Origin of the sequence: Streptomyces sp. NPDC059851, from assembly GCF_042732005.1 — a bacterium.
Classification (GTDB): Bacteria; Actinomycetota; Actinomycetes; order Streptomycetales; family Streptomycetaceae; genus Streptomyces.
Genome location: NZ_JBHWJJ010000045.1, coordinates 1 through 55,204, shown reverse-complemented (window position 1 = coordinate 55,204; position 55,204 = coordinate 1). Strand labels below are relative to the sequence as shown.

General features: G+C 74.7%; 48 protein-coding genes and 3 pseudogenes. 29 read left to right on the top strand and 22 right to left on the bottom strand.

Translation table 11 applies throughout. The features are described 5' to 3' along the window. Window positions 1-133: 133 nt before the first annotated feature. A complete protein-coding gene (tdh, locus tag ACFV7Q_RS18105) occupies window positions 134-1,162 on the bottom strand; it encodes an L-threonine 3-dehydrogenase (protein WP_385429446.1) in 1,029 nt (342 codons plus the stop codon). 228 nt (window positions 1,163-1,390) lie between these two features. Between tdh and ACFV7Q_RS18100 the strand changes: the two genes are divergently transcribed. Then, complete coding sequence (locus tag ACFV7Q_RS18100; RefSeq protein ID WP_385429444.1) at window positions 1,391-2,302, top strand: alpha/beta hydrolase fold domain-containing protein; 912 nt, start codon at window positions 1,391-1,393, stop codon at window positions 2,300-2,302. 145 nt (window positions 2,303-2,447) lie between these two features. Here ACFV7Q_RS18100 and ACFV7Q_RS18095 read toward each other — a convergent pair whose 3' ends face one another. Continuing rightward, window positions 2,448-3,173, bottom strand: coding sequence for a class I SAM-dependent methyltransferase (locus tag ACFV7Q_RS18095; RefSeq protein ID WP_385429443.1), 726 nt, complete (start codon window positions 3,171-3,173; stop codon window positions 2,448-2,450). 120 nt (window positions 3,174-3,293) lie between these two features. Further along, window positions 3,294-3,620, bottom strand: a complete 327-nt coding sequence (locus ACFV7Q_RS18090; RefSeq protein ID WP_385429441.1) for a hypothetical protein — start codon at window positions 3,618-3,620, stop codon at window positions 3,294-3,296. Window positions 3,621-3,772: 152 nt separating this feature from the next. Between ACFV7Q_RS18090 and ACFV7Q_RS18085 the strand changes: the two genes are divergently transcribed. After that, window positions 3,773-5,953 carry a SpoIIE family protein phosphatase gene (locus tag ACFV7Q_RS18085; RefSeq protein ID WP_385429439.1) on the top strand — a complete coding sequence of 727 codons (2,181 nt, stop codon included), beginning with the start codon at window positions 3,773-3,775 and terminating at the stop codon, window positions 5,951-5,953. A 24-nt stretch (window positions 5,954-5,977) separates the two neighbouring features. Here the strand turns inward: ACFV7Q_RS18085 and ACFV7Q_RS18080 are convergent, their stop codons facing one another. Together ACFV7Q_RS18080 and ACFV7Q_RS18075 are read right to left on the bottom strand one after the other, a co-directional pair. Beyond that, window positions 5,978-7,795: a glycoside hydrolase family 15 protein gene (locus ACFV7Q_RS18080; RefSeq protein ID WP_385429437.1), complete on the bottom strand. Its 1,818-nt coding sequence runs from the start codon at window positions 7,793-7,795 to the stop codon at window positions 5,978-5,980. Between the two features lie 158 nt (window positions 7,796-7,953). Further along, the gene (locus ACFV7Q_RS18075; RefSeq protein ID WP_385429436.1) at window positions 7,954-8,514 is read right to left on the bottom strand and encodes a DoxX family protein; all 561 of its coding nucleotides are present in this window, start codon (window positions 8,512-8,514) and stop codon (window positions 7,954-7,956) included. Between the two features lie 111 nt (window positions 8,515-8,625). Between ACFV7Q_RS18075 and ACFV7Q_RS18070 the strand changes: the two genes are divergently transcribed. Genes ACFV7Q_RS18070 through ACFV7Q_RS18060 form a run of 3 tightly spaced genes read left to right on the top strand, consistent with a single transcriptional unit; the run spans window position 8,626 to window position 9,781 of the window. After that, on the top strand, window positions 8,626-9,087 hold the full coding sequence (locus ACFV7Q_RS18070) for a MarR family winged helix-turn-helix transcriptional regulator (protein ID WP_385429434.1): 462 nt from the start codon (window positions 8,626-8,628) through the stop codon (window positions 9,085-9,087). A 44-nt stretch (window positions 9,088-9,131) separates the two neighbouring features. Next, window positions 9,132-9,431 carry a YkvA family protein gene (locus tag ACFV7Q_RS18065; protein WP_385429433.1) on the top strand — a complete coding sequence of 100 codons (300 nt, stop codon included), beginning with the start codon at window positions 9,132-9,134 and terminating at the stop codon, window positions 9,429-9,431. Window positions 9,432-9,484: 53 nt separating this feature from the next. Next, a complete protein-coding gene (locus ACFV7Q_RS18060; RefSeq protein ID WP_385429432.1) occupies window positions 9,485-9,781 on the top strand; it encodes a hypothetical protein in 297 nt (98 codons plus the stop codon). A 58-nt stretch (window positions 9,782-9,839) separates the two neighbouring features. On the opposite strand, the gene ACFV7Q_RS18055 is transcribed toward ACFV7Q_RS18060, so the two are convergent. Then, window positions 9,840-10,484 carry an alpha-ketoglutarate-dependent dioxygenase AlkB gene (locus tag ACFV7Q_RS18055; RefSeq protein ID WP_385429430.1) on the bottom strand — a complete coding sequence of 215 codons (645 nt, stop codon included), beginning with the start codon at window positions 10,482-10,484 and terminating at the stop codon, window positions 9,840-9,842. A 174-nt stretch (window positions 10,485-10,658) separates the two neighbouring features. Here ACFV7Q_RS18055 and dhaK point away from each other — a divergent pair, with 174 nt between their 5' ends. The 3 genes from dhaK to ACFV7Q_RS18040 all read left to right on the top strand — a co-directional run bounded on the left by dhaK (window position 10,659) and on the right by ACFV7Q_RS18040 (window position 12,757). Next, window positions 10,659-11,657: a dihydroxyacetone kinase subunit DhaK gene (gene dhaK / locus ACFV7Q_RS18050; protein WP_385429429.1), complete on the top strand. Its 999-nt coding sequence runs from the start codon at window positions 10,659-10,661 to the stop codon at window positions 11,655-11,657. Window positions 11,658-11,759: 102 nt separating this feature from the next. Continuing rightward, entirely contained in the window at window positions 11,760-12,356 is a 597-nt protein-coding gene (dhaL, locus tag ACFV7Q_RS18045) for a dihydroxyacetone kinase subunit DhaL (protein WP_385429427.1), read from the top strand. Next, window positions 12,353-12,757, top strand: coding sequence for a PTS fructose transporter subunit IIA (locus tag ACFV7Q_RS18040; RefSeq protein WP_385429425.1), 405 nt, complete (start codon window positions 12,353-12,355; stop codon window positions 12,755-12,757). The genes dhaL and ACFV7Q_RS18040 overlap by 4 nt, the downstream gene beginning before the upstream one ends. 73 nt (window positions 12,758-12,830) lie before the next feature. Here the strand turns inward: ACFV7Q_RS18040 and ACFV7Q_RS18035 are convergent, their stop codons facing one another. Further along, window positions 12,831-13,214 carry an RNA-binding S4 domain-containing protein gene (locus tag ACFV7Q_RS18035; protein WP_385429423.1) on the bottom strand — a complete coding sequence of 128 codons (384 nt, stop codon included), beginning with the start codon at window positions 13,212-13,214 and terminating at the stop codon, window positions 12,831-12,833. Window positions 13,215-13,348: 134 nt separating this feature from the next. Here ACFV7Q_RS18035 and ACFV7Q_RS18030 point away from each other — a divergent pair, with 134 nt between their 5' ends. The 3 genes from ACFV7Q_RS18030 to ACFV7Q_RS18020 all read left to right on the top strand — a co-directional run bounded on the left by ACFV7Q_RS18030 (window position 13,349) and on the right by ACFV7Q_RS18020 (window position 16,970). Next, window positions 13,349-13,744, top strand: a complete 396-nt coding sequence (locus ACFV7Q_RS18030; RefSeq protein ID WP_385429421.1) for a molybdopterin-binding protein — start codon at window positions 13,349-13,351, stop codon at window positions 13,742-13,744. A 168-nt stretch (window positions 13,745-13,912) separates the two neighbouring features. After that, window positions 13,913-14,740 (top strand): molybdate ABC transporter substrate-binding protein, encoded by an 828-nt coding sequence (modA, locus tag ACFV7Q_RS18025; RefSeq protein ID WP_385429419.1) that lies wholly within the window; start codon window positions 13,913-13,915, stop codon window positions 14,738-14,740. Window positions 14,741-14,942: 202 nt separating this feature from the next. Then, window positions 14,943-16,970 (top strand): ABC transporter permease, encoded by a 2,028-nt coding sequence (locus ACFV7Q_RS18020; protein WP_385429417.1) that lies wholly within the window; start codon window positions 14,943-14,945, stop codon window positions 16,968-16,970. A gap of 6 nt (window positions 16,971-16,976) precedes the next feature. On the opposite strand, the gene ACFV7Q_RS18015 is transcribed toward ACFV7Q_RS18020, so the two are convergent. Both ACFV7Q_RS18015 and ACFV7Q_RS18010 read right to left on the bottom strand, forming a co-directional pair. After that, window positions 16,977-17,480, bottom strand: coding sequence for an FBP domain-containing protein (locus ACFV7Q_RS18015; RefSeq protein WP_385429416.1), 504 nt, complete (start codon window positions 17,478-17,480; stop codon window positions 16,977-16,979). 213 nt (window positions 17,481-17,693) lie between these two features. Next, window positions 17,694-19,787 (bottom strand): SpoIIE family protein phosphatase, encoded by a 2,094-nt coding sequence (locus ACFV7Q_RS18010; protein WP_385429414.1) that lies wholly within the window; start codon window positions 19,785-19,787, stop codon window positions 17,694-17,696. Window positions 19,788-19,849: 62 nt separating this feature from the next. On the opposite strand from ACFV7Q_RS18010, the gene ACFV7Q_RS18005 reads away from it, so the two are divergent. Continuing rightward, on the top strand, window positions 19,850-20,347 hold the full coding sequence (locus ACFV7Q_RS18005) for an SRPBCC family protein (protein ID WP_385429413.1): 498 nt from the start codon (window positions 19,850-19,852) through the stop codon (window positions 20,345-20,347). 127 nt (window positions 20,348-20,474) lie between these two features. On the opposite strand, the gene ACFV7Q_RS18000 is transcribed toward ACFV7Q_RS18005, so the two are convergent. Further along, window positions 20,475-21,914 (bottom strand): DUF6777 domain-containing protein, encoded by a 1,440-nt coding sequence (locus tag ACFV7Q_RS18000; RefSeq protein WP_385429411.1) that lies wholly within the window; start codon window positions 21,912-21,914, stop codon window positions 20,475-20,477. A gap of 264 nt (window positions 21,915-22,178) precedes the next feature. On the opposite strand from ACFV7Q_RS18000, the gene ACFV7Q_RS17995 reads away from it, so the two are divergent. Continuing rightward, window positions 22,179-23,468 carry a streptophobe family protein gene (locus tag ACFV7Q_RS17995; RefSeq protein WP_385429409.1) on the top strand — a complete coding sequence of 430 codons (1,290 nt, stop codon included), beginning with the start codon at window positions 22,179-22,181 and terminating at the stop codon, window positions 23,466-23,468. A gap of 63 nt (window positions 23,469-23,531) precedes the next feature. On the opposite strand, the gene ACFV7Q_RS17990 is transcribed toward ACFV7Q_RS17995, so the two are convergent. The 3 genes from ACFV7Q_RS17990 to ACFV7Q_RS17980 all read right to left on the bottom strand — a co-directional run bounded on the left by ACFV7Q_RS17990 (window position 23,532) and on the right by ACFV7Q_RS17980 (window position 26,889). Next, window positions 23,532-24,215, bottom strand: coding sequence for a hypothetical protein (locus ACFV7Q_RS17990; protein WP_385429407.1), 684 nt, complete (start codon window positions 24,213-24,215; stop codon window positions 23,532-23,534). Window positions 24,216-24,226: 11 nt separating this feature from the next. Then, complete coding sequence (locus ACFV7Q_RS17985; RefSeq protein ID WP_385429406.1) at window positions 24,227-26,626, bottom strand: FHA domain-containing protein; 2,400 nt, start codon at window positions 26,624-26,626, stop codon at window positions 24,227-24,229. A gap of 119 nt (window positions 26,627-26,745) precedes the next feature. Continuing rightward, complete coding sequence (locus ACFV7Q_RS17980) at window positions 26,746-26,889, bottom strand: hypothetical protein (RefSeq protein ID WP_385429405.1); 144 nt, start codon at window positions 26,887-26,889, stop codon at window positions 26,746-26,748. 18 nt (window positions 26,890-26,907) lie between these two features. Between ACFV7Q_RS17980 and ACFV7Q_RS17975 the strand changes: the two genes are divergently transcribed. The 5 genes from ACFV7Q_RS17975 (at window position 26,908) to ACFV7Q_RS17955 (ending at window position 32,125) form a co-directional block, all read left to right on the top strand. Then, entirely contained in the window at window positions 26,908-27,852 is a 945-nt protein-coding gene (locus tag ACFV7Q_RS17975) for a cation diffusion facilitator family transporter (protein ID WP_385429403.1), read from the top strand. A 116-nt stretch (window positions 27,853-27,968) separates the two neighbouring features. Next, window positions 27,969-28,454, top strand: coding sequence for an NUDIX domain-containing protein (locus ACFV7Q_RS17970; protein ID WP_385429402.1), 486 nt, complete (start codon window positions 27,969-27,971; stop codon window positions 28,452-28,454). A gap of 48 nt (window positions 28,455-28,502) precedes the next feature. Further along, complete coding sequence (locus ACFV7Q_RS17965; protein WP_385429400.1) at window positions 28,503-29,768, top strand: Tm-1-like ATP-binding domain-containing protein; 1,266 nt, start codon at window positions 28,503-28,505, stop codon at window positions 29,766-29,768. A gap of 117 nt (window positions 29,769-29,885) precedes the next feature. Then, window positions 29,886-31,556 carry a protein kinase gene (locus tag ACFV7Q_RS17960; RefSeq protein ID WP_385429398.1) on the top strand — a complete coding sequence of 557 codons (1,671 nt, stop codon included), beginning with the start codon at window positions 29,886-29,888 and terminating at the stop codon, window positions 31,554-31,556. Then, complete coding sequence (locus tag ACFV7Q_RS17955; protein WP_385429397.1) at window positions 31,553-32,125, top strand: hypothetical protein; 573 nt, start codon at window positions 31,553-31,555, stop codon at window positions 32,123-32,125. Before ACFV7Q_RS17960 ends, ACFV7Q_RS17955 begins: the two co-directional genes overlap by 4 nt. Before the next feature lie 95 nt (window positions 32,126-32,220). Here ACFV7Q_RS17955 and ACFV7Q_RS17950 read toward each other — a convergent pair. Both ACFV7Q_RS17950 and ACFV7Q_RS17945 read right to left on the bottom strand, forming a co-directional pair. Beyond that, a pseudogene (locus tag ACFV7Q_RS17950) lies at window positions 32,221-32,517 on the bottom strand (DUF6191 domain-containing protein); the annotation flags it as partial. A 44-nt stretch (window positions 32,518-32,561) separates the two neighbouring features. Then, entirely contained in the window at window positions 32,562-33,854 is a 1,293-nt protein-coding gene (locus tag ACFV7Q_RS17945) for an ATP-binding protein (protein ID WP_385429396.1), read from the bottom strand. Window positions 33,855-34,046: 192 nt separating this feature from the next. On the opposite strand from ACFV7Q_RS17945, the gene ACFV7Q_RS17940 reads away from it, so the two are divergent. Together ACFV7Q_RS17940 and ACFV7Q_RS17935 are read left to right on the top strand one after the other, a co-directional pair. Further along, the gene (locus tag ACFV7Q_RS17940) at window positions 34,047-35,582 is read left to right on the top strand and encodes a hypothetical protein (RefSeq protein ID WP_385429394.1); all 1,536 of its coding nucleotides are present in this window, start codon (window positions 34,047-34,049) and stop codon (window positions 35,580-35,582) included. A gap of 113 nt (window positions 35,583-35,695) precedes the next feature. Beyond that, window positions 35,696-36,460 carry a trypsin-like serine peptidase gene (locus ACFV7Q_RS17935; RefSeq protein WP_385429393.1) on the top strand — a complete coding sequence of 255 codons (765 nt, stop codon included), beginning with the start codon at window positions 35,696-35,698 and terminating at the stop codon, window positions 36,458-36,460. Window positions 36,461-36,593: 133 nt separating this feature from the next. Here the strand turns inward: ACFV7Q_RS17935 and ACFV7Q_RS17930 are convergent. The 4 genes and pseudogenes from ACFV7Q_RS17930 to ACFV7Q_RS17915 all read right to left on the bottom strand — a co-directional run. Further along, window positions 36,594-37,061: pseudogene (locus ACFV7Q_RS17930) on the bottom strand (NUDIX domain-containing protein); the annotation flags it as partial. A gap of 35 nt (window positions 37,062-37,096) precedes the next feature. Beyond that, entirely contained in the window at window positions 37,097-38,713 is a 1,617-nt protein-coding gene (gene lnt, locus ACFV7Q_RS17925) for an apolipoprotein N-acyltransferase (RefSeq protein WP_385429392.1), read from the bottom strand. A gap of 136 nt (window positions 38,714-38,849) precedes the next feature. Further along, on the bottom strand, window positions 38,850-39,365 hold the full coding sequence (locus ACFV7Q_RS17920) for a hypothetical protein (RefSeq protein ID WP_385429391.1): 516 nt from the start codon (window positions 39,363-39,365) through the stop codon (window positions 38,850-38,852). Window positions 39,366-39,532: 167 nt separating this feature from the next. Beyond that, on the bottom strand, window positions 39,533-40,627 hold the full coding sequence (locus ACFV7Q_RS17915) for an FAD-dependent oxidoreductase (protein ID WP_385429389.1): 1,095 nt from the start codon (window positions 40,625-40,627) through the stop codon (window positions 39,533-39,535). 76 nt (window positions 40,628-40,703) lie between these two features. Between ACFV7Q_RS17915 and ACFV7Q_RS17910 the strand changes: the two genes are divergently transcribed. Then, window positions 40,704-41,303: a TetR/AcrR family transcriptional regulator gene (locus tag ACFV7Q_RS17910; RefSeq protein WP_385429451.1), complete on the top strand. Its 600-nt coding sequence runs from the start codon at window positions 40,704-40,706 to the stop codon at window positions 41,301-41,303. 1 nt (window position 41,304) lies between these two features. Next, the gene (locus tag ACFV7Q_RS17905; RefSeq protein ID WP_385429388.1) at window positions 41,305-42,363 is read left to right on the top strand and encodes an ADP-ribosylglycohydrolase family protein; all 1,059 of its coding nucleotides are present in this window, start codon (window positions 41,305-41,307) and stop codon (window positions 42,361-42,363) included. Window positions 42,364-42,415: 52 nt separating this feature from the next. Here ACFV7Q_RS17905 and ACFV7Q_RS17900 read toward each other — a convergent pair whose 3' ends face one another. Further along, entirely contained in the window at window positions 42,416-43,213 is a 798-nt protein-coding gene (locus ACFV7Q_RS17900; protein WP_385429386.1) for a glutamate racemase, read from the bottom strand. Between the two features lie 237 nt (window positions 43,214-43,450). Here ACFV7Q_RS17900 and ACFV7Q_RS17895 point away from each other — a divergent pair, with 237 nt between their 5' ends. From ACFV7Q_RS17895 to ACFV7Q_RS17875, 5 genes are all read left to right on the top strand, one after another. After that, window positions 43,451-44,620, top strand: coding sequence for a glycosyltransferase (locus ACFV7Q_RS17895; protein WP_385429384.1), 1,170 nt, complete (start codon window positions 43,451-43,453; stop codon window positions 44,618-44,620). A 247-nt stretch (window positions 44,621-44,867) separates the two neighbouring features. Continuing rightward, window positions 44,868-45,395, top strand: coding sequence for a DUF6643 family protein (locus ACFV7Q_RS17890; RefSeq protein WP_385429382.1), 528 nt, complete (start codon window positions 44,868-44,870; stop codon window positions 45,393-45,395). A gap of 202 nt (window positions 45,396-45,597) precedes the next feature. Continuing rightward, window positions 45,598-46,422: an MOSC domain-containing protein gene (locus ACFV7Q_RS17885; protein WP_385429380.1), complete on the top strand. Its 825-nt coding sequence runs from the start codon at window positions 45,598-45,600 to the stop codon at window positions 46,420-46,422. Window positions 46,423-46,572: 150 nt separating this feature from the next. Then, on the top strand, window positions 46,573-47,175 hold the full coding sequence (locus ACFV7Q_RS17880; protein WP_385429378.1) for a hypothetical protein: 603 nt from the start codon (window positions 46,573-46,575) through the stop codon (window positions 47,173-47,175). A gap of 147 nt (window positions 47,176-47,322) precedes the next feature. Next, window positions 47,323-49,797 (top strand): right-handed parallel beta-helix repeat-containing protein, encoded by a 2,475-nt coding sequence (locus tag ACFV7Q_RS17875; RefSeq protein ID WP_385429376.1) that lies wholly within the window; start codon window positions 47,323-47,325, stop codon window positions 49,795-49,797. A 38-nt stretch (window positions 49,798-49,835) separates the two neighbouring features. On the opposite strand, the pseudogene ACFV7Q_RS17870 reads toward ACFV7Q_RS17875, so the two are convergent. Next, a pseudogene (locus ACFV7Q_RS17870) lies at window positions 49,836-52,201 on the bottom strand (hypothetical protein); the annotation flags it as partial. 289 nt (window positions 52,202-52,490) lie between these two features. On the opposite strand from ACFV7Q_RS17870, the gene ACFV7Q_RS17865 reads away from it, so the two are divergent. Next, entirely contained in the window at window positions 52,491-52,985 is a 495-nt protein-coding gene (locus ACFV7Q_RS17865; protein ID WP_385429374.1) for an SRPBCC family protein, read from the top strand. A 67-nt stretch (window positions 52,986-53,052) separates the two neighbouring features. On the opposite strand, the gene ACFV7Q_RS17860 is transcribed toward ACFV7Q_RS17865, so the two are convergent. Continuing rightward, entirely contained in the window at window positions 53,053-54,192 is a 1,140-nt protein-coding gene (locus ACFV7Q_RS17860) for a PLP-dependent cysteine synthase family protein (protein ID WP_385429372.1), read from the bottom strand. A gap of 197 nt (window positions 54,193-54,389) precedes the next feature. On the opposite strand from ACFV7Q_RS17860, the gene ACFV7Q_RS17855 reads away from it, so the two are divergent. Beyond that, window positions 54,390-55,028 (top strand): ATP-binding protein, encoded by a 639-nt coding sequence (locus tag ACFV7Q_RS17855; protein WP_385429370.1) that lies wholly within the window; start codon window positions 54,390-54,392, stop codon window positions 55,026-55,028. Window positions 55,029-55,204 lie beyond the last annotated feature (176 nt).

Sequence of the window (55,204 nt, the reverse complement as noted above, 5' to 3'; positions counted from 1 at the left end):
GCGGGGCCCGGCCGGAGGGGAATGGTCTACGAAGGGAAGGAACGGTTATCCCGTCCTGGAACGAAGGGGGGTCACGCCGTCCCGGAACGACGGGTTAGGCCGTCCCGGAACGCCCCCGTTCCAGGGGGAAGGGTCACGCCGTCCAGTCCAGGATGATCTTGCCGCTGCGGGCCGTGGCGGCCTCGTCGAACGCGGCCTCGAAGTCGCGGTGCGAGTAGCGGCCGGTGATGACCGGGCTGAGGTCGAGCCCGCCCTCCAGCAACACCGTCATCGCGTACCAGGTCTCGAACATCTCGCGGCCGTAGATGCCCTTGACCGTGATCATCGAAGTGACGATCTTCGCCCAGTCGACCGGGAACTCCTGCGCGGGCAGGCCGAGCATGGCGATCTTGCCGCCGTGCGTCATGTTGTCGATCATGTCGCGCATCGCCTCGGGGCGGCCGGACATCTCCAGGCCGACGTCGAAGCCCTCGCGCAGCCCCAGCTGCGCCTGCGCATCGGCGATCGTCGCGTTCGAGACGTCGAGCGCGAGGGTGGCGCCCGCCTTGCGGGCGATCTCCAGGCGCTCCGGGCTGACGTCGGTGATGACGACGTTGCGCGCGCCGGCGTGCCGGGCGACGGCCGCGGCCATGATGCCGATCGGGCCTGCGCCCGTGATCAGCACGTCCTCGCCGACCAGCGGGAAGGACAGGGCGGTGTGGACCGCGTTGCCGAACGGGTCGAAGATCGCCGCGACGTCCAGGTCCACGGTGGTGCGGTGCACCCACACGTTCTGTGCGGGCAGGACCACGTACTCGGCGAAGGCGCCGTCGCGCCCGACGCCGAGCCCGACCGTGCTGCGGCACAGGTGACGGCGGCCGGCCAGGCAGTTGCGGCACTTGCCGCAGACGAGGTGGCCCTCGCCGCTGACGAGCGCGCCGACCTCGATGTCGTCGACGTCGCCGCCGACCGCGGCGACCTCGCCCACGAACTCGTGGCCGAGGACGAGCGGGGTCTTGACGGCGCCCTGCGCCCAGCCGTCCCAGGAGCGGATGTGCAGGTCGGTGCCGCAGATGCCCGTGCGCAGCACCTTGATCAGCACGTCACCGGGGCCGTACTCCGGCTCCGGTACGTCCATCAGCCACAGCCCGGGTTCGGCTTTGTGCTTGACGAGTGCCTTCATGGTGTGGCTCCAGGCATGTACAGAGGGCACCGCGGCCACAGGGGCTGGTGCGGTGTATCGATGAGACCCAATCTGCCGACCTCGTGGTGATCAGTCCATCGAGGTTTTCTTAAGCGGGTCGACAGCCCAGCTTCACGAGCCGGGCTTCACGCCTATGCTCCTTCCGTACAGGGCTGTGGCCTGGGCAATGGGCCATCAGTCGGGGAAGGGAACGGGGAGGTGCCGAGCGTGCCGAGTCTGCGCAGCAGGGCGCTGTCGGTCGCGCTGATCGCGGCGGGGCGGCGAAGACGGTTCGCGAGCGCGGAGGCGGTGCACGCGCGGGTGGCCGAGTCGGCTCGCCGGCCGGCGTCGCACCTGCCGCCGCGGTCGCTGGGGCGCGTCGCGGAGGTGTCGCGCACCTTCGTGGGGGCGTGGCCGGTGTACGAAGTGTCGCCGCGCGGGGCGGAGCCGACCGCCCGGGTGCTGTACGTGCACGGCGGCGGGTACATCCACGAGCTGGTCCGGCCTCACTGGACGATGATCCGGACGCTGGTGACGCAGGCGCAGGCCCGGGTGGTCGTACCGGCGTACATACTCGCGCCGCGGGGCACCGCGGATCGGACGGTTCCGGTGGCCGCGGACCTGCTCAGCGGCTTGATCGAGGGCGGCGGGGCCGGCGGCACGGTGCTCATCGGGGATTCCGCGGGGGCCGGTCTGGCGCTGGCGGCCGCGCAGCGGCTACGCGACCGTACGGGGGCCCAGCCGTCCCGGATCGTACTGATCTCTCCCTGGCTGGACCTCACCATGAGCCACCCCGACCAGCCGGCCCTGGAGGCCGACGATCCGGTGCTGGCGCGGCCGGGCCTGCTGGAGGCGGGCCGGCTGTACGCGGGCACCCTGGCGGCCGACGACCCGCAGGTGAGCCCGCTGCGCGGCTCGTTCACGGGCCTCGCGCCGATGACGGTGTTCACGGGCACCCGGGACGTCCTGAGCCCCGACAGCCGGGAGCTGCTGCGCCGGGCGCGCGAGGTGGGGTCGGAGGTGGAGTTCCACGAGGAGCCGGGGCTGCCGCACGTGTACCCGCTGCTCCCGGTCCCGGAGGGGCGGGCCGCCCGGGACCGGATCGTGGAGCTGATCAGGGCAGCGGCGACGGAGGAGTGACCGTCGGCGCCCGGGCGTGCCGCCCGGGGCGTGGCGGCCGGCGCCGAGCGCGGTGGACGGGCAGTCGACCCTCCGCGCGGACGCGCCGGGCTGTCCGGGTCGGGCCCGCACGTGCCGGGGCGTGGACAGCAGCAGGCCGTCAGCATCAGGCCGTGCACGTCATCAGTGAGCTGATGGGCCAGGCGCGGTAGCCGGTCCAGTAGGCCTCGTCGCGTGCCGCGTCCGCGGGCGGGGTGCGGTTGGGCTGCCAGGCGACGGTGCTGAAACCCGCCTCGACGGCCGCTTCGGCGAAGTCGGAGTGCGCCCATTCGCGGTATTCGAAGTCGATCGCGGGCTCGGTGAGGAGCTGCGCCTTCAGCAACGGTGCGTCGCCTTCCGGTACGCGCTCGACGATCCGGACGCCGTAGGGCGACCAGTCGACGTGCGGGTACGCGCCCGCGTTGAGGACGATGGCCAGCAGGCGGCCGCCTTCGCGCAGGTTGGCGCGGATGGAGCGGAACATGGCGTGCAGGGCGTACCGGTCGGGCGCGTGGTTGAAGAGGTGCACGGCGGTGGCGAGGTCGAAGGGGCCCATCCGCGGCAGTTCGGCGGCGTCGGCGACGACGTACTCGATGGTGGCGGTGTCGTGGGTGCGGGCCAGGCGGATCATCTCCTCGGAGATGTCGACACCGACGGTGCGGCGGGCGCCGCCGCGGGCCAGCAGCCTGGTGTTGTGGCCGTAGCCGCAGGCCAGGTCGAGGGTGTCGAGTCCGCGCACCCCGCCGAGCGCGTCGAGCGCCCCCAGCAGGGTGTGGGTGTCGGCCGCCGAGAACGCCGCAGTGGTCTTGGACTCCACGAAGCGCTCGCCGATGGTGTCGTACTGGAACCGCATGTTCTGCCTTCCGGGGCGGGCGGGGTGGGACGCGTGCGGGACGCGTGCGTATCGTGCCCCGGGGCGCGACGGGCGGCGGCGCGGATGCGGGCCCCTCCCCCGGACGGGTCGGCGTTCGGGTCAGTGCGTACGGCGTCCGGGCTCCGCGGGGACGGGTGCCGGGGCACGGGCCGGTTCAGGTACCGGGGCGGGCACCGGGTCGGCCGGCCGGCGGCCGGGGAGGATCTCGCGGGCACAGCGGCGCAGCCAGGCGTGGGCGGGACCGGCGTCGTGGCGCGGGTGCCAGGCGATGTCGAACGGGAGTACGGGCAGGTCGAGCGGCAGCTCGAAGGTCTTCAGCCCGAGCGCGGAGGCGAGCGGCCCGGCCTGGGTGGTGACCAGGCCGACGAGGTCGCTCTCACGCAGGATGAACGGGGAGGCGGAGAAGGAGCCGACGCTGCCGACCACCCGCAGTACGCCTGCGTGCTCGTCGCGCAGGCCATGTCGCCGCGTCCGCCCTGCGCCCGACGCCGGAGCAGCTGGGGGAGGGCCGGAGCGAGGGGGGCGCGCAGGCTGCGGCCTGACCTCCCGGGGGGCTGCCGGCGGGCCCCGTCGCCGGGATGCAGCTCCGCACGCGCCGGGGGCATGCTGACTGTGTGACGGCGAGACCGGACAGCGGCTCCGCCCGCGACGCCACGGCCCGGGTGCTGGCACGGGCGGCGGGCGAGGCAGTGCAGGCCGTCGACGGGTTCGCGGCCGGGGTGTACCTGCGCTCGGGGACGGCGGGGCTGCTGTTGCTGGCCGTGCTGACGGGACTGCCGGGGCCCTTGTACCGGCCGTGGTGGCGGATGCACGTGAACCGCCCGTTCCCGGTGGCGGAGGCCTACCGCAGCGGCCGGTCCGTCCATCTGCCGGACGCGGAGTCGGCCATGCGGCGCTTTCCGCAGCTGATGGCCGGGTTCCCGTTCCCGTTCGGGTCGCTGTACGAGCCGGTGGGCGCCGGTCCGGAGCGGTTCGGGGTGCTGTTCGTGCTGCGGCCCGCGACTCCGGGCGTCGGTGTGGGGTCCGGCGAGGGGAAGCGGCTCCGGGCGGTCGCGGACGAGCTGGCGGCGCAGCTCGCACTGCTGGAGGCGGCCGGGGAGCCGGTGGCCTGGTGCGGTGATCCGGTGCTGGTTCCGGCGCCCGGGCGGGCGCACGGCGCCCGTGAGGCCCTGGACCGGCTCACGCAGGCGGTGGTGTCGGTGGACCGCGGCGGCAGGATCCGCCACGTCAACGCTGCCGCCGCCCGCTTCGGCCTGGGCGGGCCGGAGCTGCGCGGGCGGGTGCTGTGGGAGGCGGTGCCGTGGCTCGGGCTCCCCGCGTACGAGGACCGCTTCCGGGCGGTCTTCATGTCGGGGGACCCGGTGCGCTTCGCGGCCCGGCGCGGCCGGCAGGTGTCCGGGGAGTGGGTGGCGGTGGACCTGTACCCCGCAGCCGACGGGGTGACCGTGGTGATCGGCACGGCCGAGCAGCCCGCGTCCGCGCCCGAGTCGGCCGTCCGGCCCGGGTCGGGGCTGGGCAGCGCCGCCGACCGGGCCGCCCCGGCGCAGTACCGGCCGGTGGCACTGGCGATCGCGCTGACGGAGGCGGTGACGGCCCGGCAGGTGTCGGCGGTGGTGACGCAGGAGCTCCTGCCCGCTTTCGGCGGCCGCCAGCTGGCGATCTACCTGCTCAGCGAGCGGCATCTGTACCTGGCGTGGGAGACGGGCTTCCCCCAGGGCTTCCTCGACCGGTTCGACGGGGTGGGGCTCGACGTCCCGCTGCCGGGCGTGGAGACCTTGACCACGGGCCGGCCGATGTTCTTCGAGTCGATGGAGCACCTGGCGGCCGCGTACCCGGGGATCCCGCTGGACGCGCACGTCGGGGCGCGCGCCTTCCTGCCGCTGATCGCCTCGGGCCGGCCGGTGGGCTCGTGCATCCTCGGCTTCGACGCTCCGCGCGGGTTCAGCCCGGAGGAGCGTACGGTGCTGACGGCGCTGGCGGGGCTGATCGCTCAGGCCCTGGAGCGCGCCCAACGGTACGACTCGGAGGCGGCGCTGGCGCGGGGGCTGCAGTCGGCGCTGCTGCCGCACCGGCTGCCGGTGCGGCAGAACGTGGTGACGGTGGGCCGCTACCTGCCGGGCACGGTCGGGATGGACGTGGGCGGCGACTGGTACGACGTGATCGAGACGGGTACGGGTCTGCTGGCCCTGGTCATCGGGGACGTGCAGGGGCACGGGGTGGCGGCCGCGGCCACCATGGGCCAGCTGCGCAGCGCGGTACGGGCGTTCGCACTCAGCGGGAACGCCCCGGAGCAGGTGGTGGCCGGCACGAACCGGCTGCTGATCGACCTGGACCCCGGGCAGTTCGCGAGCTGCTGCTACGTGGCCCTCGACCCGGAGTCGGGCCGTGCGCTGGCGGTGCGGGCGGGGCATCCGCAGCCGCTGCTGCGCCATCCCGGCGGGCGGACCGAGGTGCTGGACCTGCCGGGCGGGGTGGTGCTGGGGGTCGATGCGGACGCGGTGTATCCGGTGGCGCAGCTCCGGCTTGAGGAGGGGGCGGTGTTCGCGCTGTACACGGACGGGCTGGTGGAGAAGCCGGGGACGGACTTCGACACCGGGGTGGAGCGGCTGCGGTCGGAGCTGGCGGCGGCCCGGCCGTCCCCGCTGGCGGAGACGGCGGACCGGTTGGTGGCCGAGGCGGGGGGCAGCGCCGAGCGGCCGGACGACATCGCCCTACTGTTGGCCGCCCGTACGGCCGGCGCCGGGGAAGCGGCGGAGTGAGGCGGGCGCGGGGCCGTACGCCGATCACCGGGGACGGGGTCGTGCGGGGCGTCCTCCGTCGAAGCCGAGGGTGAGGGCGGTGTTCACGAGGCCGATGTGACTGAAGGCCTGCGGGAAGTTGCCGAGCTGGCGGTCGGCGGACGGGTCGTACTCCTCGGCGAGCAGTCCGACGTCGTTGCGGACGGCCAGCAGTCGCTCGAACAGTTCCCGGGCCTCCTCCTCACGGCCGGTCATGTGCAGGGCGTCGGCGAGCCAGAACGAGCAGGCGAGGAAGGCGCCCTCGCCCCCGGGCAGCCCGTCCACGGACGGGCCTTCGGTGCTGTAGCGGCGGACCAGGCCGCTGCTGCCGAGTTCGGCGCGGACCGCGTCCACGGTGCCGATCACGCGCGGGTCGTCGGGCGGTAGGAAGCCGACCCTGGGGATGAGGAGGGTGGCCGCGTCCAGTTCGCGGGAGCCGTAGTACTGGGTGAAGGTGTTGCGCTCGGGGTCGAAGCCCTTCTCGCAGACGTCGGCGTGGACGGCGTCGCGCATGGCCCGGAAGCGCGCCAGGTCGCCCTGCTGTGAAGGGTCGCCCTCCAGGGTGCGTACGGCCCGGTCTGCGGCGACCCACGCCATCACCTTGGAGTGGACGAAGTGGCGGCGGGGGCCGCGCACTTCCCATAGGCCCTCGTCGGGGCGGTGCCAGTTCTGCTCCAGGAAGTCGAGGAGGGCGAGCTGGATCCGCCAGCCGTGCCGCTCGGCGGGCAGGCCGGCCGAGCGGGCCACGTGGAGGCTGTCGAGGACCTCCCCGTACACGTCGAGCTGGAGCTGGTCGACGGCCGCGTTGCCGACCCGGACGGGGGCTGAGCCCGCGTAGCCGCGCAGCCAGGGCAGCTCGGCCTCGGGGATCCGCCGCTCGCCGCCGATCCCGTACATGATCTGCAGGCCGGCGGGGTCGCCGGCGATGGCGCGCAGCAGCCATTCGCGCCAGGCGCGGGCCTCGTCGAGGAAGCCGGTGGAGAGCAGGGAGCCGAGGGTGAGCGTGGAGTCGCGCAGCCAGCAGTAGCGGTAGTCCCAGTTGCGGACGCCGCCGAGCTCCTCGGGGAGGGAGGTGGTGGCGGCCGCGGCGATGCCGCCGGTGGGGGCGTAGGTGAGGGCTTTGAGGGTGATGAGGGAGCGGGTGACCGCCTCCCGGTAGGGGCCTTCGTAGCAGCACTGGTCGGCCCAGTCCCGCCAGTCGGTGACGGTGTGTTCCAGCGCCTCGTACGGGTCGACGCGCTCGGGGCGTGCGTGGTGCGAGGGGTGCCAGGTGAGGACGAAGGCGACGCGTTCGCCCGCGGCGACGGTGAACTCGGAGCGGGTGCTCTTGGCGTGGCCCCAGGTGGGTACGGGGGGTTCGCTGCGCAACCAGGCGGAGTCGGGTCCGGCGACGGCGACGCGCTCGTTGCCGCCGCAGCGGCGGACCCAGGGCACGACGTGCCCGTAGTCGAAGCGCAGGCGCAGGACGCTGCGCATGGTGACGCGGCCGGAGACTCCCTCGACGATGCGCATCACGTCGGGGGCGGCGTCGCGCTGCGGCATGAAGTCGACGACCTTGACGGACCCGCCGTCCCCGGTGTCCCAGTGGGTTTCCAGGACGAGGGTGCCGTCGACGTAGGCACGCCGGGTGCACTGCTCGTCCTCGGCGGCATCGGCCGGGGCGATGCGCCAGTGGCCGTTCTCGCGGTCGCCGAGGAGGGCGGCGAAGCAGGCGGCCGAGTCGAAGCGCGGTAGGCAGAGCCAGTCGACGGACCCGTCGCGGCCGACGAGCCCGCAGGTCATCAGGTCGCCGATGACGGCGTAGTCCTCGATGCGTTGCGTCATTCGTGCGCTTTTCCCGCGAATGACGCGGCCCAATCAGCTCCGCAGCCGGGGCCGCCCGTGCCGCGACCCGTCGCTGCCGCGCTCGGGCGGGCTGCGGGGGCGGCGGCGGGGGCGGGCCGCCGGGAGGGTCCGGCGGCCCGTCGGCCGGGCCGGGTGCGCTACTTGCGGACGAGGAGCGTGAGGACGGCGAGGACGACGCCGAGGGCGAGGGCGAGGGCGCCGTGGGCCAGGCGGTGGCTGCGCAGCACGGGCAGCATGCGGTCGGCGGCGTACCGGCCGGGGCCGGTGAGGGTGAGGGCGGCGGCGCCGGCGGTCAGGAGGACCTCGTACTCGATTCCTCCGTTCTGGGCGAAGAACGAGCCGGTGCCGTGCACGGCGATCGCGTTGATCATGGTGCCGACGACGGCGGCACCGGCGAGCGGGGTGAGCAGGCCGACGGCGAGGCCGAGGCCGCCGAGGGTCTCGGTCAGGCCTGCGACGACGGCCATGGCCTCACCGGCGGGGTAGCCGCTGGCGGTGAAGAACTTCCCGGTGCCCCCGATGCCGCCGCCACCGAACCAGCCGAAGAGCTTCTGGCTGCCGTGCGCCGCCATGGTGAGTCCGAGGACGATGCGCAGCAGCAGGAGGCCGGTGTCGTGGGTGGGAGCGGACAGGGCGAGGGGGGCGGCGGCCGGTGCGGCGGCCTGCGGCTTCGTCGTGGTGACGGAGGGGCTGGTCATGGGGGTCCTTCCGGTCGGCTGCCCTCGGCGGAGAGGGAGTAGTTCAAATTCGAACGTAGTTGACACTAGACCACTGATTCAAATTGGAACAACCCGTTGTAGGGTGGGTGCATGGCTGGAACGAGATGGCTGGACGATCGCGAGATGCGCGCGTGGAGGGCCTTCCTGGCTGCATCGGCCCTGGTGAACCGGCATCTCGACCAGCAGCTCAAGGACGATTCCGGGCTCTCGCACCCGCAGTACGAGATACTCGTGCGGCTCTCCGCGGCCCCCGACCGGGAGCTGCGGATGACGGAACTGGCCAATGGGCTGATCAATTCGAAGAGCGGGCTGACCTATCAGGTCACCCAGCTGGAGAAGGCCGGACTGGTCCGGCGCCGCAGCTGCCCCTCGGACGTGCGGGGCGTATTCGCCGTGCTGACGGAGGCGGGCCTCGCCCGCCTGGAGGAGGCCGCCCCCGGGCACGTGACCGCGGTCCGGGAGGCACTCATCGACGTCCTCACCCCCGAGCAGCTCGACGCGATCGCCGCAGGCCTGGGCGAGGTCGGCGACCGCCTGCGCGCGCAGGGCTGAGGGCCCGAGGGGACGGTGCCGGGAGGACGGGGTATAGAGGGGTCATGGACGCTTCGGTCTGGCTGATGCTCGCCGCGGTGCTCGCCCTCGGGCTGGCCGCCGCGGCCGCCGTGCTGCTCGTGCGCGTCTTCAGGACGCGGCGCCTGCTGCTCGACGCGGGGATTCCGCTGCGCGACAAGGCGCTGTTCTGGCTCGCCGTCGTCTACACGGTCTCGCCGGTGGACCTGGTCCCGGACCCGGTGTACCTGGACGACGTCGGTGTGCTGCTGCTCGCCCTGCGCTCCCTGCAGGCCGCGGCGTCGGCGGTGCGGGCAGGCGACCCGGCCGGGGCCAAGGAGGCCTGAGCCCTCCCGGGGCACGCGGGCCCGGCCGGCAGGAGCCGGTGGCACGATGTCCCATGCCTCATGACGATCTTGAAGCGCTGTTCTCCTCCCCCGCCGCCCCCCTGGCGGCCTGCCCCGACCTTCCGCCGGACCTGCCCGACACCGTGGGCGGCGTCGGCCGCGAGGTGTTCACCCAGGCCCGGTTGGCGGGGGCGTTCTGGAGCCCGCACCCCGCCGAGGACGCGCGCGCCGACTTCGCACGCGAGGTCCAGGCCCTCCAACCGGGCGCGCTGGACACCGACACCGCCGGCGGGGAGGCCTGGGAGCACCTCTTCGCGGGCATCACCGAACCGGACGTGTGGGGCTTCTGAGGCGGCCGACCCCCACCGGATCCAGGGCTTCCGGGCCGCCCGTGACTTCCGTGGCCTCTCAGCGCACGCCCCGCGGGCGGTACTGGATGCTGATGCGGGGGCCCACCGCCCGGGTGGACTTGGGAACGGCGTGCTCCATCGTCCGCTGGCAGGAGCCGCCCATCACGACGAGGTCGCCGTGTCCGAGCGGCAGCCGGAGGAGCGTGGGACCGCCGCCGCGCGGCCGGAACGCCAGATCGCGGGGGTCGCCGACGGAGACGATCGCGACCATGGTGTCCTCGGTGGCGGAGCGGCCTATGCGGTCGCCGTGCCAGGCGACGCTGTCCCGGCCGTCGCGGTAGAGGCACAGCCCGGCGGTGGCGAAGGGCTCGCCCAGTTCGGCGGCGTAGTGCCGGGTCAGGACGTCACGGGCCTCGTCGAGCACCGGTTCCGGGAGGGTCTCGCCCTCCTCATAGAAGGCGAGCAGGCGCGGTACGTCCACCTCCCGCTCGTACATCTGCCGGCGCTCGGCCCGCCAGGGCACGCTCGTCGCGAGCCGCTCGAAGAGGGCGTCGGCGCCGGAGAGCCAGCCGGGCAGGTGGTCGACCCACGCCCCGGCCCCGAGCGGGGTGCGCTCCAAGCCCCTGAGGGGACCCAGGCCGATCTCGCCCCCCTGGTCGAAGAGGGAGCCCTGGAACGCGGGGAGGCCCTGGTTCGTGCGCATGGGGCCAGCGTAACGCGTCACTCGAACATACGCTCGATCACGGGATGTGAACGGTGCGAGGACGTGGCCTCACTCATGGTGCCCGTTCGGTGACGTTGGGCGGGCCGGGCGCATAGGCTCGCTCCGGATCCGTCGGAGTGGCGGAGTCCGCCCCTCCTGACCCGGGGAGACGCCATGAGGATGCTGATCAACAGTCCCGAGACCGTCGTCGCCGATGCCCTGCGCGGGATGGCGGCCGCCCATCCCGAGCTGGACGTGGACGTGGAGCGGCGGATCGTCCTGCGGCGCGATGCGCGCGAGGGGGGCCGGGTGGGGCTGGTGTCCGGCGGGGGCTCGGGGCACGAGCCGCTGCACGGCGGGTTCGTCGGGCACGGAATGCTGTCGGCGGCCTGCCCCGGGGAGGTGTTCACCTCGCCGGTGCCCGACCAGATGCTGCGGGCCGCAGCGGCGGTGGACGCCGGGCAGGGAGTGCTGTTCGTCGTCAAGAACTACACCGGGGACGTGCTGAACTTCGAGATGGCCGCCGAGCTCGCCGAGGAGGAGGGCCTGCGGATCGAACGGGTCCTGGTGAACGACGACGTCGCCGTCGCCGGCAGCCCGGCGGAGCGGCGGGGCACCGGGGCCACCCTGTTCGTCGAGAAGATCGCCGGGGCGGCCGCGGAGGAGGGCGCCCCACTGGAGCGCGTCGCGGCGATCGCCCGACGGGTGGCCGGGTCCTCGCGGAGCTTCGGGGTCGCGCTCAGCGCGTGCACGACACCCGCGAAGGGCAGCCCGACGTTCGACCTCCCGGAGGGGGAGCTGGAGTTGGGGATCGGCATCCACGGCGAGCCCGGCCGTGAACGGCGGCCGATGGTGCCGGCGCGGGAGATCGCGCGGCTCGCGGTGGACGCCGTACTGGCGGAGCCGGCGGAGGCGGGGCCGGCCGACGGGCCGGTGCTCGCCCTCGTCAACGGGATGGGGGCGACACCACTGCTGGAGCTGTACGGGTTCCACGCGGAGGTGGCCGCGGTGCTGGCGGAGCGGGGAGTGCCGGTGGCACGGGCGCTGGTCGGGAACTACGTCACTTCCCTGGACATGGCCGGGTGTTCGGTGACGCTGTGCCGGGCGGACGAGGAGCTGCTGCGGCTGTGGGACGCGCCCGTGCAGACCGCAGCCCTGCGTTGGGGCCGCTGACCGCGGGGTGGCCGGGCCCGAGGGGGGGTACGGGGTGCGGGGTATGAGCGTGTGGTGTGTGGTGTGTGATGTATGCGGCAAGTCGAGGCGAGGAGAACCGGGTTGCGTGACGCAGACTTCTTCCGGCGCTGGATGGAAGCCACCGCGGCGGCGGTGGAGCAGGAAGCGGACCGGCTGACCGAGCTGGACTCCCCCATCGGGGACGCCGACCACGGAGCCAACATGCTGCGCGGGTTCACCGCCGTACGGGAAGCCCTGGAGGCGGAGGAGCCGGGGACGCCCGGGGCGGTGCTCCAACTGGCCGGCCGGACCCTGATCTCCACGGTCGGCGGGGCCTCGGGCCCTCTGTACGGGACGCTGCTGCGGCGGACGGGCAAGGAGCTCGGGGAGGCCGCCGAGGTATCCGACGACGCCGTGCGCGAAGCGCTGTACGCGGGCGTGGGCGCGGTGGCGCAGCTGGGCGGCTCGGCGCCGGGGGACAAGACGATGCTGGACGCACTGGTACCGGGGGTGGCGGCGCTGAGCACCTCGTACCGGGCGGGCGGGGACGCAGCGCAGGACGGCGCACGGGCCACGGTCCCGATGCTGGCCCGCAAGGGCAGGGCCCGCTACCTCGGCGAGCGGAGCATCGGCCACCAGGACCCCGGGGCGACCTCGTCCGCACTGCTCCTGGGGGCCCTCGCGGAGGTGGCCGGGTGACCGCGGGGACGGTGGGCATCGTGCTGGTGTCGCACAGCGCCCGGGTCGCGGAGTCCGTGGCGGAGCTGGCGGCGGGCCTGGCCGCAGGCGGACCGGTGGCCCCCGTCGCCGCGGCCGGCGGCACTGCGGACGGCGGGCTCGGCACGAGCGCGGACCGGATCGCGGCGGCCGTACGGGAGGTGGACCGCGGGGCGGGGGTCGCGGTGCTCGCGGACCTGGGCAGCGCGGTGCTCACGGTGAAGGCGCTGCTGGCCGAGGGAGAACTGCCGGCGGGGGCGCGGCTGGTGGACGCGCCGTTCGTGGAGGGGGCGGTGGCGGCGGTGGTCGCGGCCTCTGCCGGCGCTCCGCTGGACGCCGTCGCCCTGGCCGCGGCAGAGGCCTACGCGTACCGCAAGACCTGAGGGCGCCGGGCGCCCACGGCACGGGGACGGACCCGCGTACTGCGGGCCACCCCGGCCGGTGGCTGCGGCTTCGCTAGCGGCCGCGGAGGAGGTCGAATTCGCGGCGGTCGCGCTTCGTCGGGCGGCCCGTGCCGCGGTCCCGGATGCCGACGGCGGCCGCCTCGACGGCGGTCGGAGCCGGCGGGCTGTTGTCGACGAAGCACTCGGCGGCCACCGGCGCGCCCACCCGCTTCGTCACCAGCCGCTTGACCACCACGACGCGCTCGCGCCCCGCATGGAACAGCCGCACTTCGTCGCCCGCCTTCACCGACTGGGCCGGCTTCGCGCGTTCCCCGTTGACCTTCACGTGCCCCGCACGGCAGGCCGTCGCCGCGATCGAGCGGGTCTTGGTCAGGCGGACCGACCAGATCCAGGCGTCCACCCGTGCGGTTCCCGTTTCGGTTGTTTCAGCTGCCATGCCCCGACTCTAGCGATCTGTGGGCCCGGCAGCGGAGTACATTTTGGCGGAACAGCCAATCGAAAAGGCATCTGCGATGGAGATCATCCGAAGAGAATTGCAAATGCCCGGCGAGTGCCCCTACCTTGTCGCACATGCAGTCCTACACCATCGGCCGGGCGGCACCTCTGCTGGGCGTCAGCCCGGACACCGTCCGCCGCTGGGCCGACGCCGGCAGGGTCGCGACCCATCGCGACGAGGCAGGGCGACGGCTGATCGTCGGCCGTGACCTGGCCGCCTTCTCCGTCGAGGTCGGCCGGGGCGCCCACACCGAGGACGACGAGCCGCGCACCTCGGCCCGCAACGCCTTCCCGGGCATCGTCACCGCCCTGACGCTCGGCGACGTATCCGCCCGGGTCGAGATCCAGGCGGGCCCGCACCGGCTGGTCTCCGTACTCACCCGCGAGTCCGTCGAGGAGCTCGGGCTGGAGGTCGGCATGCGGGCCACCGCCCGCGTGAAGTCGACCGGCGTGCACGTCGACCGCGGCTGACCTGCCGCCCCTCGCCGCCCGCCGCCCGTTCCCCCACGCGACGCCGCCGTCACCCGTCCCGCCCCCTCGCGTACTTCACCACCGCCCGCTCCGCCGTCACCGGCGCGGGTCGCCATTCCGTGCAGCCGGCCGCCGTCCGGCCACCGACCCGACCGAGGAGCACCATCCATGTCCCTCCCCGTGAACCGCCGCGGCGCCCTGGCCGCGGCATTCGCCGCGGCCCTGCTCGTCCCCGCCCTGTCGGCCTGCGGCAGCAGCGACCAGCAGGCCGCCGACGGCGGATCCGGCGCGGGCGCCTCCGCCTCCGCCTCCTCCGGCGCCGCACCGAAGGCCGCGCGCCTCACCGTCCTCGCCGCGTCCTCCCTGACCGACGTGTTCAAGACCGCGGGTGCCGCGTACGAGAAGGCCCACCCCGGCACGAAGATCACGTTTTCTTTCGCGGGCTCCCAGGAACTCGCCGCCCAGGTCAAGCAGGGCTCCCCGGCCGACGCGCTCGTGACCGCCGACACGAAGACCATGGACGGCCTGAAGGGCGAGACCGGTGAGCCGTCGATCATCGCCAAGAACCGCCTGGTCATCGCGACCGGCAAGGGCAACCCGTTCAAGATCGCCGCACTCAAGGACCTCGCCGACACCAAGATCAAGGTCGTGCTCGCCGCGCCCGAGGTGCCGGTCGGCCGCTACAGCAAGCAGATCCTCGACGCCCAGAAGATCGCGGTGAAGCCGGTCTCCCAGGAGCCGAACGTCCGCGCCGTGCTGAGCAAGGTCGAGCTCGGTGAGGCCGACGCCGGCCTGGTCTACAAGACCGACTCCGCCAAGTCCGCCGACAAGGTGGAGGCCGTCGAGATCCCGGACGAGCAGAACGCCGTGGCCTCGTACCCTGCCGCCACCCTCAAGCAGTCCGGGAACGCAGGGGCCGCGGCCGCCTTCGTCGCCTGGCTGAGCGGCCCGGAAGCCCAGAAGATCCTGCAGGACGCGGGCTTCCAGAAGCCCTGAGCCGGCACGGCACCGGGCGCCGGACGCGCCGCCGGCCGGGATCGCTGGGCACCGGCCTAGACCGGGGGGACGGGCGGTGCCCCACACACGTGCTGCAACCGGCTCCGCCGCCCCGGTGCTCCCCGCCCGGCTCACCGCCGCCCCGGCCGCCGTTCGGGGCGGCCCGCGCCCCCGTCCCCGTACGCTTCAGCCAGGAACCCGCATGAGCAGACACCCCACCAGCACCCGCGCCGGCACCCGCACCCGCACCCGGCCACCCGCCGCCCTGGCGCTACCCGCGCTGGTCGCCGTCGCCTTCCTGCTGCTCCCGCTCGTCGGGATCCTCACCCGCACCGAGTGGAGCGACCTCGGCACGCACCTCACCAGCCCCGGTGTGGTCGAGGCACTGCGACTCTCGCTCGTCGTGTCGTTCTGGGCCCTCGGCCTCTCGCTGCTCCTCGGGGTGCCCCTCGCCTGGCTGCTGGCCCGCGTCGAGTTCAAGGGCAAGGCCTTCGTCCGCTCGCTGGTGCTGCTGCCGATGGTGCTCCCACCGACGGTCGGCGGTGTGGCGCTGCTGCTGGGCTTCGGGCGGCGCGGGCTGCTCGGGCCGTGGCTGGAGGACAGCTTCGGGATCACCCTGCCGTTCCACACCTCCGGTGCCGTCCTCGCAGCGACCTTCGTGGCGATGCCGTTCCTCGTCATCAGCCTGGAGGGCGCGCTCGGCGGTCTGAAGCAGAGCTACGAGGACACCGCCGCCTCGCTCGGTGCCGCACCGGTGCGCGTGTTCTTCAGCGTGACCCTGCCCATGGTCGGCCCCGGCCTCGTGGCCGGCGCCGCGCTCACCTGGGCGCGGGCGCTGGGCGAGTTCGGCGCGACCATCACCTTCGCGGGGAACCTGCCCGGCACCACCCAGACCCTGCCCCTGCAGGTCTACCTGCTGCTCCAGGACAGCCCGGAGGCCGCTACCTCCGTCTCCCTCCTGCTCCTCGCGATCGCCATGGCCGTGCTGATCGCCCTGCGCGGCCGCTGGACCGGCACCCCGGCCGTCGCCCGCGAGGCCGCCGTGGCCCGGCCGACGCCGGCCGAGGAGGCCTCACCGGCCCCTTCGGCCTCGCCTTCGCCGGCCCCCGTGGCCGCCCCGCCTTCGTCGTCGGCCCGGCCCGTCACGGCCCCGGACACGCCCGGGGGTGCCGGGGGCGGCCCGTCCGACGGGGGCCGCTGGCCCCTGCACGCCGCGGTCACCGGCTTCACCCGGCTCACCCTCGACGCCCCGCCCGGCACCACCATCGCCGTCGTCGGCGAGAACGGCGCCGGCAAGACGACCCTGCTGCGCGCCCTGCTCGGCTTGACCCCGCGCGCCCGCGCCGAGCTCCGCCTCGGCGACGCCGACGTCACGGCGCTGCCCCCGCACCGGCGGCAGGTGGCCTGGGTCCCGCAGGACGGCGCCCTCTTCCCGCACCTCAGCGCGCTGGCCAACACGGCGTACGGGCTGCGGGCGCGCCGGGTGCCGCGGGCCGAGGCCCGCCGCGCGGCCCAGCAGTGGCTGGACCGGCTCGGCGTCGGCCACCTCGCCCACCGCAAGCCCGGCCAGCTCTCCGGCGGCCAGGCCCAGCGGGTCGCCCTGGCCCGGGCACTCGCCGCCCGGCCGCGCCTCCTGCTGCTCGACGAACCGCTGGCCTCCCTGGACCAGGCGACCCGGGCCCACGTCCGGCACATGCTGCGCACCCACCTGGCGGGCTTCGGCGGGGTCTGCCTGATCGTCACGCACGATCCGGTCGAGGCGGTGTCGCTGGCCGACCGGGTGCTCGTCCTCGCCGACGGCAGAGCCCTGCAGGAAGCACCGCCCGCCGAAGTGACCCGCCATCCGCGGTCCCCGTGGGTGGCCAGGATGCTGGGCCGCAACGCCTGGCCGGGCACCGCCTCCGCCGAGGGGCTCGCCCTGCCCTCCGGGGGTCGGCTGGTGGTGGCCGAGACGCTGCCGGAGGGCGCCGAGGCCCTCGCGATCATCGGCCCGGAGGCGGTGTCCGTGCACCGCGACCGGCCGGGCGGCAGTCCCCGCAACGTGTGGCCCGGCACCGTGCGGGAGATCACCTCGGTCGGCAGCCGGCTGCGCGTGCTGGTGGGCTCGGTCGACGTGCCGGACCTCGTCGCGGAGATCACCCCCGAGGCGGCCGCCGAACTGGGCCTGGCCGACGGGTCTTCGGTGTGGACGAGCGTGAAGGCCACCGAGGTGACGCTCGTCCGGCTGTGAGGGCCCTCAGCCGGTGACCTTCGCGGTGAGGGCGTCGAGGTTGTCCATGGCCCGGCCGACGCGCTCCTCCAGCGTCAGCGTCTCCTCGTACCGCCGGCCCCGCAGCTTCGGCTCCCGCCGGCCCCGCATGTAGAGGGAGCAGGCGAGGTCGGCGCAGATGTAGAAGCCGACGCTGTTGCCCTCGCGGCCCCGCGGGCCGGCGAGCGGGGCTACGAGCAGGGAGACGCCGGAGGCCGCGTGCCCGGTCAGACATATCTGGCAGACGCTGGACTTCAGGGCGCTGGTGCGGTTCGTGCCCGGGACGCGCAGGCTGATGCCGACGGCGGACCCGTCGCCCGCGGGGCGTACGAGGTGGGCGCGCAGCGGGGCGCCCGGATCGATCCAGCCGAGGAAGTCGAGGTCCTCCCACGGGAGTTCGGAGAAGTCCGGCGGCAGCTTCAGCCGGGCGGCCTCGCCCTTGGTGCAGTTCACGAAGGACGAACGGATCTGCTTCTCGGTCAACGGTTCCATGGGGCGCAACGCTACGTGGCGGTACGCCCGGGGTTCATCCGGTTTTCTCCCGGTGCGGAGCCGGCCCCGCGGCAAGATCCGGGCCCACGGGTACGCGGCCGGGGCGCGGCACCGCGACCGCGGGCGCTCCCCCGGAGCGGTGCCCCCGGCCCGGGGTGCCGCCGGGCGCCCCGGGGCCGGCGGGCGCCTCGGAGCCGGCGGGCCCGTCCGCGGTTACGGTGCCGCCGGGGTCTCCTGGGGGGCGAACTCGCACCACACGCATTTGCCGCCGCCCCGCGGCTCCACGCCCCACTCCCGGGCCAGACGTTCGACCAGCAGCAGGCCGCGGCCCGAGACCTCCCAGTCGCCCGCCTCCCGGCGGTGCGGCAGGGCGCTGCTGGAGTCCTCGACCTCGACGCGGATCCGGCCCTCCGCGGTCATGCGGAGGCTGACGTGGCCGCCGCCGTCCGTGTGGACGAGGGCGTTGGTCATCAGTTCGTCAGCCGCCAGCACGATCTCGTCCATGAGCTCCTTCGCCCCCCACGCGGCCACGGCCGCCCGGATCAGGTGGCGGGCCGTCGCCGGTGCCTCGGGGTCGCCGGGGGCGAGCCGCAGCCGCAGGGGGCCGCCGCCGCGCGGGGTGGGGGTGCCGCGGCGGCGGAGCAGGAGCAGGGCCATGTCGTCCCGGCCGCCCTGGTCACCGCCCAGGTCGCACAGGGCGTCGGCGAGTTCCTCCACGTCGACCGGCCCGGCGCAGACCGCCGCCATGAGGGCGCGCATCCCCTCCTCGCGGTCCTTCGTGCCGGGCTGCACCAGCAGGCCGTCCGTGCACAGCACGAGGGTGTCGCCGGGGTGCAGCTCGATGCTGGTGACGGGGTAGCCCGTACCGCCGTTGCCGGGCGACGGCGACGCCGGGGGCGACGGGTTCGGCGCGAGTCCGAGCGGGGCCCCGCCGGCCACCGGGACCGGGTGGCAGGTGCCGTCGCCGCGCCGCACCATCGGGTCGTGGTGGCCGGCGCGGACCAGTTGCAGCATGCCGGTGCTGAGGTCCATCTCGGCGTACGTGCAGGCGGCGAGGCGGTCGGTGGCGAGGTCCCGCAGGAAGGCGGAGGCGCGGGCCATGGCCGTCCCGGGGGTGTGGCCCTCGGCGGCGTAGGCCCTCAGGACGATCCGCAGCTGGCCCATGATCACGGCCGCGTCCGTGTCGTGCCCCTCGACGTCTCCGATCATCACGCCGACGCGGCTGTCGCCGAGCGGGACCACGTCGTACCAGTCGCCGCCGATCTCCCGCCCGGCCCGCGCGGCCCGGTAGCGCACGGCGATCCGCGTGCCGGGCACGTCGGGGATCCGGCGCGGCAGCATGGCCCGCTGGAGGCCCTCCGCGAGGTCGTGCTCCTGCTCGAAAAGGATGGCGCGCTGGAGGCTCTGCGCGATGCCGCTGCCCAGGGCGACGAGCACGTTGCGCTCCTCGTCGGTGAAGTCGCCGTCCCGCTCGTACAACAGGCCGAGTGCGCCGATGGCCCGTCCCTGGGCGATGAGCGGAAGGTAGACCCCGCTGTGCACGGTCAGCGGTTCGATGTACTGCCACAGCTGGGGGTAGCGGACGCGGAACTCCTCGCGCGAGCCGATGAAGACCGGCTGGAGGTTCCGTACGGCCTCGCTCATCGGGAACTGCGCATCGATGCGGGTGTACTCGATCTGCGGCACGTACGTGCCCAGTCGCCCCTCGGCGACCAGGTGGATGCGGCCCCCGTCGACGATGCCGAGCATCACGCTGACGGCGCCGAGGTGGCCGAGGGCCTCGGGGTCCTTCAGGACGTCGGTGACGTCGTGGACGGTGCGGGCGTGGGCCAGGATGGCGGTGGTGCGCTCGACGACGCCCGTCATCCGGCGCCGGCCCTCGGCCCGCTCCCCGCCGGCGCCGGGGTCGCCGGGGTCGTGGGCGGCGTCGCGGAGGATCCCGATGATCCGGTACGGGCGGCCGGACTGGTTCCGCAGGATGTGGCCCTGGATGTGCGCCCAGGCCCGGGACCCGTCGCGCCGGCGGATGCGTACGTACGCCCCGTAGTGGCTGCGCCCGTCCTTGAGGGCCTGGGCCACGCGGGCGTCGAGCCGTGCCTCCTCGGACGGTGCCATCCGCCGGCGGAGTCCGGCGGGTGTGCCGCTGAACTCGTCGGGGCGCAGGTCGAGCACTCCGAGGGCGGTGGAGTCCAGGTACATCCGCCCGCTGTCGAGGTCCCAGTCGAAGGTGCCCATGTGGTTGAGCGCGAGGCTCATGTCCGGTTGCGCGGGCCAGTCGACCTCGGGGCTCGTTCCCCTTTCGGCCATGTTGCCAGGGTCTCACCAATCGGTGTCGAGCGCGGGGGCGGCACGGGCGGGACAATCCGGATATGAACGGGCCACGGGTTGTGGTGGAGCGTGAGATGGCGGCCTCCGTCGAACGGGTGTGGCAGGCACTGACGGACCTGGAGTCGATGCCGGACGTGGTGTCGGGCGTGGACGCGGTCGAGGTGCTCACTCCCGGGCCGTTCCGGGTGGGCACGCGCTGGCGCGAGACCAGGCGGATGTTCGGCAAGAAGGCCACGGAGGAGATGTACGTGACGGCGTGCGTCGCACCGGAACGGTACGTCGCCGAAGCCGACGGCTCGGGCGTGCACTACGTGTCGGAGTTCCGGCTCACCGAGCGGTCCCCCGGGCGGACGGCGGTGCGGATGACGTTCTCGGCGGCCCCGACAGCGAGCGGGAAGCGGCCGGGCCCGTTCATGCGGCTGCTTAACCGGTTGGGAACGAGAGCCGTGGCCAAGGCCGTGATGAAGGACCTGTCGGACGTGGCGGCGTCGGTCGAGCGGGGTGCGGGACCGGCCGGGCCGCCGTCGGCGGGGGACTGAACGCGGTCGGCGGGCGCACCGGTGGAGGCACGGGCGCACCGGTGCAGGCAGGGGGCGCCGGGGTGCTCCGCCGGCCGCAAGTTGCCGCTCACCGCTGCCGGTCGTCCTCGTCGCTCGCCGTCGCCGGTCACGGAGCCGTTGCCGCCGGGGACGGAGCCACCGGGGGAACGGGTGGCAGGACCGGCGGGGTGGGAGCGACCGGACGCGGCGGGGGCGGGGCCACCGGGGGCGGCGGGGGCGGCGGGGAGGGAGCCACCGGCGGCGGGGAGGGAGCCACCGGCGGCGGGGAGGGGGCCACCGGGGGAACGGGGGGCAAGACCGGCGGAGTGGGAGCCACCGAGGTCGGTCCGGGCGGGGAGGGAAGAGCGGGCGGGGAGGCGGTGCCTGCGGGGCTTCCGGTTTCCTCCGGGGTGGTGGTGCCCTTACGGGTCTCCCCGGGCGTGCGGGTCTCGGTCGGGGTGGCCGTCCCGGTGCGGGTTCCCGTCGGGGTTCCGGTGGGGGTGCCGGTCGGGGTTCCGGTACGCGTTCCGGTCGGGGTGGGGGTGCCGGTCGGGGTGCCGGTCGGCACACGGGTCCGAGGGCTCGTGGGGGTCTCCGGTAGCGCGGGGGGCGTGGGGGGCAGGGGCGGCGGCGGAATCGGCCGGTCCCGGTCCTTCCGGGGCCCCCTCGGGTCGCCGGGTCCCCGCTCGTACCAGCGCCCGGTGCGCTGGTCGTAGATGGTGATCTTGCTGATGACCTTGATCGTCGGCTGCACCACCACCACGTTCTGCGGCTGGTACGAGGCCCACGGCGACCCCTGCCTCGTCGAACCGGCCCGCAGCGGCACCGGCTCGCCCAGCGGGTTGCCGCAGGCGCAGCGGACCCGGGGCACGCCGTGGCCGTCCACGAGTACGGCCGTCCCGGCCTGGAGCACGGCCTGGTAGGGGGCCGGGCGGCCCTCCCGGTAGCCGTGGTTGGTGACCCGGGTGTCGTTGCGCAGGGTCACCGAGGTGAGCGAGCGCAGGTAGCCGGGCACGGCCGCCGGCTGGATGCCCAGGGCCTCGGCGAACGCCCGGTTCTTGTCCGGCTCGGCGGACAGCAGCCGGACCTGCTTCTCGATGTCGCAGCTGGCGACGTTGCGGGTGCCGCCGTACAGGGTCGGGGTCGCACCGGTGACGGCCCGCGCGGTGATGGGCCCGGTGATGGTCGCCGGGGGTGGAGGCGGGGGCGAGGTCGCGGCCGGCGGCGCGGGCTCGGTGACCGTGGACGCGGTGTACGGGTCCTGGCCCTGCGCCGCGGTGGATTCCAGGAACAACTCGCCGCCCGCCTCGGGCGTGCCGGTCGGGCGGGTCAGCACCACGGCGAGCGCCACGACGGCGGCGACCGCCACCGCGGCGGTGACGAGCCGGGGTATGGAGCGCCACCACGGCCCCGGGGGGCCGCCACGGCCCGTCGGGGGCGGGGGCGGTTCACCCCCGCCGGAGCCACCACCGCCGGCACCGCCCCCCGAACCGCCCCAGGGCCCGCCGCCGCCCCGTCCGCCACCGCCGGTCCCGCCGGCTCCGGTTCCGGCGGGGGTGTCGATCACGGTCGGCGGGCCCTCGCGGCTCCGCGGGTCCGCGAGCGGGCCTGCGGGAGGTCCTGTGGGGCGCTCTGACGGCGGTGTGCCGGAAGGCTTTGTGGTCACGGGCGTTCCCTGTCCCAGACGGAGGGGACGTGGACACGACCCCCGGGTCGGTGTTCCGCTTTCTCCTACTTCATCAGGACATCTCTGGATGTAAGTCACTCCTGCGGACCATTGTGTGCGGCCTCCCGGTGGTGGCCGCAAGCCGGGGCTGCCTACGGTGGCGGTGTGAGCCGTACGACCCGGGGTCCCCTGCGGGCTTGGCGCGACGCCCTCGTCGCGGTCGTGGCGGGGTTCGCGGTGATGGCCGCGGTGTCCGCCGCCGGCCTGGCGTGTGCGGGTGCCGGGGAGCTGCCCGGCGGTGCGTTCCCGCACGTCGCGGCGGCCGTGGTGGTGCTGGCGGCGGGCGGTTCCGTCCAGGTGACCGGCGGGGCGGGCTTCCTTGCCGACGCCGACGCGAGCCTGACCGTACTCCCCCTCTCGGTGAGCCTGGCCGGGGCGCTCACGGTCGGCTCGCTCTTCCTGCACCCCCTGCACAACCGGGCGGTGGCCCGGCCGCGCGAACTCCTCGCCCACGCCGTTCCGCTGGTCCTGCTGTGGCTGCTGGCCCTCACCGGCACCGCGCTCCTGGCCCGGCAGACCTTCGCCGTCTCCACGGGCGATTCACCGATCGGGGACCTCGCCGAGCTCTTCGACGCCGCACCCACCGTCGGCTTCCGGGCCGCTGTGCCCGCGACCCTCTTCTTCGGGCTGCTGTGGATCCTGGGCCTGTTGCTGATCGCCCTGCTGGTCTCGCGTCGGGCACCGCTCCCGGCGGGCCTCGTCCGCTTCCACACGGCGGTGCGGCCCGCCGCCTTCGCCACCGTCGCCCTGCTCCTCGCGTGCGTCGCCCTGGGGGCCGTGGTCGGCCTGGTCGTGGCCGCAACGCGCGGCCACGCCGACCGGACCTTCGCCGTGATGTTGCTCGGCCTGCCGAACGTCGCCTGGCTCGCGTTCACCCTGGGCTTCGGCGGGGCCTGGGACGGCAAGGTCGAGGGGCCGTTCGGCCTGCCCGTCCCGCAGGTGCTGGACACGGTGCTGCGCGCGTCCGGGTCGGATTCCGGGGCGGACACCGCCGCGGTCGACGTGGCCGCGCTCGCCGAACACGAGGCGTGGGTGTGGTGGCTGGTCCCGGCCGCCGCCGTCCTGCTGCTCGGTACGGGGTTCCTGACCGCCGTACGCTCCCCCGCCCACGTCCGCCCCCGGCAGCACGCCCTGCACCTGGGCGCAGCCCTCGGGCTCGCCGTCCTGGTGGTGTGCCTGCTGGTCCCGATGCAGGCCCGGTTCGGCATGTCCCTGCTGGGCCTCGGCGACGTGTCCGGGCTCGGCGGCACGGTGGAACTGCAGGCGGTGCTGTGGCGGAACGTCGGGCTCGCGCTGCTCTGGGGGGCGCTCGCGGGGTTCGTCGGGGGCCTGCTGGCCCGCCCGGTCCACCGCCGCGGCCTCGTCGAACCGCAGCCCGCGGCCACGGGCCCGTGACCGCCGGGAGGCCCGCCCCTCCCCGGCCCCCGGCCGTCAGGCCGGCCGCCGTCAGGCTGGCCGTCAGGACTCGCCGTCAGCCGGGGGGATGACCCGGGTCGGGTCGAGGTCGGGATCGCGGGGGGCTCCGCCCCCGGCCGCCTCGGCTGCAGCGCCCTCCCGCCCGCCGCCCCGTCCGGCCCCGGCGCCGCCCCCACCGCCCGGACCGGCAGCGGCACCGGCAGCCGCAGCCGCGTCCGGTTCGCCGGTGGCCGCGTACGTCGACAGGCGGGCACCGTCCCCGTACATCCAGTGCCCGGTGGGCTCGTCGTACAGCCAGACGGACTCGCCGTCGACGACCACCCCGGCCCGCAGCCCCTTCGTCCCGCTGCGGAACGCCTCGCCGTCCAGCCGTCCGGCGGCCAGCTCCTCGACCGCGCGCCGGTAGCGGTCCAGGACGCCCGCGCTGCGCGCGATCAGCGGGCGCGGGTCGTCGGTGCGTGCCCTCGGCTGTCCGCCGGTCGGTGGCGGCTGCGGTACGGAGACCAGCAGCCGGCCGTCCACCCAGGCGGACCAGCCGTTGGCGCAGAGGACCTCTCCCCACTCGCCGCGTCGGGAGAGCAGCTGTACGGGGAGGAAGGCGTCCAGGGACGCGGTGGGCCGGGAGACGTCGGGCGTCTCCCAGGCGGGCATGCCGTCCTGGGGCACCACGTGGGTGGGCCGGAAGCCGGTGACGGTGCCGTAGTCCTCGGGGCCGGGGTAGGTCATGGCGTCCGCCGCTACTTCCGCATGATGGCGGGCTCGTGGCGGCGCAGCAGCCGTGCGACCACGACGCCGAACAGGACGGACAGGGCGGCCAGCATGCCGACGTCGAGCAGCCACACGCCGGCGCTGTGTGCGAAGAGCGGGTCGTCGGTGAGGTCGCCGGGGACGAGCGCGCCGAGGTCGATGGTGCCGGCCATGGCCCCGAGGGCCCAGCGCGAGGGGACGAGCCAGGCGAGTTGGCCGATCACGGGGACGCCGTCCAATTGGAGCAGGGCTCCGCAGAAGACGACCTGGACGATGGCGAGGAGGACCAGCAGCGGCATGGTGACCTCCTCCTTCCTGACCAGGGCGGAGACCAGCAGGCCGAGCACCATCGCGGTGATGGACAGCAGGGCGACGGCCAGGGTGATCTCGGCGAGCGGCGGCAGCAGGACCCCTCGGCCGCCGGGGGCGTTGGTGTCGACGCCGTACAGCCCGACGAGGGTCAGGACGACGGCCTGGGCGGCGGTGATGGCGCCGAGCACCACCACCTTGGACATCAGGTAGGCGGATCTGGACAGGCCGACGGCCCGTTCGCGCTGGTAGATGACGCGCTCCTTGACGAGTTCGCGTACGGCGTTGGCGGCGCCGGTGAGGACGCCCCCGACGCAGAGGATCAGCAGGGCGTTGATCGCGGTCTCCCGGGTGAGGGAGCTGCCGGCCAGGGCGCGGGTCATGGCGCCCATCACGAACGGCAGCGCGATCATGATGATGAGGAAGGTGCGGTCGGCGCTGAGCGCGGCGGCGTAGCGGCGCATCAGGATGGACAGCTGGGCGCCCCAGCTCTGGGCCTTGGGCGGGGCGGCGGCGAAGTCCGACGGCGCCTCGGCCCGGTATCCGCCGGCGTCGGGCCGGTGGGCGGGGCTGTGGACGTAGCGGCGGTAGTGCGCGGAGGCCCGGTACTCGCCCGCCCAGTCCCGACCGTGCTGTGTCTCGAACGCGTCGAAGGCCTCCGGCCATGCATCGCAGCCGAAGAAGCCTAGGGCGTCCTGCGGGGGCCCGTAGTAGGCGATGCGTCCGCCCGGAGCGAGGACGAGCAGCCGGTCGCAGACGTCGAGGCTGAGCACGCTGTGCGTGACGACGATGACGGTGCGGCCGTCGTCGGCGAGACCGCGCAGCATGTGCATCACCGAGCGGTCCATCCCGGGGTCGAGGCCGGAAGTGGGTTCGTCGAGGAAGAGCAGCGAGGGCTTGGTCAGTAGTTCCAGGGCGACGGAAACGCGTTTGCGCTGGCCGCCGGAGAGGCTGTGGATGGGCTGGTCGGCGCGCTGTTGCAGGCCGAGTTCGTCGATGACCTCGCCGACGCGGGCCTGGCGTTCGGCCGGGGCGGTGTCCTGCGGGAAGCGCAGTCCGGCGGCGTAGGTGAGGGCGCGGCGGACGGTGAGCTGGGTGTGCAGGATGTCGTCCTGGGGGACGAGGCCGATGCGGCTGCGCAGTTCGGCGTAGGCGCGGTAGAGGTCGCGGCCGTCGTAGAGGACGGTACCCCGGTCGGCGGGGCGCAGGCCGGTGAGGGCGCCGAGGAGGGTGGACTTGCCGGCGCCGCTGGGTCCGACGACGGCGAGCAGGCAGCGGGCGCCGACGGGGAAGGAGACGTCGTCGAGGAGGGTCTTGCGGCCGTGGTCGACGGCGACGGCGAGGTCCTGGACGTCGAGGGAGACCTCGCCGGTGTCGACGTACTCCTGGAGCCGGTCGCCGACGAGGCAGAGCGCGGTGTGGCCGATGCCGATGATGTCGCCTTCGGCGACGGCGGCGACGGTGATGCGGGCGCCGTTGAGGAAGGTGCCGTTGTGGCTGCCGAGGTCGGCGATCTCTTGGGTGCCGTCGGTGCGGGAGCGTAGTTCGGCGTGCCTGCGCGAGACGATCAGGTCCTGGATGACGAGGTCGTTGTCGTGGTCGCGGCCGATGCGGACGACCGCGCGCGGGGGTAGCGGGTGGATGCTGGTGGGTTCGCGGAAGGTGCTGGTCAGCGACGGATCGGCGACGGAGTCGGGCCGCCGGGCGGTGTGTGCGGGGGGCGGGGGTGGCGTCGCGGGCCGGGCTTGACGGGCGGCCGGGGTGCGGCCGAGGAGGCGGACGCGGGGGCCGTCCTGGGCGTTGCCGAAGCGGAGTTCGCTGCCGGCGCCGATGCTCCGCTCGTGGATGCGGTGGCCGTCCGCCCAGGTGCCGTTGGTGCTGTTCTCGTCCTCGACGGTCCAGTGGTCGCCTTCGGTGCGCAGGACCGCGTGGTGCCAGGAGACGCGGGCGTCCTGCAGCCAGACCTCGCACAGCGGGTCGCGGCCGACGTGGTAGGTCCGGCCGGGGCTCATCGTGGTGGAGCCCGTGTCGGTTTCCAGGAGGAGCTCGGGCGCGGTCGGCACACCGGGGCGCTGGACCATGAGCCGATTTTGACACGGCCCGCACCTGGCGGCATAACCGCAGGTCAGCTGGGGTCTTATGGGTAATGACAACGGTCCCCGTTGCAGCCTTTGCCCATTGCTTCACAGTGCGCTTCACTTCACGCGTCGGAACCGAACGGACGGGGGACGCCATGGGCGTGTACGACCACGATCACGATCTCGCGGGGCGGGGCCAGGGCACCGACCACGCCCACGACCACGACGCAGTTCACGAGCACGGCCACGGTCACGGTCACGGTCACGCCGGACACGGCCACGGCGTGTCCGCGGACGCCGACCGGCGCTGGCTGGCGATCGCGCTCGGCCTGATCGGCGCGTTCATGGCGATCGAGGTGGTCATCGGCATCATCGCGCAGTCGCTGGCCCTGATCTCCGACGCCGCGCACATGCTGACCGACGCGGTCTCGATCGTCCTCGCGCTGATCGCGATGCGGCTCGCGGCCCGTCCGGCCCGTGGCGGGTACACCTTCGGCCTCAAGCGGGCGGAGATACTCTCCGCCCAGGCCAACGGGCTCACCCTGCTGCTGCTCGCGGTCTGGCTGGCGTACGAGGCCGTCCAGCGGCTGATCGACCCGCCGCCGGTGGCGGGCGGGCTGGTCCTGGTCACGGCACTCGCGGGCATCGTCGTGAACATCGCGGCGGCCTGGTGCATCTCCCGGGCGAACCGCTCCTCGCTCGCCGTCGAGGGGGCCTACCAGCACATCCTGAACGACCTGTTCGCCTTCATCGGTACCGCCGTCTCCGGTCTGATCGTGCTGACCACCGGCTTCGTACAGGCCGACGCGATCGCCACGCTCGTGGTGGTGGTGCTGATGGTGAAGGCCGGCTACGGGTTGGTCCGCGAGTCCGGCCGGATCTTCCTGGAGGCGGCCCCGGCGCACCTCGACCCTGACGCGGTCGGCGACCGGCTGGTCGGGCACCCCCCGGTCACCGAGGTCCACGACCTGCACATATGGACCATCACTTCGGGCCAGGCGGCGCTGTCGGCACACGTCCTCGTCGAGCCGGCCGGGGACTGCCACGCGGTGCGCCGGGACCTGGAGCGGCTGCTGGCGAAGGAGTACGCGATCACGCACACCACCCTCCAGGTGGACCACGTGCAGGAGGCCCTGCTCACGGTCGGCGGCGCTGGCGAGGACCGGACCGACCCGCACTGCGCGGACGCCCACGGCCCGGTGCACCGGGAAGGCCCGCACGACCACTGAGGTACGGCCGCCGACGTACGGCCGCCGACGCAGGAGCGGTGACGGACGGGCGGTGACGGACGGGCACTGGTGTGCGGACCGTGCGACCGGCCGTCCGGCTGGGCATGCATCCGGCCATGAAGAACAAGCGAAGCGCCGGCCTGCTCCTGTTCCGCGGGGCGGCCGGCCCCGCAGATCCCGGGGCGGGGGTCGAGGTGCTCCTCGGGCACATGGGCGGCCCGTACTGGGCGCACCGGGACGACGGTGGTTGGGCGATCCCCAAGGGGGAGTACGAGGAGGACGAGACCCCGCTGGCCGCGGCCCGGCGGGAGTTCACCGAGGAGATCGGGCTGCCCCCGCCGGATGGTCCGTACCTGCCGTTGGGCGAGGCCCGGATGCCCGGCGGGAAGCAGGTGGTGATCTGGGCCGTGCGCGCGGACCTCGATCCGGCTCTGATGGTGCCCGGGACCTTCACGATGGAGTGGCCTCCGCACTCGGGCCGGGTGCAGGAGTTCCCGGAGCTGGACCGGGTGGCCTGGTTCGCGCCGGAGGAGGCACGGGTCAAGCTGATCGCCTCTCAAGTGGTCTTCCTGGAACGGCTGTCGGAGTTACTGGAAGGTTGACTTGACCTTGGCTTGCCAACAAACCCCACCCGAGCGGACATTGCACGTATGACGAACGTCGTGCTGGTGGGAACCCTGGACACCAAGGGTGTCGAGTACGGCTGGCTGCGCGAGGGGCTGCGGCGCGCCGGCATCGAAGTGGTCATGGTGGACACGGGCGTCATGGGCGAGCCCCGCGTGCCCGCCGACGTGGCGCGCGCCGAGGTGGCCCGGGCGGCCGGGGCGGACCTGGCGGAACTGCGGGCGGGCGGTGACCGGGGCGCGGCCGTGACGACGATGGCCAGAGGGGCGGAGGCGACCCTGTTACGGCTGCACGCCGAGGGCCGGCTGCACGCCGTGCTGGCCGTCGGCGGCAGCGGCGGCACCTCCATCGCCACCCGGGCGATGCGCGCACTGCCACTGGGCGTACCGAAGGTGATGGTGTCGTCCATGGCGTCCGGGGACGTGTCCGCGTACGTCGGATCCTCGGACATCACGATGATGTACAGCGTGGTGGACATCGCCGGGCTCAACACCATCTCGGAGCCGATCCTGGCGAACGCCGTGGCGGCCGCCGCCGGCATGGCCCGGGCCCACGAACGGGCCGGCCGGGCCGGGCCGGAGCTGCGCCGCCCGGCCCGGGTGGGCTCCGGATCGCGCCCGCTGGTGGCGGCGAGCATGGCGGGCGTGACCACGACCGGCGTGGACGCGGCCCGCGAGCGGCTGACCGAACTCGGCTACGAGGTCCTGGTCTTCCACGTCAGCGGCACCGGGGGCCGCACCCTGGAGACCCTCGCCGGGCAGGGCGTCTTCGCGGGCGTCCTCGACCTCACGCTCAGCGAGATCGCGGACGACCTGTGCGGCGGCGTCCTGACCGCCGGCCCCGACCGCCTCACCGCGGCGGGCCGGGCCGGGATTCCCCAGGTGGTCAGCCTCGGGGCGCTGGACATGGTCAAGTTCGGGCCGCTGGACTCCCTGCCCGAACGGGCCCGTTACCGGCGGGTCCGCGTGCACAACCCGTCCATCACCGTGATCCGGACGACCGAGGCGGAGTGCGCGGAGCTCGGCCGCCGGATCGCGGCCAAGCTCCGCACGGCAACCGGCCCGACCGAGGTCTGCGTCCCGCTCCAGGGCCTGTCCACCCTCGGAGCGCCGGGCGGCCCGTACCACGATCCGGCCGCGGACAGGGCCCTGTTCTCGGCGCTGCGGGAGGGGCTGCGCGGCAGCCCCGCCACCGTCCGCGACTACGACACCCACATCAACGACCCGGCGTTCGGGCGGGCCGCCGCCGACCGGCTCCACGCCGTGATCGGGGCGGAGCGGGCCGCAGCCTGAGGCCCCCGGCCGGATTGGGAACCGGCCCGAGCGGAAACCGTGTCCCTGGGGATGGCCGATCGCGCCGCGACCGCGCCTCGGGGCACGGCGACGCAACGGACGGACGGGGGACAGGCGATGACGAACGGCTGGACGGTGCCCGGGTACGTGCACGTCCGGGAACTCGGCTCCGGCGCCAGCGGCCTGGTGGTCCTCGCCGTCCACGAGGCCACCGGCACGCCCGTGGCCGTGAAGTACCTCACCGACCGGCTGCGCCAGGACCCGGCGTTCGTCGCCGAGTTCCGCTCGGAGGCCCGGCTGCTCGGCGGGCTGGACTCGCCGTACGTCTTGCGGCTCTACGAGTACGTGGAGGCGCCCGGCGGCGCCGCGATCGTGATGGAGCTCGTCGACGGGATCTCGCTGCGCGCCGTGCTCAAGCAGTCCGGGCAGACCGACCCCGAGGCCGCTCTCGTCGTGCTGAAGGGCTCCCTCCTGGGCCTGGCGGCGGCGCACCGGGCGGGCGTCGTCCACCGCGACTACAAGCCGGAGAACGTGCTGGTCGCGTCGGACGGCCTGTCCAAACTGGTGGACTTCGGGATCGCGGTGCGCCGCGACACCACACCCGGGGTCGCCGGCACCCCGGCGTACATGGCGCCCGAGCAGTGGCAGGGCCGGCCGGCCACTCCCGCGGCCGACGTGTACGCGGCGACGGCCACCTTCTTCGAGTGCCTGACGGGCCACAAGCCGTTCCCCGGGCAGAACCTCGGTGAGCTCGCGGTCCAGCACGTCGAGGCGCCGGTACCGGAGGACGAGGCACCCGAGCCCGTTCGCCCGCTGATCCGGCGGGGCATGGCCAAGGCCCCCGAGCAGCGCCCGGAGAACGCCGAGGCGTTCGTCGCGGAGCTGGAGCGGGCGGCACTGGCCGGGTACGGACCGGAATGGGAGGAGCGCGGCCAGCGCAAGCTGGCGGCGCTGGCCGCGCTGTTACCCCTGCTGTTCCCCTCCGCGGGCGGCCCGGCCTCGGGAACCACGGCGGTGGCGACGACCTCGCTCGGGCCGGGCTCCGGCTGGGCCCCGGGGCGGCGGGGCACGATCGCGGCGGGCGCGGCGCTGGTGTTGGGCGTGGTGGCCGGGCTGGCGGCCAGCGCCTCGGGGGGCGAGCCGGGTGGCGCCCGCGCCGTCAACTCGTTCGCCACGTCGAGCCCCGCACCCTCGGCCTCCGGATCCGGATCCGACGGACCGGCTCCGAGCCCCTCCGGCTCGCCCGGCCCGTCCCCCGCCGCCTCGGGCTCCCCGTCGCCCTCGCCCTCGCTCCTGCCGTCGGCTTCCCCGACCGCGACCCGTTCCCCGAGGCCGAGTACGAGTCCGGGCCCGAGCCGCTCGGTGACGGTCCCGGCGCCACGAACCACTCCGCCGCGGACCACTCCCCCGACGAAACCACCGACCTCGCCGCCCACTCCGGTTCCCGCCCCGGTCGTGTACGCGGTCGGGGTGAGCCTGGCGCAGACCGACGACGAGACCGGCCGGGCCGACATCACGCTCAAGGCCTCCGGCACGGGCAAGGTGAGGGTCACCGTGCAGTGGTTCACCGGCGACGACAACGAGCCGTTCTCCGAGCCGGACGGCACCACGGAGTACGACCACACGGTAGGCGGGGCAGGGCTGATGGCGCTGGCTGCGGACGCACCGGTGACGCACGCCTTCAAGGGCGGCGGCTGCTACTGGGGTGTCCGGGTCACGACCTCCCCCGCCGCCGGCCAGGGCCCCGCGACCGACAGCCTGGTCGTGAGGAGGTGCTCCCCCGCATGAGCGACGACGAGTACAGCGCAACGGTCCTCGGCAGCCACTGGTTCAGCGGGCCGCCGCAGCCGCAGGACGCCGCCCCGGACCGGGTCGATGGCTCGGTGATGCGGTTCGGGCCGGGGGTGACGGCGGCCGTGCCGGCCCCGTTCCCCGTGGTGGTCCCGCCGCGTCGGCGGCGTCGCGAATGGCGCCGCTACACCCTGGCCGCAGCCGTGCTGCTCGCCGTGCTGGCCTACCTGGCCTGGCAGCGCTTCGGACCGGGGCTGGAGGTCCGGGGCCTGGCGGTGGGCACCGCCACCGGAGAGGGCCCCGGCTGCGGCGCCACGGCCGACGTGGTGGCCGTCGTACGGACCAACGGGCGCCCGGGAACGGTCGCGTACCGGTGGATCCGCAGCGACGGAACCCACTCCGAGCAGCTCACGGAACAGGTGCCCCGGGGCCGGGACGAAGCGCGGCTCCACCTGCTGTGGACCTTCCGGGGCCGGGGCACCTACCCGGCCACGGCCGAGATCCAGATCCTCTCGCCCACCCGGCGCACGGCCACCACGCAGTTCACCTACGGCTGCGACCACTAGGTCGGGACCGCGAGAGCGCCGTCGCCAGGGCGAGCGGGCCCCGCTGAAGCCTCCTCTGCGCGCGGGTCCCGCGACCCGGGAGCGGGCGGGGCCGGGCGGATCACGGCGCGGCCGGCGTCGAGGTCCACGCGGGAGCGGGGCGGGGCGCCGTCCTCCTCGTCGTCGCGCATCACGAGGGCGCTCTGCCGCTCCTTCAGCTCGTTCTGCTTGCCCGGCGAGAACGACGCGTGCAACTGCTCGAAGCCGGTGGCGGAGACCTGCCCCTGGCGGCCGTTCCACCGCCAGGGCAGCAGACCGGCCCGGCCCGCGCGCACCAGCACCAGGTCGAGGAAGGCCATGGCGGTGAGGAGGAGGGCCAGCCCCGGCAGGGTCATGAAGAGGACGAACGCCATGGCGAGACCGTAACCGACCGGCCTGGCCCGCCCGAGGGCGGCGGTCAGAAGCGGGCGTGGGCCGTGATGTCGGCCTCGAACTCGCCCGTCATGGCCGGGGTGACGGTGGGCCGGCACTGGGCGACCGCCGCCAGGTAGTCCTCGGTGGTGGCGCCGGGCCGGCCCCCTGCCGCGCCGTGCGCGACGCCGACCGCTTCCAGGTCCCGTTCGAACGAAACCTGCGCCGCGATCCGCGCCGCGTGTTCGATGTCGGCCGGGGTGAACAGCTCGCTGGCCTCCACGAGTGCGTCCACGTCGACGTCGGCGCGCCCCGCCGTGTACCGGGACCAGATCGCGGCGCGCGCGGCGGCGTCCGGGGTGCCGATCGGGATCAGGTAGTCGAAGCGGCCGGGCCGCAGGAAGGCCGGGTCCAGCGAGCGGACGGAGTTGGTGGCGCACACCAGCAGCCGCTCGTCGCCCTCCCGGAATCCGGGTATCAGCTTGAGCAGCTCGTTGGTGACCCCGTGGACGCCGCCGGGCTGCGCGGGTTCCGTGCGGACGGGGGCGATCTCCTCGACCTCGTCGATGAAGACGAGCACCCGCTCCAGCTCGGCGATCCGGGCGAAGGCGTCGCGCAGCGCGGCGGCGAGGTTGCCCTCGTCGGCGAGCCGGGAGGGCAGGAGTTCCACGAAGGGCCAGCCGAGGCGGGAGGCGATGGCGCGGGCGAAGGTGGTCTTGCCGGTGCCGGGCGGGCCGAAGAGGGCGATCGCCCGCGGCGGGCGCACGCCGTGCGCGGCGGCCCGCTCGGGCTCGGCGAGGGGGAGGACGACGCGCCGCTCGATGAGGTCCTTCTCCCGTTCCATGCCGGCGACCCCGGCCCACAGCCCGTTCGGCAGGAACCGGCCGCCGAGGTCGGCGAGGAGGCCGGCGGCGGGTCCGTGGAGGGGCTCGCTCTTCTCGAAGTAGGCGACGGCGGGCTGCCGGGTGTAGCCGGCGTTGAGCAAGCCCTCGCCGAGCAGGTCCTCCTCGGGCAGGACGTACGCGATGCGGCCCACGCGGGCGGCTATGAGCCGCCGCTCCAACTCGACGAGGAGCGCGCTGGCCAGTCCCCGGCCGCGCCAGCCGGCGGCGATCGCGATCCGCATGACCCAGGCCCGCTCGCCGGTGACGCAGGCGAGGGCCGCCCCGATGGGGACGCCCTGGTGCACGGCGACGACGCAGGGCTGCCGGTCGGTCAGGGCACTGATGCATTCGGCCAGCGAGAAGACGGACTCCTGTCCGAGTCCTGCCGTGCTGTCGATCAGGTGGACGACTGCGGCGAGATCGCTCTCGCGGTAGTCGTGGATCAGCCAGTTCACCCGGTACCGCCCCTCGTTGCTCGTTGCTCGTGCTGTTCGTGTTCCTGGTCCGCGATGCTGCGGCGAGGCTAGGGGCGGCCGGGGTTCCCGTTCTCGCTCCGCGGTGCACAACAGCGGGTCGGGAAACCGTCCGTGGCGTCCATAGACTGGTGTTTTCCGCCCGAGGCGCCCAGCGAGGATCCGATCCGTTCCATGACTTCCGACATCACCGCGGGCCGACGGCGGATCCTCGTGTGGCTGGTACCGGTCCTGTGGACCTTGGGCCTCGGGCTGTGGGGGCTGTCCCGGCAGGACAGCGTGTGGCGCGACGAAGCGGCGACCTGGCAGGTCGCGGCCGGGCGCTCGGTCGGCGAGACATGGCGGATGCTCGGCAACGTCGACGCCGTGCACGGGCTGTACTACCTGCTGATGCACGGCCTGTTCGAGGTGTTCGGGGCGAGCACGGCGACGCTGCGGCTGCCGTCGGTGCTGGCGGTTGCGGGCGCCGCGGCGTGCACGGCGCTGATCGGCCGGAGGGTGGCCGGGTTCTGGGCGGGGCTGGGGGGCGGGCTGGCGCTGCCGCTGCTGCCGGCCGTGCAGTTCTACCTCCAGGAGGGCCGCCCGTACGCGCTGGTCGCCGCCGGCGCCGGGGTGTCGACGCTGCTGCTGGTGTCCCTCCTGTCGGACGCAGCGGACGCAGCGGAAGGGGCGGCCGGGCTGGGAGGCCGGGGAGGCCGGGGAGGCCGGGGAGGGCGGGCCGGCCGGGGACGGCGGGGGCGGCGGGTGTGGCCGCGCTGGACCGCGTACGGGTTCACCGTGCTGGTGTGCGCACTGCTGAACTGGCTGTCGCTGCTGGTCCTGCCCGCGCACGCCGTGACGCTGTGGTGGTCGGGTGCGGGGCGGGGGGTGGTCGGGCGCTGGGTGGCCGCCGCGGCGGGGGCCGTGGCGGGGGCCCTCCCGCTGATCCTGTTCAGCCGGAGCCAGTCCGAGCAGGTGTCGTGGATTCCGCCGCTGACCTGGCACATGATGATCGGCCCGGCGATCCTGTTGGCGATCGGCGGGCTGGGCGCGTGGCTGGACCGGCCGCGGACCGGCCGACTGTCGGCGGCGGCCGTGGGGCTGCCGCTGCTGGCGGTCCCGCAACTGGCGCTGATCGGGATCTCGCTCGTCCAGCCCCTGTTCCTGGACCGGTACGTGCTCTTCAGCATGATCGGCCTCGCGCTGCTGATCGGCGCCGCCCTGGGCGCCGCCGTACGGGCGGCCGCGCCCCGGTTCCCGCGGGCGTCGCGCCTACTGGTGCCGGGTGTGGTGGGGATCGCCGTGCTGGCGCTGCTGCCGGTGGAGCTGGCCAAGCGGGCCCCGGCGAGCCGGGTCGACGACGTGCTGGCGGTGGCCGGCGAGGTGGCGCGGCTGAAGCGGCCGGGAGACGCGGTGCTGTTCGTCCCGGCGGCCCGCCGGGACACCGCGCTGGTCTCCCCCGGCGCCTTCGCGGGGCTGGCGGACGTCGCCTTGGAGCGGGACCCGGTGGCCTCGGGGACGCTCAAGGGCGAGGAGGCGGGCCCGGCGCGGATCAGGGCGGCCCTGCTGGAACGGCGCCGGGTGTTGCTGGTCACGGACGCCGCGAAGGTGGCGAAGCCGTCGGGCGCGGCGCGGGACGCGGCGAAGGCGGCCGTGCTCGGGGAGCACTTCAGGGTGGTGGAGGACCGGCAGGTCCGGGGCCGCCGGGTCACGGTGTACGAGCGCCGGTAGCCCCGACGGGCCGGCGGCGGTAATGAATCCGCCCCGGATTCACAGCGGATTCATATGGAATAACGGGCTCCGGTCACAGTTTCGAGGGGGAGCCTCGGAACATGATCCAGCGCATGCCCCTCCGACCGGCCCGCCGCCCCGCCGTCCGCCGGACCTCCCGGACGCTTGCGGCGCTGGCCGCGATGGCCACCCTGTTGAGCCTGAACACGCCGGATGCCGGTGCGGTTCCGCCGCCGGGCGTGACGGCGCGGGCGGTGCCCGACGCGACGGCGGACCGGATCGGGCCGCTGTTCGCCGGCGGTCCCGACGGCGGCCACTTCTGCACCGCCGCCGTGGTCCGCAGCGACGGCCGCAACGTGATCGCCACGGCCGCGCACTGCCTGGGTGACCCGCAGAACACGGTCTTCGCACCGGGCTACCGCGACGGTAGGGCCCCGTACGGGATGTGGCGGCTCTCCGGCGTCTTCGTGGCGCCGGACTGGACGGACGGCGAGGATCCGGACGCGGACGTGGCGTTCGCCACGGTGGTCCCCGTGGACGGCGGGCAGGGCCCGTACGTCGAGGACACCGTGGGCGGGTTCCCGGTGGCCGCCGAACAGCCGGACGACGCGCCAGTGACGGTCATCGGCTACCCGAGCACGGAGGACGCCCCGCTGCGCTGCGCGAACAGCACCGCCCTGCATTCCGCGACCCAGCGCCGCATCGACTGCCCCGCCCTCAGCGGCGGCACGAGCGGCAGCCCGTGGCTGGTGGACGGCGCCGTGGCCGGGGTGCTCGGCGGCCACGAGGGCGGGGGCACCGACCCGGACGTCTCGTACAGCGCCGTCATGGGCGACCGGACGGTGGGGCTGTACCGCGAGGCGGCCGACGCGGGCTGAGCCGCGGGCGTCGGTGTGGGGGCTACTCCGGGATGCCCTCCGGCACCCACGCCGGGACGCGGTCCCCGCCCCGCCGGTCGGCCGGGATCTCCGCGCCCGCGCCGGCCGCCCGGACCTCCTCCGGGAGCACGCCGGCGGGTGCGAACCAGGTCGGCTCGTCCCGTAGGGCCCGGCTGACGCGCTCCAGCCCGAACCGGTCCAGCGGGGGCAGGGCGTCCGGCGGGAACCAGGCCACCTCCAGCGACTCCTCGTCGTTGGCGCGCGGATCACCACCGGTCGCCCGGCAGCGGAAGGTGATGTCCTGGAACTGGCACACGTCGCCGTTGGGGTAGGTGATGGGCTGCAGCATCTCGACCATCACCACGCGCTCCGGGACGCAGCGCACGGCCGTCTCCTCGTACACCTCGCGCACGGCGGTGTCGGCGGGCTGCTCGCCCGGTTCCGCGATGCCGCCGACCACGGCCCACCGGCCGGTGTCGGAGCGCCGCCCGAGCAGCACGTGACCACGGTCGTCGAAGACGATGGCGGTCACTGCGGGCAGCAGGAGCAACCGGTTCCCGGCATGGGCTCGGATCTCGCGGATGAACTCAGGTGTGGTCATGCCCCGACCTTACGAGGCCGACGCCGCCGCACCGCTCAGGCGGCGCTGCGGCGGGCACGGGTCCGGCGCACCAGGAGCCAGCCGAAACCGCCCGCGGCCAGGGCGACCAGCGCGTACTCGGGCAGCGGGCCGAGGCGGGTCGCGGGGGTCTCGGTGGAGCGCAGCGGGATCTCGGCGACGAGCGCGTCGGCGGTGAACATCTCGGTCTGCTGTACGACCCTGCCGTCGGGGCGGATGACCGCGCTGACGCCGCTGGTGACCGGGACGAGGACGGTCCGGCTGTGCTCGACGGCCCGGACCCGGTCCATGGCGAGCTGCTGGTAGGTCATCTGGGTCCGGCCGAAGGTGGCGTTGTTGCTCGGTACGGCGATGACCTGGGCGCCCGCGCGGACGGTGGAGCGGACGGCGTCGTCGAAGGCGGCCTCGTAGCAGGTGACCATGCCGATGCCGCTGCCCGCCATGTCGAAGACGCCGGGCTCCTTGCCGGGGCCGAAGTCCCGCTGCACGCGGTCCACGTCGGCGCTGAAGAGCCGGACGAAGGACCGCATCGGGATGCGCTCGCCGAAGGGCTGGATCTTGCGCTTGTCGTAGGTGTGCGTGGGCCCCTTGACGGGATCCCAGAGGATCATCGTGTTGCGCAGCGGGCCGGTCTCGGGAGCCAGCACGGAGCCGATCGCGACCGGCACGCCGATGGCCTTGACCGCGTTGTCGATGACCCGGTGGGCGTCGGGCTGGGAGAAGGGGTCGATGTCCGAGGAGTTCTCCGGCCAGACCACGAAGTCGGGCTCGGGCGCGCGGCCGGCCCGGACGTCGTCGGCGAGCTGGATCGTCCGCTTCGCGTGGTTGTCGAGGACGGCGCGGCGCTGGGCGTTGAAGTCGAACCCGGCGCGCGGCACGTTGCCCTGGATCACGGCGGCCACGGCGGTGCCGTCCTCGGCCGCGTCGGACACCAGCGGGCGGGCGGCCACGGCCGTGCCCACGGGGGCGGCGACGGCGAGTGCGGCCAGGGCGGCGACACCGCGGCGGGGGTGGTTTCGGACGGTGCGCAGCACCTCGTACAGGCCGAATCCACACAGGGCGGTGCCGAACGAGAGCAGCGGGGTGCCACCGAGGGCGGCGAGCGGGAGGAAGATCCCGTCGGCCTGCCCGAAGGCGAGCTTGCCCCACGGGAAGCCACCGAAGGGGGCGCGGGCGCGCAGGGCCTCCCCGGCGATCCAGACGGCGGCCCCCCACAGCGGCCAGGCGGGGAGCCGGCTGACGAGGGCGATCCCGAGGGCGGTGAAGCCGATGAGGACGGCTTCGAGCGTGGCGAGGGCGATCCACGGGACGGGGCCGACGCCCTCGCTGGTCCACACGAGCAGCGGCAGCAGGAAGCCCAGCCCGTGCAGCAGGCCCAGGCCGAAGCCGGCACGGGCGCGGCGGCCGTGGAGGCAGCCGGCGAACACGGCGAGGGCGAGGGGAGCCAGCCACCACAGGGGTCGGGGCGGGAAGCTGAGGTAGAGCAGCACGCCGGAGGCGGCGGCGAGGGCCGCACGGACCCCAGCGGCGGCCTTCCGCCCGGACGGGCGGCCGCCCACGGGCGGGGTGGTTTCGGCTCCGGCGGGGGCTGCCGCTCCGGTGGCGCGGGGCTCTTCGGTGACACTGCTGCTCATCTGGCGGAGTGTACGTGGCCGGTCCGGGCGCGCGGGCGGGCGCAGGTGGGGCGGCTGCTCCGCGGCTGCGAGCTGCGAGCTGCGAGCTGCGACGACCCTGTCGGTCGGGGCGACCGGGCGGTTCGGGCAGGGCGGCTCAGCCGGCCAGGGTGTGCAGGTGCGAGCGGATGACGCGGACGGCGTTCTCGGCGTCGTCGACGGTCACCGTGAACACCTTCCCGTCCCCGAGGTGGAGGGCGAGGCCCTCACCGCGGCGGACGACGATGGCGGTGCCCTTCTCGGGGCGCCAGCGGTGGCCCCAGCCGCCCCACTGCTGGGGGGTGATGTGGGGCAGGTACTCGGCAGAGGTGACCTCCTGGAGCCGGACCGTCCGGCGGGGCACCCCGATGTGGCCGCAGCGCACCTCGACGGCCTCGGCGTCGACGGTGACGGAGACCTGCACGAAGGCGAGGGTGCCGTAGAGGATCAGGAGCCCGACGGCGAGGCACCCGACCACGGACATCAGCAGGGGCACGATGCCCGAGTTCCACGGGGAGTCGACGGCGAGCTCGATGCCGAGGGCCAGGGCGGCCGCGCCGGCCGCGGCCAGCACCCATTGCACGCGGTTGGTTGCCCGGCCCGTCCAGAGCGGACCAGGAGGGTGACCCGTCATGGGTAGCAGCGTACTCACCTTCCGCACCTGTGCCACCACCTCTCGCCCGGCCGGCGGCCCGCCGCCGGCCGGGGCCGGATCGTCGGGCCGGCCGCTCTGCGCCGCACCTGTCCGCGGCAGCCGTCCGGCAAACCCGGCCGGTAGCCGGCCGGGCGGGCCGGCCCGCCTCAGCCGGGCAGGAGCCCGACGAGCGCGTCCCGCAGGGCCGGGCGGCGGACCGTCATGAAGCGGTGCAGGCTGCGGGAGGCGAGGGCGATGCGCTGGGCGGAACGGCGCCGTTCCCCGTCGTACGCGTGCAGGGCGGCGGGGAGCCCGGCCCGGCCGTGCGCGGCGACCGCCCGGGTGAGGGCTTCGGCGTCGAGCAGGGCGGTGCAGGCGCCCTGGCCCAGGTTGGGGGTCATCGCGTGGGCCGCGTCGCCCACCAGGGCGGTGCGGCGGCCGTCGGTGAAGGCGGGGAGCGCCGGGTGGAGGTGGCGCATCTCGTACCGGATCCACGTCGCCGGGTCGGTGGCGTCGAGGACCCGGGGGACGGGGTCGTGCCAGTCCACGAAGGCGGCGCGCAGCTCTTCGGCGGTGGTGGCGCCGGGGACCGTGGCGTACCAGTTGGTGCGCCCCGGCTCGACGGGGGTCATGCCGAAGAAGCGTCCCGCGCCCCAGGTCTCGCCGCACACGCCGGTCTCGAAGCCCGCGATGCCGATCCAGGCGACCGTGCCGAGGGTGCGTACGGTGCTGCGGCTGCCGAAGCGGGCGGTGCGCACGGCGCTGTGGATGCCGTCCGCGCCGATGACGAGGTCGGCGTCGATCCCGCGGAGGTCGGTCAGTGGCTGCCCGTACGCGATCGGGGTGCCGCCGAGCCCGTCGAGTGCGTCGAGCAGGGCGTCGAGGAGGTGCGGGCGGGAGATGAGCAGTTCGGGGCGGCCCGCCTTGCGTTCGATCCGGTCGAGCGGAAGGGCGGCCAGCACCGTCCCGTCGGGCCGGCGGATCTTCGCGTGGCGGTACGGGACCGCGCGCGCCCGCAGGGCCTCGCCGAGGCCGAGCCGGTCCAGGGCCGCCTGGGCGGTGGGGTGGATGCCGAAGGCCGTCCCGTAGCGCTCCGGGGCGGTGCGCCGTTCGAGGACGGTGACCGACCAGCCGGCGCGGCGGAGCCCGATGGCGGCGGCGAGCCCGCCGACGCCCGCTCCGACGACGAGCGCCGTGCCAGGGGTGGCGCTGGCGGTACTGACGGTCTCTGCGGTGCTGGTGGTGCGGTGCGTGCCGTGCATGACCTACCCCTCGCTCCCTAGCACCACATCTGTGGTACTACACCTGTAGTACCACAGGCGTGGTTAGACTGCCATGGTGAATCAGGACCGGAGGGACCGGCTGCGCGACGCGGCCACGGCGGTGCTGGCGGAGGCGGGCGCGCGCGGGCTGACGCACCGTGCCGTCGACACCTCGGCCGGCGTGCCCCTGGGCACCGCCAAGAACTACTTCCCGACCCGCGACGCCCTGCTCCGGGCGGTGGCCGAGCGCTGCGTGGAGCAGTACCGGACGCTGGCGGACGCCCTCGCCGGTCGGGGCCCGGGCCCCACCGACCGGGCCGGGCTGGCGGCCCTGCTGGCGGGGCTACTGCGCGATGTGGCGGGGGCGGGGCGGCCGCGCGTGCTGGCCTATCTGGAATTGCAGACGGAAGCGGCGCGGCGGCCGTGGCTGGCCGCGCTGCTCGACCCGGTCGGTGCGGCGGACTTCGCGGCGCACCGGCAGCTGCTCGGCGCGGCCGGGCTCCCCGACGGGCCCGCCCAGGCCCGCGTCCTCACCCTCGCCATGCACGGGGCCGTCTGGCACCTGGTGGCCGGGGCGCCGGACACACTGCGTGCGGCCGGGCTCGACGACCTGGACGCCTTCGCGCGGGACGTGCTGGGCGGCGTATGCCCCGAACCGTCGGGGGAGGAACAGTGACATGACCGACCCGTTCAGCCCAATGGACCGCATCAGCGGCATCAGCGGAATCGACGACATCGACCGGATCGACGGAATCGACCGGACCCATCGGACCGATCGGGGCGACCGGACCGACTGGGGCGACTGGACCGACCGGGGCGACCGGACCGACCGCGCCGTGGGCGCCGTGCTCGGCTCGGCCGTGGGCGATGCCCTCGGCGCGCCCTACGAGTTCGGGCCCGCGGGGGAACTGGGCGCGCGCGGCGCGGAGATGCGCGGGGGCGGCGGCTGGGACCCGGGCGAGGCGACGGACGACACGCAGATGGCCGTGCTCGTCGGCGAGTCGCTGCTGGAGCACGGCGGCCTCGAACTCCCCGACGTCTTCGAGCGGTTCCGGCGCTGGGCGGCTGCCGGGCCGAAGGACATCGGGCTCCAGACCGAGGACGTGCTGACCAGCGGCGAGCCGTGGGATCTGGCCGCGGCGCTGCACTTCCAGGTGAACGCGCGGGCGGCCGGCAACGGTTCCCTCATGCGGGCGTCGACGTCGGCGGTGTACTTCGCCGCCGAAGGGCGTGAGGGGACCATGGCCGCGGCACGGCGGATCGCGGCGCTCACCCACGGCGACCCCGCGGCCTGGGAGGGCACCGCCGTCCTGCACGAACTCGTACGGGTCGGCCTGGCCGGCGCCGATCCACTGACCGGCATTCCGGGAGCGCTCGCGGCGGTAGACCCTGAGCAGCGCGAGCGCTACGAACGGGTCCTCGACCCGCACTGGCACCCGGACCTGGCCACCGAGTTCAACGGCGCGGTGTGGCCCTGCCTGGGCTCGGCGGTGTGGGCGCTGCGGACCACGAGCGGCTTCGCGCAGGCCGTCCGGGCGGCCGTGGACCTGGGCGGGGACACCGACACGGTCGCCGCGGTCACGGGCACGCTGGCCGGCGTCCACTACGGCCAGGCGGCGATCCCGGCGGAGTGGACGGCCCCGCTGCACGTCCCGCTGCCCGGCTCCGGCGACCGCGTCCTGGACGCGGACGGCCTACGCAGCCTGGCCCGTCGCCTGGCGGCGGAGGGGCCGTGACGCACAGGGGACGGCAGGGCGGGGGGCGCGGCGCGGCGCGGCGGGCGAGGACTCAGGCGGAGCCGAGCGCCGCGCCCTCCCCGACCAGCAGCCGGCCCTCGGCGTAGCCGAGCGCGGGAGCCGGCAGCGCGCCCTCGTCGCCGCTGAGCAGCACGGTCAGCGCACCGGTGGCGGGGAGCCCGGGCTCGGGGGCGGCGCCGATGCGGCGCAGCGCCTGGAGCGCGACGGCCTCGGCGGAACCGTGGAAGGCCGGCTCGGCCCCACCGGTCCGCTCGGCCAGGGCGGCCCGGACGGCCGCCTCGACGAGCTCGTAATGGGTGCACCCGAGCACGACGTCGGTGACGTCGGCCGGGGTCAGCTCGGCGGCGGCCGCAACGGCGGCGGCTATGGCCACCTCGTCCGCCGCCTCGACGGCGTCGGCGAGCCCGGGGCAGGGCACCTCCGTGACACGGGCCCCGGCGGCGAAGTCACGGATGAGCCCCCGCTGGTACGGGCTGCCGGTGGTGGCGGGCGTGGCCCAGATCGCCACGCGCCCGCCGGCGGCAGCGGCGGGCTTGATCGCCGGCACGGTACCGATGACGGGGATCGCGGGTTCCAGCTCCGCCCGGATGGTGGGCAGGGCGTGGACGGAGGCCGTGTTGCAGGCGATGATCAGCGCGTCCGGGCGGAGCGCGGCGGCGGCACGGGCGACACCGAGCGCGCGCCCGGTGAGGTCCTCGGGGGTACGCGGCCCCCAGGGCATGCCGACGGGGTCGGAGGACAGGACCAGGTCGACGTCCGGGCGCAGCCGCCGCATCGCGGCGGCAGCCGCGAGGAGGCCGATTCCGGAGTCCATGAGCGCGATCTTCACCTGGTCACCTTAATCGACGCACCCCTTTCCCCACCCCCGACGCCCCCCTGCCTGTGCTCCGTGCCACACCCCTTCCGGCCGTGCTGCGGCGGGCTCCGGCAGCACGTTCCGCGCAGGCTCCGCGAAGCCAGCCGGACCGCCCCGCGGGCCGGAACGGGGTGCGGCCCGAACGCACGGGGTGCGGCCCGGGCGGGCGGGGTGCGGGACAGGGAGGTCCGGGTTCGGCAGACTGCCCGCATGGGACTTCTCGGCGCCGCGTGCGCCTCCCTCGCCGCCTGGCTCTGGCTGACGCTCGCCCAGGGCATGTTCTGGCGGACCGACGTCCGTCTCCCCCCGCGCACCGCCCCCGCCCGATGGCCGTCCGTCGCCATCGTCGTCCCGGCCCGGGACGAGGTCGAGGTGCTCCCGTGCAGCCTCCCCTCCCTCCTCGCCCAGGACTATCCCGGCCGGGCGGAGGTCATCCTGGTGGACGACGGCAGTACGGACGGCACGGCAGCACTCGCCCGCCGCCTGGCCCGCGTGCAGCCGGGGCTGCCGCTCACCGTCGTCCCCGCCGGCGAGCCCGAGCCCGGCTGGACCGGGAAGCTGTGGGCGCTGCGCCGGGGCATCGAGTACGCCCGGAGCGCCCGCGCCGCCGAGCCCGAGTACCTGCTGCTCACCGACGCCGACATCGCGCACGAGCCCGACAGCCTGCGCGAACTGGTCGCAGCGGCCACCTCCGCCGGCCTGGACCTGGTCTCGCAGATGGCGCGGCTGCGGGTCGCCAGCTTCTGGGAGCGGCTCGTCGTGCCGGCGTTCGTCTACTTCTTCGCGCAGCTCTACCCGTTCCGTCGGATCAACCGGCCCACCGGCCGGACGGCCGCCGCGGCCGGCGGCTGCGTCCTGCTGCGCACCCGGGCGGCGGTCCGGGCCGGCGTTCCGGATTCGATCCGGCAGGCCGTCATCGACGACGTCTCCCTCGCCCGCGCCGTCCGGGACTCCGGCGGTCGGATCTGGCTGGGGCTCGCGGAGCGGGTGGACAGCGTGCGCCCGTACCCGGCGCTCGCGGACCTGTGGCGGATGGTCGCGCGCAGTGCGTACGCCCAACTGCGGCACCGGTTGCTGCTGCTGGCGGGGACGGTGGCCGGGCTCGTCCTGGTGTACCTCGTCCCCCCGACCGCCCTGGTCGCCGGGCTCGCCTCCGGGAGCCCCGCGACCGCCTGGGCCGGCGGCCTCGCCTGGCTCCTGATGGCCGGAACGTACCTGCCGATGCTGCGCTACTACCGGCAGCCGGCCGTGCTCGCGCCGCTGCTTCCGCTCACGGCGCTGCTGTACCTGCTGATGACGGTGGATTCGGCGGTGCAGCACTACCGGGGGCGCGGCGCGGCCTGGAAGGGCCGCACATATCCCCGGCCGAGCGATGCGTGAAACGGCGAAATACCGCCTCGACCCGATGTCATCCGAGGTCACCACGTTGTGACGCTGCGTCAGCGGCAAGTCGGTGCAACACCCAACGGTCAAGCACGAGTAGGGACAAGAGGGTGCGGAAGTGGCGAATCGTGCACGTGAACGTGAAGTGAAGGGTGTGCCACTGACCTGCGAAGATGCAGGTCAGCGCGGCATCCGTCACACCTAGCTATGGACCCGGTGAAGCCGTGGGCTTAACTTAGGTCCCATGACCTCCCCCCGCTCCACTTATGGCGGCGGTTACTACTCCGCGCCCTCCTTCCCGGACACCCCCATCTACGACTCGCTCGTGGCGGAACGCGGCACTCCGCAGATCGCCCCGATCCGTGTTCCGGCCGCCTACGATTCGCCGGGCTCCGGCTACTCGAGCGGTGGGTACCTGCCGGCCCTCGCCTCCGCGCTGCCCGCTCTCCCGGCCGCGCTGCCCCCGGCCCCGACGCCTCCGCAGCCGCAGCAGTCGGGCGGGTACGGCTACCCGTATCCGGGCCAGGGCGCGCCCTCCCCGGTGCCCCTGCAGAACGCGCCCGCGCCGTACATCCCGCAACAGCAGCCGGTCGCGGCCCGCGCGGGGTACATGCAGCAGGCGCAGCCGCAGCAGCCCCGGCCGGTCGCCGCGGGCACCGGGTACGAGGCGATGCGCCCGGCGGCACCGCGGCCGATGCAGGTCGCGGCGCCCGCCGCGGGCCCCTCGTACGAGGACCCGTACGGCCGCCCGTACCAGGGGCGGGCCTACTAGGGGCACAGCAGCACGCGTGCGAGCGGTTCGTCCGCGCGCGCAGCACGCGTGCCGACCCGCCCGGGGGCGCCCGCGGGCGGACGCGCGGAAGACGGCCGCCCGGTCCTGACGGGCCGGTGCCGGTCCCGCCGGGCCCCTGCCCGTGCCCCCGTCCCGCCGGTGGCCACTGGGGTGGCAGCGGGGCACCTGGCAGGATGCCCCCATGTCGAACTCGTATGTCCAGGCGCTGCACGTCCATCCCGTCAAGTCGGTAGCGGGGACAGCTCCCGACGAGGTGGCCGTGCAGCCCTGGGGCCTGGCCGCGGACCGGCGCTGGGCGCTGGTGGACCCCGAGGGCACGGTCATCACCCAACGCCAGCAGCCGCGTCTGGCCCTGGCCTCGGCGCGTCCGCTGGAGGGAGGCGGCGTCGCGGTGTCGGCGCCGGGCATGGCCGACCTGGTCGTGGAGGTTCCGGAGCCGGGGCTGCTGGAGCCGGTGCTGCTGTTCGGCAAGAAGGTCGAGACGGTGGTCGCGGCGGACGCCGCGGCCGACTGGTTCGGCACGTACCTCGGGGTTCCGGTACGACTGGTGCACCTGGACGACCCGGCCGTACGGCGCCCGGTGGACCCCGACTACGCACTGCCCGGCGAGACGGTGAGCCTCGCCGACGGCTATCCGGTGCTCCTCACCACGCTGGCGTCGCTGGACGCGCTCAACTCGCTGATCGCCCAAGGGGACCATCCCGAGGAGGGCCCGCTGCCGATGGACCGGTTCCGGCCCAATGTGGTGGTCGCCGGGGCCGAGGCCTGGGCGGAGGACGGGTGGCGGCGCATCGCGATCGGCGACGCGGTCTTCCGCGGGGCGCGGGAGTGCGGGCGGTGCATCGTGACCACGACCGACCAGAGGACGGCCGAGCGCGGCAAGGAGCCGCTGAAGACCCTGGCCCGGCACCGGCGGATCGGCAAGTCGCTGGCGTTCGGGCGGCAGCTGGTGCCGGTGCGGACGGGCACCGTGCGCGTCGGCGACGAGGTCCGCGTCCTGGAGTGACTCCCCGGGTTCCTGCCGGTTCCCCGGAATGACACCTTCGGGGGGCTCTGGCGGATCCCTGGAACCAACCGTCGTGACTATGCCGTTGGATCATCCGAAAGGTGCCTGGGTCAGACGGAGGCAAGGGGGTGCCGGACCGTGTGGGCAGCAATGGGTGTGTGGCGTTGGCGGCGCAATCCGCTGCGGCGGCCGACCGATCTTTTCGAGGCGTGGGTGGCGTTCGCCGCGCTGGTGTGCGTCTTGCTGGTGGCCCCGGCCGTCGGCTGGGTCACGGGCCGCCAGGTGGACGGCACACTGCAGCGGGCGGCGCGCGAGCAAGGGCAGGAGCGGTACCTCGTCCCGGCGGTGGTGGTCCGGCCGGCCGCCGTCGGGGCGACCGGGGGCGCGGGCGACGAGCCGGCGCCGCAGCGGCAGGCCCCGCAGCGTACGCAGATCGTGGCCGCCTGGACCGCGCCGGACGGCAGCAGCCACCTGGGGACGGTACCGGCGGCCGAGGAACCGCCGCGGGCCGGCGACCGGTTCCGGATATGGACCGATCTGCGCGGCCGGTTGGTGCCCCGTCCACTCGACCCCGCCTCCACCGGCGTGCACGCGGCGGTCGTGGGCCTGGCCGCCGCCCTTGGCGCCGCGGCACTGGCGGAAACCACCCGCCGTCTCGTCGTCCGCAGGCTCATGCACCAGAGGTACGTACTCCTCGACCGGGCCTGGGCGGCGGCGGGACCGGACTGGGGCCGGGCGGGCGCCGGCAGTTGACCTGGCCTCCCATCGGCTCCCCGCGCGCTACGGTGGAGCGGCCGGAACGGTTGCCGTCAGCCGCTGAGGGCGGCTCCGGCGGGATCAGCCGGTGCGGCCGGTTCGGCAGGGCGAGCACGAGAACGAGGGCGGGGGCACGACAGCACCATGGCACAGGGCACGGTCCAGCTGACGCACGGCGGGTCTTCGCGCTGGCGGCGCCGCTCCGGTGAGTATCCGACGTTGGCCGCGGCGCTGGCCGCGGCGGGCGACGGCGACGTGCTGACCCTCACTCCCGGCACCTACCGGGAGAACCTGGTGCTGCACCACGCCGTCACGCTGCGCGGGCCCGAGGGCGCGCCGGGCTCGGTACGGATCGCCCCTCCGGACGGGGTCGCCCTCATCCTGCGCGCCTCGGCCTTGGTCCAGGACCTCCACCTGGAGGGCCAGGACCGGGCGGCGCCCGCCCTGCTCGTGGAGGCCGGCTGCCCGGAGCTGACCGGCCTGCGGGTGAGCACCCGCTCGGCAGCCGGCATCGAGGTGCGCGGCGGGGCCCGGCCGCTGGTGCGGCGGTGCACGGTGGAGAACCCGACGGGCGTCGGGATCGCCGTACTGGACGGCGGCGGCGGGGTGTTCGAGGAGTGTGAGGTCGTCGCCGCCGGCCAGGCGGGGGTTTCCGTCCGCGGGGGCGGGCATCCTCGGCTGGAGCGGTGCCGGATCCACCATGCCGCGGGCGCGGGGATCGCCGTGACCGGCGAGGGCTCGGGTCTGGAGGCGCTGGGCTGCGAGGTGTACGAGATCAAGGGGACGGGCGTGCAGGTCGCCGCCCGTGCGGCGGCCCGCCTCACCGACTGCACGGTGCACCGCACCACCGCCGACGGGATCACCCTCGACACGGACGCCGTCCTCGACCTCTCCGGCTGCGACGTCCACGACGTCCCGGAGAACGGGGTGGACCTGCGGGCCCGTTCCGTGCTCACCCTCGCCCGGACCACGGTGCGCCGCTTCGGCCGCAACGGGCTGTCGGTGTGGGATCCGGGCACCCGGGTCGAGGCCGACTCCTGCGAGATCCACGACAGCACGGGCGACTACCCGGCGGTGTGGATCAGCGACGGCGCCACCGTCTCGCTGACCGGGTGCCGGGTGCACGACGTGCCCGACGCGGTGTTCGTCCTGGACCGGGGCTCACGGGCGGACGTGCTCGACAGCGACCTGTCGCAGGTGCGCAACACGGCCGTGTCGGTGAGCGACGGGGCGACCGTGCAGGTGGAGGACTGTCGGATCCGGGAGGCGGGCACCGGGGCCTGGTTCCGCGACCACGGCAGCGGCGGCACCCTGGCCGACTGCACGATCGAAGCCGTGCAGACCGGGGTGATCGTCACCAAGGGGGCCGATCCCTCGGTCCGGCGGTGCACGGTGTCCTCCCCGGCCGAGGCCGGGTTCTACGTGTCCGCCGGCGGCCTGGGCAGCTTCGACTCCTGCCGGGTGACCGGCAGCTCCGGCTTCGGCTTCCACCTCCTCGACGGCTGCCGGGCCGCACTGACCCGCTGCCACACCGAACGCTGCGCACGCGGCGGCTACGAGTTCGCCGAAGACGGCCCCGTCGCCGACGGCTGCACCTCCGACGAGTCCGCGGCCCTGCCCGCCGACCGGCCGGCCCCCGGCGGCGCACTCGCCGCCGGGGAGCGCCCGGGGACCCGTACCCTCGCCCCGCAGCGGAGCGCCGCGGGGCCGGCGCAGGCCGGTCCGCCGGCCGCTCCGGCCGTGGCGGAGCCGTCCGGGACCCGCGCGGCGGACGGAGCCGACCGGAGTGCCGCGGGGGCACGCGGGTCCGGGGAGGTGATGGAGAGGCTCGAAGCGCTGGTCGGCCTGGAGAGCGTCAAGCGGGAAGTGCGCGCGCTCACCGACATGATCGAGGTGGGGCGGCGCCGGCAGCAGGCCGGGCTGAAGGCCGCTTCCGTGCGCCGCCATCTGGTGTTCACCGGCTCCCCCGGCACCGGCAAGACCACGGTGGCCCGACTCTACGGGGAGATCCTCGCCTCGCTCGGCGTCCTGGAGCGCGGCCACCTGGTCGAGGTGTCGCGCGTGGACCTGGTCGGCGAGCACATCGGTTCGACGGCGATCCGCACCCAGGAGGCGTTCGAGCGGGCCCGTGGCGGGGTGCTGTTCATCGACGAGGCGTACGCGCTCGCGCCCGAGGACTCGGGCCGGGATTTCGGGCGCGAGGCCATCGACACGCTCGTGAAGCTGATGGAGGACCACCGGGACGCGGTCGTGGTGATCGTCGCCGGGTACACGGAGGAGATGGACCGCTTCCTGACCGTCAACCCGGGCGTGGCTTCCCGGTTCTCACGGACCATCACCTTCGGCGACTACGGGCCCGGGGAGCTGCTGCGCATCGTGGAGCAGCAGGCGGAGGAGCACGAGTACCGGCTCGGCGAGGGCACGGCCGAGGCGCTGCTGACGTACTTCACCGAGCTGCCGAAGGGTTCGGCGTTCGGCAACGGCCGTACTGCGCGGCAGACGTTCGAGGCGATGGTCGAACGGCACGCGGGGCGGGTGGCGCAGTTGGCGGATGCGGGGACGGACGAGCTCACGCTGCTGTTTCCGGAGGATCTGCCGGCACTGCCGGCTCGGTGCTGACCCTGGGTGCCGGCACGTGGGGCCGGGAACGGTCGGGGGCCGAGCGGTCGAGGGTCGCTCGCCGGTCCGGGGTGGCCGACCGGTCGGGGGGCTTCCGCAGGTTCGGGTGGGGCGGGCCGGCCAGGCGGGCGAGGAGGGCGTCGCGTTCGGCCGCGAAGGCGGGGTCGGACGGGTAGTCGAAGTGACCCAGGACGGGCGCGGGCAAAGGGTGCCCCGCGCTGCGCCCGTAGGCGAGCGGGTCGGCGAGCGGGCCCCGGTCCACTTCCTCGGCGGGGTCCGCGGTGACCGGGCCGCCGATCGGGTCGGTGGCCCGCCACAGGTTGCGCCAGCAGTCGACCTGCCGGTACAGGGCCGTCAGGGGCGCGGGGCCGAAGTAGGCCGGGAACCAGCGCCCGTAGAGCCGGCGCAGCGGGGACCCGTACGTCAGGAGGGCGACGCGGCGGCGTGCCTGCGGCGGGAGTTGCCAGACGGCGGCCGCGGCGAGCACGCTGCCCTGGGAGTGGCCGGAGATCACCAGGCGGCCGCCGGTGCGGCCGGTCCAGGCGGTCATCCGCCAGGTCAGGTCGGGTACGGCGCGTTCGGCGTAGCAGGGCGGGGCGAACGGGTGGGCGGCGCGCGGCCAGAACGTGCCGACGTCCCACAGCACGCCGATGGTGCGGCGGGCGGCGGGATCCCGGTAGGCGCGGCGGCCCCAGGTGACGAAGAGGAGGAAGCCGAAGCCGATCAGCCAGGAGCCGGCGTCCTGTGCGGCGCGGGCGGCGGCTTCCAGGAGCGGGTGGCTGCCGCGGGCGGCTTCGCCCGGGACCTCCCCGCTCAACCAGGCCCCGGCCAGGGCGCCCGCTCCGAGCAGCAGCGTGACCCCGGAGACGGCGCCGACGAACCAGGGAGCGGAGTCGGTGAGCGCGGCGGCGGCCCGGGCTCCGGCGATGCGGCGGCTGCGGTCCGCGTCCGGGGGCTCCCCCGGGTACTCGGCGGCAATGCGGGCGGCGAGGTGCCGCCGGTGGAGGGCGCCTCGTACCGCGAACACGGCGGCGAGCAGCGCCAGGACGAGGAGCAGCGGGGGCAGGACGGCGGCCTGCCAGGACAGCAGTACGGGTGGTACGGGCGGGGTGGCTCCGCCGTCGAGCCGGCCGGCGACCCACTGGGCGACCCCGCCGGACATCACACCGCCGAGCGCGCAGCCGAGCATGGCGATGGCGGGCCCGCCGAGGCCGCGCAGCGCGGTGGCCCTGTCGGGGGCGAGCCGGTACAGGCGGACGGCGACCAGGGCGAGGGCGAGGACGAGGACGCCCTGGCCGAGCATGAGCAGTCCGAACGCGACGTCGCCCGGCAGCCGGCCGGAGGAGGCCCAGCCGGGACGTGACCAGGAGGTGTGGAGCAGTACGGCGGCGAACAGGACGAGGGCGGTGCCGGGCAGCAGGGTGACGGCGGCCCGGTCGAGGCGGTGGTCGGCCCGCGCCTCGCTCCGGCCGCGCCGGCAGACGACCCAGGCGACGGCGGCCGCCCCGGCGGCGAGCAGCACCTCCAGGGCCCAGCCGAGGGCTTCGAGGGCGGGGGTGCCGGCGCGGCGGTCGTAGCGGGCGGCGGGTGCAGCGACGGCGGCGGCGACGGTGAGCAGCCCGGCGGCGGTGTGCGCGGCGCGGAGCCGGGCCACGATCCGCCGCCCGTACCAGAACCCGGGCCGACCGAGGGCAGGGGCCTGTTCGGCGGGGTCGGGGCCGGGGTCGGCGGCGCCGGCTACGTCCTGCGGCGGGGTCTGGGACTCGTACGCGCTCCACGTCCGGTTCGACAGGAACCACAGCAGCCCGAGCAGTGCGGCCGGGACCAGGGCGCCGAGAGCGAGCCGCCGCCCGGGTTGGCCCCACCAGCCGCCGGGCTCCGCGAACCGCAACCAGGAGTGGGAGGCCGTACAGGCGGCCGTGCCCGCGCACTGCCAGGCGAGGAGGTCGAGGGCGACCTCGCAGGCGGCCGCGAGCAGCAGCAGGGTGAGGCTGAGGGCGAGGAGCCGGACCAGCACCCCGTACGCGCGGACGGCGCGCGGGGGCGGCGCACCGTCGGGAGCGGGCGGCGCGGCGGGACGGGCCCAGTGGGCGAGGTTGACCACCATGAAGGGCAGGAGCAGCAGCCACAGCGCCCGGGAGCCGTTGCCGGAGGTGAGCCGGGACCAGCAGTACGCCTCGACGACGGGCCGGCCGGCGTACCGCTCGGGGTGCGATTCGGCGTCGGCGTCGACGGCGCGGCGGAACACGGCCGCGATCGAGTCGCCGGTGACCCGGACGGTGCGGGGATCGTCGAGCAGTTCCTCGGGGGCCGCGCCGTGGACGCCGTGGACGCGGAGTTCGAGGGCCGGGGGCCGCGGAGGGGTGAGGAGTTCGAGGGCGAGGGGGTGCGGGGGCTGGGGGATCTCCGGCACGGCGGCCTCCGCTCGCGGGACGGGGTCGGCGCAGGTCCTGCAGCCAGGATCCCGCGCACCGGAGCGCACGCATAGCCCCTGTACGGGGGATCCGCGCACTGGGACGGGCACACCGCAGATATCTGACGCTCCATCAACTACCCTGCGCGAAACGGGCACCACCTTCCACCGACACCGCACCGCACGCGCACCGCACCGGACCACACCCGCACCCGCACCCGCACCCGCACCAGCACCAGCACCAGCACCAGCACCAGCACCAGCACCAGGAGGTACCACCATGGCTCGCCGACTCCGCCCGGTGGGGCTGGACTTCACCGAGAGCGCCCCGGTCCGCCTCGCCTTCGAGTCCGTGATGGCCGCGCCGCCCGAGACGGTCTACCGGGCGCTGGCCGAGGAGGTCGAGGGCTGGCCCGGCTGGTTCGGGGCGGTGGTCCGGGCCCGGCCGACGCACGGCGGCGCCGGTCGGGAGATCAGGCTGCGGGGCGGGGTCCGCTTCCAGGAGACGATCGTGGCGGCCGATGCCGGGCTGCTGCGCTACGCCTACCGGGTCGATGAAACCAACGCCCCAGGTCTACGAGCCCTGTTGGAGGAATGGCGGCTCGCCCCCGCCGGGCCGGGCCCGGGCACCCGCATCCGCTGGACGTTCGCGGCGGACGGTCCGGTCGCGTTCCGGCTGGCGCTCGGAGGCGCCCGTCCGGGCCTGGGGCGCTCGTTCCGCGGCGCGGTCCGCACCTTGGACGCCCGCCTGGCGGCCCGGCGCTGGACGGCCTGACGGGCGGACCGCCGTTCGTGACGGCCGCGCGCGACGGCGCGACGCCTGACGCCCCGCCGGCCGGGTGTCAGGCGTCGCCGGGCTCGCGCCAGACGCCGGTCGCCAGCATGGTCTCGATGGTTTCGGCGTACGGGGCGATGTCCAGTCCCTGCGCGGCGACCCATTCGTCCGAGTAGTACTTGTCCAGGTAACGGTCGCCCGGGTCGCAGAACAGGGTGACGACGCTGCCCGTGCGCCCCTCCGCCACCATCTCCGAGATGATCTTCAGTGCGCTCCACACTCCCGTGCCGGTGGAGCCGCCCGCCTTGCGCCCGATGGCCCCTTCCAGGGCCCGGCACGCGGCGATGCTCGCCGCGTCCGGCACCTTCATCATCCGGTCTATGGCGCCCGGTACGAAGCTCGGCTCCATCCGCGGCCGCCCGATGCCCTCGATGCGGGAGCCGCAATCACTGCTCGCGTGCGGGTCGTTGGCGGTCCAGCCGTCGAAGAAGCAGGAGTTCTCCGGGTCCGGGACGCAGACGCGGGTGTCGTACTGCATGTAGTGGACGTAGCGGGCGATGGTCGCCGACGTACCGCCGGTGCCGGCGGTCGCCACGATCCAGGCGGGCTCCGGGTACCGCTCCAGGCGCAGCTGCTGGTACATCGACTCCGCGATGTTGTTGTTGCCCCGCCAGTCCGTGGCCCGTTCCGCGTACGTGAACTGGTCCATGTAGTGGCCGCCGGTGCGGGCCGCGAGGTCCGCCGACTCCTCGTACATCTTCATCGGATCGTCCACGAAGTGGCATTCGCCTCCGTGGAACTCGATCAGCCGGCACTTCTCCCGGCTGGTCGTGCGCGGCATGACCGCGATGAACGGGACGCCGATCAGCTTGGCGAAGTACGCCTCGGAGACCGCCGTCGAGCCGGACGACGCCTCGATGACGGGGCGGCCGGGGCGGATCCAGCCGTTGCAGAGGGCGTACAGGAACAGCGAGCGCGCGAGGCGGTGCTTGAGGGAGCCCGTCGGGTGCGTGGACTCGTCCTTGAGGTAGAGGTCGATGCCCCATTCCTCAGGGAGCGGGAAGCGCAGGAGGTGGGTGTCGGCGGAGCGGTTCGCGTCGGCCTGCACCTTGCGGACGGCTTCTTTCAGCCAGGCGCGGTACTCCGCGTCGCTGCGGTCGACGTCCAACGTCGTAGCCGTCGTACCGGAGGTACGGGTGGTGCTCATGCGCCTTGCTCCTTCGTGCGTTCTGGCCCCCTGCTTTCGCAATGTACCTCTCCCACCTGCACAAACAGTCACTTTGGGTATCCATGCGGATCGCTTTCGATCGCGTTCGGTTGCATCCGTCCGCACCGTGGGTGACCCTGGAGGGGGCATTACCGAGGGTGCAGCACCCGTAACACTCATGTCGGGGAGTCGCAGCCGTGATCAGTCACTCACGTAGGCACTGCGTCGTCGAACTGCAGGCCTTGCCGTCCCGGATCGGCCAGATCCGGAGGATCGTTTCCGCGCAATTGCGCCACTGGCAGCTGGATCCGCTCATAGACCGGGCTGCGCTCGGGGTGACGGAGCTGCTCAGCAACGTCCACCGGCACGCGCAGCCGGACAAGAGATGCACGGTCGAGATCGAACTGCGGCTGGGGCGGCTCACGGTCTCCGTGTACGACGGTGATCCGCGGCTCCCCGTCCGCCGGGCGGCGTTCGCGCAGACCCCGCACACGGCGGTCTCCCGGCAGCCGCTGGACACCGCGCGGGCGCCCGGTGCACCGAACGGCCCGATCAGCCCCGAGATGCTGGACGTGCTGGAGACGGGCGGGCGCGGCCTCGCCCTCGTCGAGGCGGTCAGCGAGGCCTGGGGGGCCCGGCACCAGGAGAACGGCCCCGGCAAGGTGGTCTGGTTCTCGCTCCGCGTCGCCCCCGCGACCCCGGCCCGCCCGCGCCCCGTGCGCAGCCGTTCCACGCCGGTACGAGAGCCTTCCCCGGCCATGTCCCTCGCCGCGGACCCGGACCCGGCACCGCTCGGCCTGTCCGTGGCGGCCGCCACGGCGATCAGGCCCGGGTAACGCCCCCGCCGCCCGTCCCCCTCTGCCTGCAAGCCGGCGCCAAGGCGACACAAGGGCACAGGCACCACGGGCGACACACGCGGCACAGGGGCACACGCGGTACAGGGGCACACGCGGTACAGGGGCACACGCGGTACAGGGGCACACGCGGTACAGGGGCACACGCGGTACAGGGG

What these genes read in the sequence shown, in the direction of transcription:
- ACFV7Q_RS18005 (WP_385429413.1), top strand. Translation starts at nt 19,850, where the DNA reads ATGAACGGGCCACGGGTTGTGGTGGAGCGTGAGATGGCGGCCTCCGTC.
- ACFV7Q_RS18060 (WP_385429432.1), top strand. Translation starts at nt 9,485, where the DNA reads ATGCCTCATGACGATCTTGAAGCGCTGTTCTCCTCCCCCGCCGCCCCC.
- ACFV7Q_RS18065 (WP_385429433.1), top strand. Translation starts at nt 9,132, where the DNA reads ATGGACGCTTCGGTCTGGCTGATGCTCGCCGCGGTGCTCGCCCTCGGG.
- ACFV7Q_RS18010 (WP_385429414.1), bottom strand. Translation starts at nt 19,787, where the DNA reads ATGGCCGAAAGGGGAACGAGCCCCGAGGTCGACTGGCCCGCGCAACCG.
- ACFV7Q_RS18015 (WP_385429416.1), bottom strand. Translation starts at nt 17,480, where the DNA reads ATGGAACCGTTGACCGAGAAGCAGATCCGTTCGTCCTTCGTGAACTGC.
- ACFV7Q_RS18085 (WP_385429439.1), top strand. Translation starts at nt 3,773, where the DNA reads ATGCAGCTCCGCACGCGCCGGGGGCATGCTGACTGTGTGACGGCGAGA.
- ACFV7Q_RS17990 (WP_385429407.1), bottom strand. Translation starts at nt 24,215, where the DNA reads ATGACCTACCCCGGCCCCGAGGACTACGGCACCGTCACCGGCTTCCGG.
- ACFV7Q_RS17970 (WP_385429402.1), top strand. Translation starts at nt 27,969, where the DNA reads ATGAAGAACAAGCGAAGCGCCGGCCTGCTCCTGTTCCGCGGGGCGGCC.
- ACFV7Q_RS17880 (WP_385429378.1), top strand. Translation starts at nt 46,573, where the DNA reads ATGGGTGTGTGGCGTTGGCGGCGCAATCCGCTGCGGCGGCCGACCGAT.
- ACFV7Q_RS17905 (WP_385429388.1), top strand. Translation starts at nt 41,305, where the DNA reads ATGACCGACCCGTTCAGCCCAATGGACCGCATCAGCGGCATCAGCGGA.
- ACFV7Q_RS17935 (WP_385429393.1), top strand. Translation starts at nt 35,696, where the DNA reads ATGCCCCTCCGACCGGCCCGCCGCCCCGCCGTCCGCCGGACCTCCCGG.
- ACFV7Q_RS18020 (WP_385429417.1), top strand. Translation starts at nt 14,943, where the DNA reads ATGAGCAGACACCCCACCAGCACCCGCGCCGGCACCCGCACCCGCACC.
- modA (WP_385429419.1), top strand. Translation starts at nt 13,913, where the DNA reads ATGTCCCTCCCCGTGAACCGCCGCGGCGCCCTGGCCGCGGCATTCGCC.
- ACFV7Q_RS17865 (WP_385429374.1), top strand. Translation starts at nt 52,491, where the DNA reads ATGGCTCGCCGACTCCGCCCGGTGGGGCTGGACTTCACCGAGAGCGCC.
- ACFV7Q_RS18055 (WP_385429430.1), bottom strand. Translation starts at nt 10,484, where the DNA reads ATGCGCACGAACCAGGGCCTCCCCGCGTTCCAGGGCTCCCTCTTCGAC.
- ACFV7Q_RS17890 (WP_385429382.1), top strand. Translation starts at nt 44,868, where the DNA reads ATGACCTCCCCCCGCTCCACTTATGGCGGCGGTTACTACTCCGCGCCC.
- dhaK (WP_385429429.1), top strand. Translation starts at nt 10,659, where the DNA reads ATGAGGATGCTGATCAACAGTCCCGAGACCGTCGTCGCCGATGCCCTG.
- ACFV7Q_RS17915 (WP_385429389.1), bottom strand. Translation starts at nt 40,627, where the DNA reads ATGCACGGCACGCACCGCACCACCAGCACCGCAGAGACCGTCAGTACC.
- ACFV7Q_RS17940 (WP_385429394.1), top strand. Translation starts at nt 34,047, where the DNA reads ATGACTTCCGACATCACCGCGGGCCGACGGCGGATCCTCGTGTGGCTG.
- ACFV7Q_RS18035 (WP_385429423.1), bottom strand. Translation starts at nt 13,214, where the DNA reads ATGGCAGCTGAAACAACCGAAACGGGAACCGCACGGGTGGACGCCTGG.
- ACFV7Q_RS17955 (WP_385429397.1), top strand. Translation starts at nt 31,553, where the DNA reads ATGAGCGACGACGAGTACAGCGCAACGGTCCTCGGCAGCCACTGGTTC.
- lnt (WP_385429392.1), bottom strand. Translation starts at nt 38,713, where the DNA reads ATGAGCAGCAGTGTCACCGAAGAGCCCCGCGCCACCGGAGCGGCAGCC.
- ACFV7Q_RS18075 (WP_385429436.1), bottom strand. Translation starts at nt 8,514, where the DNA reads ATGACCAGCCCCTCCGTCACCACGACGAAGCCGCAGGCCGCCGCACCG.
- ACFV7Q_RS17960 (WP_385429398.1), top strand. Translation starts at nt 29,886, where the DNA reads ATGACGAACGGCTGGACGGTGCCCGGGTACGTGCACGTCCGGGAACTC.
- ACFV7Q_RS17895 (WP_385429384.1), top strand. Translation starts at nt 43,451, where the DNA reads ATGGGACTTCTCGGCGCCGCGTGCGCCTCCCTCGCCGCCTGGCTCTGG.
- ACFV7Q_RS18030 (WP_385429421.1), top strand. Translation starts at nt 13,349, where the DNA reads ATGCAGTCCTACACCATCGGCCGGGCGGCACCTCTGCTGGGCGTCAGC.
- ACFV7Q_RS17965 (WP_385429400.1), top strand. Translation starts at nt 28,503, where the DNA reads ATGACGAACGTCGTGCTGGTGGGAACCCTGGACACCAAGGGTGTCGAG.
- ACFV7Q_RS18095 (WP_385429443.1), bottom strand. Translation starts at nt 3,173, where the DNA reads ATGCGGTTCCAGTACGACACCATCGGCGAGCGCTTCGTGGAGTCCAAG.
- ACFV7Q_RS18070 (WP_385429434.1), top strand. Translation starts at nt 8,626, where the DNA reads ATGGCTGGAACGAGATGGCTGGACGATCGCGAGATGCGCGCGTGGAGG.
- tdh (WP_385429446.1), bottom strand. Translation starts at nt 1,162, where the DNA reads ATGAAGGCACTCGTCAAGCACAAAGCCGAACCCGGGCTGTGGCTGATG.
- ACFV7Q_RS17875 (WP_385429376.1), top strand. Translation starts at nt 47,323, where the DNA reads ATGGCACAGGGCACGGTCCAGCTGACGCACGGCGGGTCTTCGCGCTGG.
- ACFV7Q_RS18080 (WP_385429437.1), bottom strand. Translation starts at nt 7,795, where the DNA reads ATGACGCAACGCATCGAGGACTACGCCGTCATCGGCGACCTGATGACC.
- ACFV7Q_RS17920 (WP_385429391.1), bottom strand. Translation starts at nt 39,365, where the DNA reads ATGACGGGTCACCCTCCTGGTCCGCTCTGGACGGGCCGGGCAACCAAC.
- ACFV7Q_RS17860 (WP_385429372.1), bottom strand. Translation starts at nt 54,192, where the DNA reads ATGAGCACCACCCGTACCTCCGGTACGACGGCTACGACGTTGGACGTC.
- ACFV7Q_RS17885 (WP_385429380.1), top strand. Translation starts at nt 45,598, where the DNA reads ATGTCGAACTCGTATGTCCAGGCGCTGCACGTCCATCCCGTCAAGTCG.
- ACFV7Q_RS17985 (WP_385429406.1), bottom strand. Translation starts at nt 26,626, where the DNA reads ATGGTCCAGCGCCCCGGTGTGCCGACCGCGCCCGAGCTCCTCCTGGAA.